General features: G+C 42.7%; 50 protein-coding genes and 9 tRNA genes (2 of these 59 only partly in view). 44 read left to right on the plus strand and 15 right to left on the minus strand.

Going from position 1 to position 57671, the window contains the following annotated elements:
• From ACAX20_RS10770 to putP, 3 genes are all read left to right on the plus strand, one after another.
• Nucleotides 1-315, plus strand: the 3' portion of a protein-coding gene (locus ACAX20_RS10770; protein ID WP_371186110.1) for a sigma-70 family RNA polymerase sigma factor. It extends 201 nt beyond the left edge of the window; 315 of the gene's 516 nt are visible here — the last part of the coding sequence; its start codon lies off the left edge, out of view; it ends in the stop codon at nucleotides 313-315.
• Nucleotides 308-1015, plus strand: coding sequence for a DUF3379 family protein (locus ACAX20_RS10775; RefSeq protein ID WP_371186112.1), 708 nt, complete (start codon nucleotides 308-310; stop codon nucleotides 1013-1015). The genes ACAX20_RS10770 and ACAX20_RS10775 overlap by 8 nt, the downstream gene beginning before the upstream one ends.
• A gap of 192 nt (nucleotides 1016-1207) precedes the next feature.
• Nucleotides 1208-2686 (plus strand): sodium/proline symporter PutP, encoded by a 1479-nt coding sequence (gene putP / locus ACAX20_RS10780; RefSeq protein ID WP_371186114.1) that lies wholly within the window; start codon nucleotides 1208-1210, stop codon nucleotides 2684-2686.
• Nucleotides 2687-2789: 103 nt separating this feature from the next.
• Here the strand turns inward: putP and galE are convergent, their stop codons facing one another.
• On the minus strand, nucleotides 2790-3800 hold the full coding sequence (gene galE, locus ACAX20_RS10785) for a UDP-glucose 4-epimerase GalE (protein WP_371186116.1): 1011 nt from the start codon (nucleotides 3798-3800) through the stop codon (nucleotides 2790-2792).
• Between the two features lie 46 nt (nucleotides 3801-3846).
• Nucleotides 3847-4803 carry a DHH family phosphoesterase gene (locus tag ACAX20_RS10790; protein ID WP_371186118.1) on the minus strand — a complete coding sequence of 319 codons (957 nt, stop codon included), beginning with the start codon at nucleotides 4801-4803 and terminating at the stop codon, nucleotides 3847-3849.
• Nucleotides 4804-5116: 313 nt separating this feature from the next.
• Between ACAX20_RS10790 and ACAX20_RS10795 the strand changes: the two genes are divergently transcribed.
• Together ACAX20_RS10795 and ACAX20_RS10800 are read left to right on the plus strand one after the other, a co-directional pair.
• Entirely contained in the window at nucleotides 5117-6595 is a 1479-nt protein-coding gene (locus ACAX20_RS10795; RefSeq protein ID WP_371186120.1) for a peptide MFS transporter, read from the plus strand.
• A 279-nt stretch (nucleotides 6596-6874) separates the two neighbouring features.
• Entirely contained in the window at nucleotides 6875-10714 is a 3840-nt protein-coding gene (locus tag ACAX20_RS10800) for a S8 family serine peptidase (RefSeq protein ID WP_371186122.1), read from the plus strand.
• 41 nt (nucleotides 10715-10755) lie between these two features.
• Here ACAX20_RS10800 and nagA read toward each other — a convergent pair whose 3' ends face one another.
• Nucleotides 10756-11886 carry an N-acetylglucosamine-6-phosphate deacetylase gene (nagA, locus tag ACAX20_RS10805; RefSeq protein ID WP_371186123.1) on the minus strand — a complete coding sequence of 377 codons (1131 nt, stop codon included), beginning with the start codon at nucleotides 11884-11886 and terminating at the stop codon, nucleotides 10756-10758.
• Nucleotides 11887-12179: 293 nt separating this feature from the next.
• Nucleotides 12180-12890: a SapC family protein gene (locus ACAX20_RS10810; protein WP_371186125.1), complete on the minus strand. Its 711-nt coding sequence runs from the start codon at nucleotides 12888-12890 to the stop codon at nucleotides 12180-12182.
• Between the two features lie 512 nt (nucleotides 12891-13402).
• On the opposite strand from ACAX20_RS10810, the gene aqpZ reads away from it, so the two are divergent.
• Complete coding sequence (gene aqpZ, locus ACAX20_RS10815; RefSeq protein WP_371186127.1) at nucleotides 13403-14128, plus strand: aquaporin Z; 726 nt, start codon at nucleotides 13403-13405, stop codon at nucleotides 14126-14128.
• 227 nt (nucleotides 14129-14355) lie between these two features.
• Nucleotides 14356-15378 (plus strand): LacI family DNA-binding transcriptional regulator, encoded by a 1023-nt coding sequence (locus tag ACAX20_RS10820; RefSeq protein WP_371186129.1) that lies wholly within the window; start codon nucleotides 14356-14358, stop codon nucleotides 15376-15378.
• Nucleotides 15379-15474: 96 nt separating this feature from the next.
• Here the strand turns inward: ACAX20_RS10820 and ACAX20_RS10825 are convergent, their stop codons facing one another.
• Complete coding sequence (locus ACAX20_RS10825; RefSeq protein WP_371186131.1) at nucleotides 15475-16098, minus strand: TetR/AcrR family transcriptional regulator; 624 nt, start codon at nucleotides 16096-16098, stop codon at nucleotides 15475-15477.
• A 286-nt stretch (nucleotides 16099-16384) separates the two neighbouring features.
• On the opposite strand from ACAX20_RS10825, the gene ACAX20_RS10830 reads away from it, so the two are divergent.
• The 20 genes from ACAX20_RS10830 (at nucleotide 16385) to ACAX20_RS10925 (ending at nucleotide 29658) form a co-directional block, all read left to right on the plus strand.
• Complete coding sequence (locus tag ACAX20_RS10830; protein ID WP_371186132.1) at nucleotides 16385-17473, plus strand: efflux RND transporter periplasmic adaptor subunit; 1089 nt, start codon at nucleotides 16385-16387, stop codon at nucleotides 17471-17473.
• Nucleotides 17474-17475: 2 nt separating this feature from the next.
• Nucleotides 17476-20559, plus strand: coding sequence for an efflux RND transporter permease subunit (locus tag ACAX20_RS10835; RefSeq protein ID WP_371186134.1), 3084 nt, complete (start codon nucleotides 17476-17478; stop codon nucleotides 20557-20559).
• 326 nt (nucleotides 20560-20885) lie between these two features.
• Nucleotides 20886-20962, plus strand: a tRNA-Met gene (locus ACAX20_RS10840).
• A gap of 9 nt (nucleotides 20963-20971) precedes the next feature.
• A tRNA-Leu gene (locus tag ACAX20_RS10845) sits at nucleotides 20972-21057 on the plus strand.
• A 9-nt stretch (nucleotides 21058-21066) separates the two neighbouring features.
• A tRNA-Gln gene (locus ACAX20_RS10850) sits at nucleotides 21067-21141 on the plus strand.
• Between the two features lie 52 nt (nucleotides 21142-21193).
• Nucleotides 21194-21268: transfer RNA gene (locus ACAX20_RS10855), tRNA-Gln, on the plus strand.
• A gap of 63 nt (nucleotides 21269-21331) precedes the next feature.
• A tRNA-Leu gene (locus ACAX20_RS10860) sits at nucleotides 21332-21417 on the plus strand.
• Nucleotides 21418-21502: 85 nt separating this feature from the next.
• Nucleotides 21503-21577: transfer RNA gene (locus tag ACAX20_RS10865), tRNA-Gln, on the plus strand.
• Between the two features lie 68 nt (nucleotides 21578-21645).
• A tRNA-Met gene (locus ACAX20_RS10870) sits at nucleotides 21646-21722 on the plus strand.
• An 8-nt stretch (nucleotides 21723-21730) separates the two neighbouring features.
• A tRNA-Leu gene (locus tag ACAX20_RS10875) sits at nucleotides 21731-21816 on the plus strand.
• A 288-nt stretch (nucleotides 21817-22104) separates the two neighbouring features.
• A complete protein-coding gene (locus ACAX20_RS10880) occupies nucleotides 22105-22494 on the plus strand; it encodes an MAPEG family protein (RefSeq protein ID WP_371186136.1) in 390 nt (129 codons plus the stop codon).
• 22 nt (nucleotides 22495-22516) lie between these two features.
• Nucleotides 22517-24223, plus strand: coding sequence for a serine hydrolase domain-containing protein (locus tag ACAX20_RS10885; protein WP_371186138.1), 1707 nt, complete (start codon nucleotides 22517-22519; stop codon nucleotides 24221-24223).
• A 420-nt stretch (nucleotides 24224-24643) separates the two neighbouring features.
• Nucleotides 24644-25285, plus strand: a complete 642-nt coding sequence (locus ACAX20_RS10890) for a PEP-CTERM sorting domain-containing protein (RefSeq protein WP_371186140.1) — start codon at nucleotides 24644-24646, stop codon at nucleotides 25283-25285.
• Nucleotides 25286-25650: 365 nt separating this feature from the next.
• Complete coding sequence (locus ACAX20_RS10895; protein WP_371186142.1) at nucleotides 25651-26088, plus strand: GNAT family N-acetyltransferase; 438 nt, start codon at nucleotides 25651-25653, stop codon at nucleotides 26086-26088.
• Between the two features lie 68 nt (nucleotides 26089-26156).
• Nucleotides 26157-26627 carry a hypothetical protein gene (locus ACAX20_RS10900; protein WP_371186144.1) on the plus strand — a complete coding sequence of 157 codons (471 nt, stop codon included), beginning with the start codon at nucleotides 26157-26159 and terminating at the stop codon, nucleotides 26625-26627.
• Nucleotides 26628-26872: 245 nt separating this feature from the next.
• Entirely contained in the window at nucleotides 26873-27070 is a 198-nt protein-coding gene (locus ACAX20_RS10905; RefSeq protein WP_371186146.1) for a hypothetical protein, read from the plus strand.
• Between the two features lie 106 nt (nucleotides 27071-27176).
• On the plus strand, nucleotides 27177-27662 hold the full coding sequence (locus ACAX20_RS10910; protein ID WP_371186148.1) for a hypothetical protein: 486 nt from the start codon (nucleotides 27177-27179) through the stop codon (nucleotides 27660-27662).
• A gap of 157 nt (nucleotides 27663-27819) precedes the next feature.
• Nucleotides 27820-28065, plus strand: a complete 246-nt coding sequence (locus ACAX20_RS10915) for a hypothetical protein (protein ID WP_371186150.1) — start codon at nucleotides 27820-27822, stop codon at nucleotides 28063-28065.
• 150 nt (nucleotides 28066-28215) lie between these two features.
• The gene (locus ACAX20_RS10920) at nucleotides 28216-29376 is read left to right on the plus strand and encodes an esterase (RefSeq protein ID WP_371186152.1); all 1161 of its coding nucleotides are present in this window, start codon (nucleotides 28216-28218) and stop codon (nucleotides 29374-29376) included.
• A gap of 196 nt (nucleotides 29377-29572) precedes the next feature.
• Nucleotides 29573-29658: transfer RNA gene (locus tag ACAX20_RS10925), tRNA-Leu, on the plus strand.
• A gap of 201 nt (nucleotides 29659-29859) precedes the next feature.
• Here ACAX20_RS10925 and ACAX20_RS10930 read toward each other — a convergent pair.
• Nucleotides 29860-31032, minus strand: a complete 1173-nt coding sequence (locus ACAX20_RS10930; RefSeq protein ID WP_371189639.1) for an FAD-dependent oxidoreductase — start codon at nucleotides 31030-31032, stop codon at nucleotides 29860-29862.
• Nucleotides 31033-31317: 285 nt separating this feature from the next.
• Here ACAX20_RS10930 and ACAX20_RS10935 point away from each other — a divergent pair, with 285 nt between their 5' ends.
• The 13 genes from ACAX20_RS10935 (at nucleotide 31318) to ACAX20_RS10995 (ending at nucleotide 47110) form a co-directional block, all read left to right on the plus strand.
• Nucleotides 31318-32547 carry an iron-containing alcohol dehydrogenase gene (locus tag ACAX20_RS10935; RefSeq protein WP_371186153.1) on the plus strand — a complete coding sequence of 410 codons (1230 nt, stop codon included), beginning with the start codon at nucleotides 31318-31320 and terminating at the stop codon, nucleotides 32545-32547.
• A 267-nt stretch (nucleotides 32548-32814) separates the two neighbouring features.
• Nucleotides 32815-34257, plus strand: coding sequence for a tRNA (N6-isopentenyl adenosine(37)-C2)-methylthiotransferase MiaB (gene miaB, locus ACAX20_RS10940; protein ID WP_371186155.1), 1443 nt, complete (start codon nucleotides 32815-32817; stop codon nucleotides 34255-34257).
• Between the two features lie 69 nt (nucleotides 34258-34326).
• A complete protein-coding gene (locus tag ACAX20_RS10945; RefSeq protein ID WP_371186157.1) occupies nucleotides 34327-35445 on the plus strand; it encodes a PhoH family protein in 1119 nt (372 codons plus the stop codon).
• Between the two features lie 3 nt (nucleotides 35446-35448).
• On the plus strand, nucleotides 35449-35916 hold the full coding sequence (ybeY, locus tag ACAX20_RS10950) for an rRNA maturation RNase YbeY (RefSeq protein WP_371186159.1): 468 nt from the start codon (nucleotides 35449-35451) through the stop codon (nucleotides 35914-35916).
• Nucleotides 35917-35941: 25 nt separating this feature from the next.
• Nucleotides 35942-36817, plus strand: a complete 876-nt coding sequence (locus ACAX20_RS10955; RefSeq protein ID WP_371186161.1) for an HlyC/CorC family transporter — start codon at nucleotides 35942-35944, stop codon at nucleotides 36815-36817.
• Between the two features lie 92 nt (nucleotides 36818-36909).
• Complete coding sequence (lnt, locus tag ACAX20_RS10960; RefSeq protein WP_371186163.1) at nucleotides 36910-38472, plus strand: apolipoprotein N-acyltransferase; 1563 nt, start codon at nucleotides 36910-36912, stop codon at nucleotides 38470-38472.
• 341 nt (nucleotides 38473-38813) lie between these two features.
• A complete protein-coding gene (locus ACAX20_RS10965) occupies nucleotides 38814-40091 on the plus strand; it encodes an efflux RND transporter periplasmic adaptor subunit (protein WP_371186165.1) in 1278 nt (425 codons plus the stop codon).
• A gap of 68 nt (nucleotides 40092-40159) precedes the next feature.
• On the plus strand, nucleotides 40160-40858 hold the full coding sequence (locus ACAX20_RS10970; protein ID WP_371186167.1) for an ABC transporter ATP-binding protein: 699 nt from the start codon (nucleotides 40160-40162) through the stop codon (nucleotides 40856-40858).
• Between the two features lie 9 nt (nucleotides 40859-40867).
• On the plus strand, nucleotides 40868-42178 hold the full coding sequence (locus tag ACAX20_RS10975; protein WP_371186169.1) for an ABC transporter permease: 1311 nt from the start codon (nucleotides 40868-40870) through the stop codon (nucleotides 42176-42178).
• Nucleotides 42179-42183: 5 nt separating this feature from the next.
• Complete coding sequence (locus tag ACAX20_RS10980; protein WP_371186171.1) at nucleotides 42184-43401, plus strand: ABC transporter permease; 1218 nt, start codon at nucleotides 42184-42186, stop codon at nucleotides 43399-43401.
• Between the two features lie 129 nt (nucleotides 43402-43530).
• Nucleotides 43531-45177, plus strand: coding sequence for an amidohydrolase (locus tag ACAX20_RS10985; RefSeq protein WP_371186173.1), 1647 nt, complete (start codon nucleotides 43531-43533; stop codon nucleotides 45175-45177).
• Nucleotides 45178-45259: 82 nt separating this feature from the next.
• A complete protein-coding gene (tpx, locus tag ACAX20_RS10990; RefSeq protein WP_371186175.1) occupies nucleotides 45260-45853 on the plus strand; it encodes a thiol peroxidase in 594 nt (197 codons plus the stop codon).
• A gap of 798 nt (nucleotides 45854-46651) precedes the next feature.
• Nucleotides 46652-47110 (plus strand): Hsp20 family protein, encoded by a 459-nt coding sequence (locus tag ACAX20_RS10995; RefSeq protein WP_371186177.1) that lies wholly within the window; start codon nucleotides 46652-46654, stop codon nucleotides 47108-47110.
• Nucleotides 47111-47310: 200 nt separating this feature from the next.
• Here ACAX20_RS10995 and ACAX20_RS11000 read toward each other — a convergent pair whose 3' ends face one another.
• The gene (locus tag ACAX20_RS11000) at nucleotides 47311-48138 is read right to left on the minus strand and encodes an alpha/beta fold hydrolase (protein ID WP_371186179.1); all 828 of its coding nucleotides are present in this window, start codon (nucleotides 48136-48138) and stop codon (nucleotides 47311-47313) included.
• A gap of 387 nt (nucleotides 48139-48525) precedes the next feature.
• Between ACAX20_RS11000 and ACAX20_RS11005 the strand changes: the two genes are divergently transcribed.
• Complete coding sequence (locus ACAX20_RS11005) at nucleotides 48526-48777, plus strand: hypothetical protein (protein WP_371186181.1); 252 nt, start codon at nucleotides 48526-48528, stop codon at nucleotides 48775-48777.
• A gap of 113 nt (nucleotides 48778-48890) precedes the next feature.
• Here ACAX20_RS11005 and ACAX20_RS11010 read toward each other — a convergent pair whose 3' ends face one another.
• The 3 genes from ACAX20_RS11010 to ACAX20_RS11020 all read right to left on the minus strand — a co-directional run bounded on the left by ACAX20_RS11010 (nucleotide 48891) and on the right by ACAX20_RS11020 (nucleotide 51555).
• A complete protein-coding gene (locus ACAX20_RS11010; protein ID WP_371186183.1) occupies nucleotides 48891-49235 on the minus strand; it encodes an MGMT family protein in 345 nt (114 codons plus the stop codon).
• Nucleotides 49236-49320: 85 nt separating this feature from the next.
• Nucleotides 49321-50847: an FG-GAP-like repeat-containing protein gene (locus ACAX20_RS11015; protein WP_371186185.1), complete on the minus strand. Its 1527-nt coding sequence runs from the start codon at nucleotides 50845-50847 to the stop codon at nucleotides 49321-49323.
• A gap of 42 nt (nucleotides 50848-50889) precedes the next feature.
• Nucleotides 50890-51555, minus strand: coding sequence for an SDR family oxidoreductase (locus tag ACAX20_RS11020; protein WP_371186187.1), 666 nt, complete (start codon nucleotides 51553-51555; stop codon nucleotides 50890-50892).
• A 110-nt stretch (nucleotides 51556-51665) separates the two neighbouring features.
• Between ACAX20_RS11020 and ACAX20_RS11025 the strand changes: the two genes are divergently transcribed.
• Both ACAX20_RS11025 and ACAX20_RS11030 read left to right on the plus strand, forming a co-directional pair.
• Nucleotides 51666-52229 carry a GNAT family N-acetyltransferase gene (locus tag ACAX20_RS11025; RefSeq protein WP_371186189.1) on the plus strand — a complete coding sequence of 188 codons (564 nt, stop codon included), beginning with the start codon at nucleotides 51666-51668 and terminating at the stop codon, nucleotides 52227-52229.
• 13 nt (nucleotides 52230-52242) lie between these two features.
• Nucleotides 52243-52896 (plus strand): GDSL-type esterase/lipase family protein, encoded by a 654-nt coding sequence (locus ACAX20_RS11030; RefSeq protein ID WP_371186191.1) that lies wholly within the window; start codon nucleotides 52243-52245, stop codon nucleotides 52894-52896.
• A gap of 21 nt (nucleotides 52897-52917) precedes the next feature.
• Here ACAX20_RS11030 and ACAX20_RS11035 read toward each other — a convergent pair whose 3' ends face one another.
• From ACAX20_RS11035 to ACAX20_RS11055, 5 genes are all read right to left on the minus strand, one after another.
• A complete protein-coding gene (locus ACAX20_RS11035; RefSeq protein WP_371186193.1) occupies nucleotides 52918-53361 on the minus strand; it encodes a globin domain-containing protein in 444 nt (147 codons plus the stop codon).
• 162 nt (nucleotides 53362-53523) lie between these two features.
• Entirely contained in the window at nucleotides 53524-54759 is a 1236-nt protein-coding gene (locus tag ACAX20_RS11040; protein WP_371186195.1) for an ATP-binding protein, read from the minus strand.
• A gap of 29 nt (nucleotides 54760-54788) precedes the next feature.
• The gene (locus ACAX20_RS11045; protein WP_371186196.1) at nucleotides 54789-55517 is read right to left on the minus strand and encodes a response regulator transcription factor; all 729 of its coding nucleotides are present in this window, start codon (nucleotides 55515-55517) and stop codon (nucleotides 54789-54791) included.
• Nucleotides 55517-55963: a DUF3019 domain-containing protein gene (locus ACAX20_RS11050; RefSeq protein WP_371186198.1), complete on the minus strand. Its 447-nt coding sequence runs from the start codon at nucleotides 55961-55963 to the stop codon at nucleotides 55517-55519. Before ACAX20_RS11050 ends, ACAX20_RS11045 begins: the two co-directional genes overlap by 1 nt.
• A gap of 5 nt (nucleotides 55964-55968) precedes the next feature.
• The gene (locus ACAX20_RS11055; protein WP_371186200.1) at nucleotides 55969-56742 is read right to left on the minus strand and encodes a MipA/OmpV family protein; all 774 of its coding nucleotides are present in this window, start codon (nucleotides 56740-56742) and stop codon (nucleotides 55969-55971) included.
• Nucleotides 56743-56999: 257 nt separating this feature from the next.
• Between ACAX20_RS11055 and ACAX20_RS11060 the strand changes: the two genes are divergently transcribed.
• Nucleotides 57000-57671: the beginning of a S8 family serine peptidase gene (locus ACAX20_RS11060; RefSeq protein WP_371186202.1), read on the plus strand. It continues 4503 nt past the right edge of the window; the window shows 672 of its 5175 coding nt (coding positions 1-672); it begins with the start codon at nucleotides 57000-57002; its stop codon lies off the right edge, out of view.

A 57671-nucleotide genomic window follows, 5' to 3' on the forward strand; every position in this document is an offset into this window, starting at 1 on the left:
GAAAACGCCCGTCGTTTTGAGCGTAAACAGTTTGATATGGCGGACTACGACGAAAGCCAAATTCTAGATACAGAGAGCTTATCGGTTGAGCAAGCTCAAGAGCATCATTGGCTTCAACGACGTATCGCTAGCTTATCGCCGGAATATCGAGAGCCGTTGGTATTGCAAGTTATTGCAGGTTTTAAAGGCGATGAAATAGCCAAGATATTAAAGCTCAATAAAAATACCGTTATGACACGCTTATTTAGAGCTCGTAATCAACTTAAAGATGCCATAGTACAAGACAACCAAGCCAAGGGGCGACGCAATGGATGAATTAGAATTTCGTCGAAAGCTCTACGCTGATCCAAACGACAGCAGCATAAACGACGCTATTGCTAGCGATGATGAACGCAAACGATTAGCCAAACAGATGAAACAAATCGATGCTGATATCGCCGCAGCAATGAAGGTTAGCGTACCAGATAAACTTGCTGAAAAAATTATTTTACAACAAAGTCTAACTGCCCATCAGCACCGCCAACGTAAAACCCGCTGGTATTTGGCTATGGCAGCGTCTATCGCTTTTATTGTTGGCATATCCTTTAGCTATCGCTACATGACTCCTGCCTATAACTCGATTTCTGACTATGCGCTTGCTCATTACTACCACGAGCAAGACGACTATAAAGAGCGCGCAGGCAGTAACTATGAACTAGATGACATTAATCAAGTTATGGGCTCGATGGGGATCAGTTTGCAACAATCGATAGGGAAATTGATCGCCGTAGAAGAATGCTTTTTTGACGGCATGGATTCGCTGCACCTAGTGTTTGAAGGGCTCAACGATAACGTCAATGTATTTATTTTACCAAAAAATAAGCATTTACAGCATAGTAAGCAGTTTGCTGACAATAGGACGCACGGCGTCAGTCAACAATACCCGCAAGGGCATGTGGTGATCGTTGCTGATAAAAATACCCCACTTGACAGCTGGCAGCAGCAGCTTAGCCGTCATATTAAGTGGTCCATTTAACGGCTCTCCCCCCCTGTAAGTGATTTCCTCCCGTAAGTTGCTTGGATAAAGCTCCGGGCAACAAAATACCACAGTATTAATACGTTGTTGACGATATACACTGGACAAATGTCGCGCAATTGTTCGATAGACTGTCAATAGCTCGCATTCCTTGATAGTATCGCCTCAAATTAAAAATAGATGATAATAATTATGGCAATTGAAACTCCCATGTTAGTAACCTTTATCGGTTACTTACTTACTACGTTGCTCATTGGCTTTATTGCCTATAAAGCAACATCGACTCTGAGTGACTACATTCTTGGTGGTCGCCAATTAGGTCCCGCAGTCACGGCTCTAAGTGTTGGTGCATCCGATATGAGTGGCTGGCTTTTACTCGGCTTACCTGGGGCGATTTACTTATCGGGTGCCAGCGAAGTATGGATTGGTGTCGGCTTAGTCATTGGTGCGTTATTTAACTGGTTATTGGTTGCCCCTAAGCTACGCAGCTTTACTGAAAAGGCCAATAACTCTCACACGCTACCAGAATTTTTTGAAAATCGCTTTGCTGATAAATCGCACGTTATACGTTTAATGTCAGCACTAACTATATTGATTTTCTTTACGTTTTACGTATCTTCTGGCCTTGTGGGCGGGGCGATATTATTTGAGAAAGTATTTGGTTTAGAGTACACCACGGCATTGATCATTGGCGCTATTGTTATTGTATCCTATACCTTTTTAGGCGGTTTTTTGGCGGTAAGCTGGACTGACTTTTTCCAAGGTTGTTTAATGCTAATCGCGCTGATCATTTTACCCATAGTTGCCGTAAATGAACTTGGCGGTATGGCACAAACACAACAACTTCTTGCGCAAACAAACCCAGATTATTCCGAGCTATTTAAAGATTTTTCGTGGATTGGATTTTTCTCGCTGATGGCGTGGGGACTTGGTTACTTTGGTCAGCCTCATATTTTATCGCGCTTTATGGCTATTCGCTCGGTTGATGATATCCCAACCTCTCGCAATATTGCCATGATTTGGATGGTGCTATCACTGTTGGGAGCACTTGCCGTTGGTTTAGTGGGTATTGCCTATTATGCTGATGCGCCACTGGATAACCCAGAGACCATCTTCATCTTTTTATCAAAAGCGTTGCTTAACCCTTGGGTTGCTGGTGTTATTATCGCCGCCATTTTATCGGCAATCATGAGTACCATTGATTCGCAGTTATTGGTTTGCTCAAGTGTTGTGGTTGAAGATTTCTATAAAATTTATGTCAAAAAGAAAGCGAGTGAAGCTCAATTAGTATGGCTAACACGCTTTTCACTACTGGCGATAGCTATTATTGCCACCTTTGTAGCTCTTGATCCACAAAGCAGTGTACTTGGCTTGGTGAGCTATGCGTGGGCAGGCTTTGGTAGTGCCTTTGGACCAACGGTATTACTTGCCTTATTCTGGTCTAAGTACACCCGTTTTGGTGCGATTGCTTCAATTGTAACGGGTGCGTTAGTTGTTATTTTTTGGCCTATGTTAAAAGATCTCGGCGGGCTATTTAGCTTATATGAAATGATCCCAGGCTTTATCGCATCACTGCTTGTTGGTGTGTTAGTAAGCAAAGCCACTGCGAAACAAGACAAAGACAGTGAAGCGGTATATCACACGCTGATCAGTCACTATCGAAACGGCTAATAAAGGTTAAATATCGCTAAAACAGCGATACGAGCTAAAAATAAGGGCAGCATGAAAGTTATCTATGCTGCCCTTATTAATTTATAACTGTGGTTATAAACGTTTATTCGAAACCGTTCGGGTTTTGTGATTGCCAGCGCCATGTATCGGCAATCATGTCATCCAAGTTTCGCTGAGCTTGCCAGCCTAAAAAGTCACTCGCTAAATCCGCTTTGGCAAAAACGGTAGCAATATCACCAGGACGGCGTGGACAAATTTGATATGGAATATCCACACCGCTGATTTCTTTGAACTTGTCAACAATCTGTAAAACAGATGTACCATTACCGGTACCGACATTGATAGCCATGCAACCATCGACTTTTGCTAATGCATCAACCGCTTTTAAATGGGCAATAGCAAGATCGACCACGTGAATATAATCGCGTACGCCAGTGCCATCGACCGTGTCATAATCATCACCCCAAACACTAAGCTCTGGACGCTTACCAACAGCGACTTGTGATACAAACGGTAACAGGTTATTTGGAATACCGTTTGGTGACTCACCAATAAGACCTGATTTATGGGCCCCAATTGGGTTAAAGTATCGCAACGAAACAATCGACCACTCAGGATCGCTTTTGGCCAGATCAAATAGGATGTGTTCTATCATCAACTTGGTTTGACCATAAGGGTTTGTTGCTGAGGTTGGCATCGACTCAACAAGTGGCGATACGTTATTTTCACCGTAGACGGTGGCCGATGAACTAAACACCAAGTTTTTAACATTATATTCGGCCATCACCTCAAGCAAGACAACGGTACCTGAAACGTTATTATGATAATAACTTAATGGTATTTGTGTTGATTCACCAACTGCTTTCAAGCCAGCAAAATGGATCACGCTGGTGATGTTATGCTCAGCAAAAACCGCTTGCATCGCAGCTTTGTCACAGATATCGGCTTTAATAAAGGTCGGCATTTTACCGGTGATTTGCTCGACACGATCAAGACTTTTGGTTGATGAGTTGGCGAGATTATCTACTATAACGACATCTTGACCAGACTCCAACAGCTCGACAACAGTATGACTGCCTATATAACCGGTTCCGCCGGTAATTAATAAACTCATAATACTTCCATTATTTTTAATTACTAACTTATATCATCACGGCTTATCAACGATAGTAATTTGCCAGGGTGATGATAAATGTTTCAATTTGCTCTTCTGGCAAGGCATTAATTCCCGCGGCACCTGAGCGCCCACCGCCAGTTGGAAATTGCACACAAACCTCATCTGCGCCTTGTTTATTATTCAGTGGCGCCCTAACGCTCACGGTATAACTACCATCTAGGTTTTTGGTTAACACGGCATGGGCTTTATCCGGTGCCTGATTAGCAAGTTCATTGCCGAAAACACCACTAACACGTCTCGACCAGGCAGCATCGTCTAAACATACCACTTTACAGATGGCATTATCAAAAAGCACGTCGGCACTAGCAGCTTGGGCCATATCTTGATGATACGCTTCCTGTAATTGATAAAACAATGAGCCTTTATCTACAAACAGCGTATCTGGCGATTCAGAAGCTAACAGTTGTTCATACAATTTCGCGGGATGAAAATGTAAGTCATTGGTGGTACGTCCATAACCGTTATAATTAACATAAACCCCTAACTCTTTTAGTAACGCTGAGGTGTTGGTGTCAATACCATGCAGGGCGCAGTGACGATCAGCAACCGCCGTCAAGTTATCGCCATAAGCGGCGGCAATGGCCCATAATTTGTACTTACCTTTGAGATGATCATTGACTAACAAACTGGTACAAACGTCGGCAGAGGTGTTGATGTTCGTGTCTAGCAATGACGAGGTTGGAATATTTGACGCGCGGTGGTGATCAACGTACATGGTGGGTACACAATGCGCCAATAAGTTTTCCAGCGCTTGTTGGTTTTTATCCATCGAGATATCGAGAATAGTCGCCGATGTTGCTTGCTCCACATCAATTTGTTGCACCAATGCAATATCACGCTTAACACCGGTAATCAGTGTTGAGTTTTTTGGCTCTGCAAGCCTTAGTTGAACTAACGCGATAATGCCGTCGGCATCTCCGTTAAACACATCAAAATGCATCGAAATATCCTTTTTATAATTCTTAGGTCACGATGACTGCTTTATTTAAGATTCAAAAACCATAATTTTGTCTATGATTCTACCTGATCAAGGCTATCACTGCTAACGATAACGCACAGAAAGTCAATGCGCCCCTCTATAATTAAAGATTTTTATCGTTAGCACATACGATATCCATTAATACGTAAAAAACACAAACAAACTTCCACTCATTTGTAACACGATAATGAACTTCACTTGCAATTAGGCTTAGCAGTGCGGTATAACATGTCGGTTTTTCCAAAAATCTAAAGAAGTTAGTAAGGAAGTTTACATGTCTAACGCACAACAAAGCACCATGTTTGGTCACCCGAAAGGCTTATTTTTGCTTTTCGGTACCGAAATGTGGGAGCGCATGAGTTACTACGGTATGCGTGGTATCTTTGTACTGTATCTAGTTGCCTTTGCTTCAAGCTTTGGCTGGGATGCGAGTTACTTTGGTATCAACCCTGACGATCCAAATGCAGAAGCTCTACTTAACACCGCTATTCAATCTAAAGCATTAGGTATTCTTGGTATCTATGCATTCTGGGTATATGTAACCCCAGTACTAGGTGGTTGGATGGCAGACAACGTTTGGGGTCAGCGCAAGTCTATCATTGTTGGTGGTATCTTTATGATGCTAGGCCAATTTGCCCTAGGTACACCACATGCGATGATTGAAGGAAATGAGCTAACATTCCTATGGATTGGCTTAGTATTACTGATTATTGGTAATGGTTTCTTCAAGCCAAACATTTCTACTATGGTTGGTGACTTATACGAAGAAGGTGACAAACGTCGTGACGCGGCATTTACCATTTTCTACATGGGTATCAACTTAGGTTCAATTTTAGGTTATTTAGTGGTAGGTACCATCGGTGAAAAAATCCACTACCAATACGGTTTCTTAACCGCGGGTATTGGTATGCTTATCGGTGTTATCCTACAAATGTCTATGGCGAAAAAGTACCTAGGCAATGTCGGTGTTGAGCCATCAGCAAAACAAACTAAAGATGCGGCTCTATCGAAAGCGCCATTGACCAAAGAAGAGCGTGACCGCGTGAAAGTTGTACTTATTATGTCTTTCTTCACCATCATCTTCTGGTTAGGTTTTGAGCAAGCAGCGGGTTCGATGAACTTATTTGCTAAATACAAAACTGACCTTGTATTCTTTGGCTGGGAAATGCCAGCATCTTGGTTGCAAACCGTTAACCCTATTTTCGTTATCATCTTAGCGCCAATCTTTGCTGCGACTTGGTTAAAAATGGGTGATGCTGAGCCGAACTCACCACGAAAATTTGCGTTAGGTATGTTCTTCTTAGGCTTAGGTTTCATTTCAATGGTAATGGCTGCATTACAAATTGGCGATTCTGAAACAGCTAAAGCAAGTGTTGTTTGGCTAGTTCTAGCTTACCTATTCCATACTATGGGTGAGCTATGTTTATCACCAATCGGTCTGTCTATGGTAACCAAACTAGCACCACTTAAGTACACATCATTACTAATGGGTATGTGGTTCTTCTTCTCAGGTGTAGGTAACTACCTAGCAGCTTGGGTTGGTCAAATGGTTGGTGAAACCGGCCCTCTACAAGCCTTTGCTGGTGTTGCTATTATGGCATTTGTTGCCGGTATCATGTTGTGGTTAATCAGTGATAAGTTGGTTGACTGGATGCACGGTGCGGAAGACGCTCAACCACAAGACTTTAACGAGAAAGTTGAAGAAGAATTGTCGGTAACAGGCACGCACGAAGGTCTAAAAGAGCAACACTAATCTAGCCGATTAATTATTGCGTTAAAAACGGAAGCTTAAGCTTCCGTTTTTTTTATGCAAAAATTCCATTCACTCCGTTCTAAGCCCTATCCATGGGGCTGCCTGATATGGTTGCCCTAGAGAAAATCACCTAACGTTAAATTTTCGAGCGAATTCAGTAATGTTGCATATACTGAAATGTATACCGAAAATAATAACAATGGTGATAACAGTTTGATTAAAAGAACACTATTTTATAGTGTTGTATACATCATAACGTTTACCCTTAGTTTTTTTGGATTGAGTTTTACCATAACGGCTAGCGATAGCGGCAATGATGTGGCAACCCACATGTTCGATAAAACCACTCGAACGCTTCCCTCAAATTCCAACTACAATAGTCGCAATATTGATAATTTATATGCGATTATATTAACCAAACCCGGATTACTGGGTGCTGATCTTGGTGCCAATATCGCCAGTTCATCAATGCTGGGTTCAGGCAACACTCGCGTAAATATTCACTCAAGGCGAGCGCAAGGTTACATCAGTGACATTCAGCTGCAGCAACAAGCACTTATCCACCATATAACAGCCTCCAGTAAACAAAAGATAACGTTATTAGACTCTTTTAAGTACACGGTTAACGGCTTTACCGCAAGACTTACCGAGCAGCAAAGAGCAGCGCTAAATCAACATAGTCAGGTTCGTTTTATTCAAAAAATTCAAGTGGCAAAACGGCACACAGATATTGGGCCCACTAATATTGGTGCCGACCGTGTTTGGTCAGGACTAATCAGTGAGACAAGCTCAGGTTATCAAGGTGAAGGGGTTATTATTGGTATCATTGATAGTGGCATTAATGCCATGCACCCGTCATTTGCCGAACTCGACACCAATGGCTATCGTCATCAAAATCCGCTAGGTGATGGAGTTTTTATCGGTGATTGTCAGTTTAGCGAGTATCAGCATTATTGTAATAATAAGTTGATAGGTATTTGGAGTCACCCTGACATTACATCGACCAACACCTATCCTGGTGACGATCCCATCGGCTTAGATATAGACGGCCACGGTACCCATGTTGCCAGTATTGCCGCTGGCAACACCCTTAACAATGTTCCCATTTACAATACCCTGGGCGATAAAACCCAACATCAATTTGCACAAATATCAGGGGTCGCGCCCAAAGCCAATATTGTTTCCTATCAAGTATGTGATTTAGCGGGTTGTTATCCAGATTTAACCGTTCTAGCCGTAGAGCATGCGATTGAACATGGTATCAATGTATTAAATTACTCTGTTGGCTCACCATCATATAGCCCTTGGCAAGCCATAGATGCGCTGGCGTTTTTAACTGCTCGCAATGCCGGTATTCATGTTGCAGTCTCTGCTGGCAATGGTGGTAACAATGGTGCAAAAACAATAAACTCACCAGCCAATGCGCCCTGGCTTACTAGCGTCGGCGCCAGCGACCACGGCAGGAGCTACACTGCAAAGACGTTAACGTTTTCAGGCGGCGATAGCTCGCTTGCCGATATCACCGGTTACTCGGCTACCAAAGGCATCAGCGCCAGCATTGTTGACGGTGAAGAGTTTAATAATGGCAATTGCTTATCACCTTTTCCGCTTGGCTCGTTAACCAATAAAGTGGTTGTTTGCCGGCGTGGTGATATTGCCCGTGTCGCCAAAGGAAATAATGCCTTAGCTGGCGGTGCGGCCGGTATGATTTTAATCAATAATCCCAGTGGTCAACAAACCCTATTTTCAGATCATCATGTCTTGCCTAGCGCTCATATCAGTGCCTATGATGGACAAAACCTCGTACAATGGTTAACTAGTGGTAGCAATCATCAAATCAGTTTTAATGATTCCAGCGTTATCGTCGATACTTCACGAGAAGATACCTTAGCCAATTTTAGCGCGCGAGGCCCTGATGACACAAACTCAGGTTATTTAGTACCGAGCATCGTCGCGCCAGGAGTCGATATTTACGCCGCGCATGCAACTCGCCAACCTTATGAAAATGCAAATATTGAATTTCCCCCCTACCGCTTTGAAAGTGGCACCTCAATGGCAAGTCCGCATGTAGCAGGCGCCATGGCATTAATCAGCGGGATACACCCTTTATGGTCGCCAGCAGAAGTGCAATCCGCTTTAATGCTAACTGCCACCACACTGCCCCAGAAAAGCTCGGCTAATTTAGGGTACTATGATCATGGCGCTGGCCGCATTAACGTCGATAAAGCGGTAACTGCTGGCTTAGTATTGAATGAAAGTCATGATAATTACCAAGATGCTAACCCTAAAATCGGTGGCGATATCCAAACACTCAATTTGCCAGCTTTAGTCAATCAAGACTGTTTGTTGATCTGCTCTTGGACACGAACCTTTCGTGCAACCCAAGCGGGTGATTGGCAAGTGAAAGGCATAACCAATGATGCGATAAACCTATCCGTTAGCCCGCAAAGCTTTAGTGTCGATAACAACGACCTGATCACCCTCACCATTTCTGCAACCGCGAAACAAGGTTATCAAGGTGGTGATGTAAGTGGTCACATACTGATTAGATCAAGTAACACTGATAATGATTTAGGGCTGCCGGTTATCGCGTCATTCAAAAAAGGCACCGCACCGTTTATTACCCACATTACCGCTGATTCAAACCGTGGCAGCCAATTACTGCCAGGTATTACGACCCTTGGGCTTGATTACAACGCAGATAATATTGTTGTCTCACACTTTGGCTTACATAAGATACAAAAGGCGAGCAAACAAATACAGCGTGATGATTTTGATCAACGAAGCTTCCCCTTTAATGTCTACAACCAGGAGGAGGCTTTATTTTCCTTACCATTAACCATCCCTGAAAACAGCCGTTATTTGCAAGTCAATGTACTAAACACAACCTCGCCAGATCTGGATTTATATATCGGCTACGACAATGATTTTGACGGCAAGCCGAGTAGTGCATCGGAAATGTATAACCTCATCTGCACATCCGCTACCCGTAAAACTCTTGAGTCATGTACGCTTGAGCACCCACCAGCCGGTGATTTTTTTGTCGCCGTTCACAACTTTGGCGATGAAGATGCGCCAACGGGCAAGCTTGATGATGTTGAACTTGAAATCATGTTGGTTGGTGCAGACGATGGTACGTTCTCCTCATCCATTACACAACAACTTCACCCGTTAACAGATATTGGCTTCAACCTGCATTGGCAAAATATCGATGAAACCTCTCAGCAATATATGACGTTCATAGAGCTTGGTAGCAGTGCCATGACACCATCCGATATTGTCAGTTTTCCGCTACGTATAGCACGTAGCGAGCAAAGCTTGTCCATTGGGCTAGAACAATCAACCGTCGATGCAGGAGAAAATATTGAGTTGACTCTTTATCTCGATGCAAATGGAACAAGTGAGGATAAGCCATATGAATTTACGTTAACCGTACCAAGCGAGTTTAGCATTGTCTCGAGGCCGTCGAATAGCCAAGTCGATAATCAAACACTAACGGTGAGTTACCAACATATCGCAGGTGCAGGAGATACAACGCTCAGTGTGGTGCTACAAGCCCCCAATGTAGAACAAAACCAACGGTTTCAAATTGACTATGAGTATCACGTGAATGGGCAATCCTACCGCGGACAAAGCCAAGCATTCGATGTGCTCGTCCCCCCTACCGCCAAAATTAATGATGAAATAAATGGCGAAATCACAGTGTCAGAAGGTGATGAGATCAGCTTGTCGGGCGCACAAAGCGTTAATCCCAGTAGCGACAGCGACCTACTGTACCAATGGCGACGCGTATCCGGCCCACAAATAACCTTAACTGATTTGAACAGTTCGGAAATACGTTTTAATGCGCCACAAGTCAATGACGATCAAACGTTAGTTATCGAGCTAACAGTAATTAGTGCAGGACGAACGGACTCAACGCAAATGATCATTAATATCGAAAATACACAGTCTTTATCGCCGACACCCCGTAATCAGTCAAATAGTACATCTGGCGGAGGTAGCCTGTCTTGGCTGTTATGCCTATCAATTTTAGTGATGTTTTTTATGCGTAGAGATATTAACCGGCAACAGTCACAAGCCGATGGTGATATATCATTGTCGTGTCTCAACCATTGACCGATGTTAGTTTTGCTAGATATGAGATAGCATTGAGAGGCTTATTTGGCTTGATAACGTGTTGAGCCAGCAATAACTGTTTCCATGGTCTCAAATTGATCATTCAAAATAACAAAATCTGCTCGAGCTCCTGTAGCTAAGTGACCATAATCGCTATCTAGGGTTAAAAACTTAGCCGGATACAATGACGCCATGCGCAGAGCCTCATCAACAGACTGATTCATATATGCGATACAATTCTTAACTGCACTTGCCATATCTAAACACGAGCCGGCCAAAGCCCCATTTGGCGCATTTAACCTATCACCAGTGCGTGTCACCCGTGTACCGAAAAATGGAAAGCTTTGTTGCTCTGTTCCAACTGGTGACATGGCATCGGTTACCAACATCATTTTGCCTGTTTTTTTTGCCTTAATCGCCAACTCGGCAGCTTGATAATGCACATGATGCCCGTCGGCTATAAGACCACAAAAACTGTGTTCATCAAGTAATGCTGCTCCAACCATACCAGGCTCTCTAGACTGAAAGGGTGACATTGCATTAAATAGATGGGTAAAGCCAGTTGCGCCAGCAGCAAGTGCCGCTTGAACCGTTGCATAATCGGCATTAGAGTGACCTAAACAGACTGTCACCCCCGCACTTACCAAGCGTTGAATATCGTCTACACTGACCATTTCTGGCGCTACGGTAACAATCACCACACCGATATCGCTTCGACAAAATATCGCCATCTCATCGTCAGAAATAGGACGAATAAAATCGCTACTATGAACGCCTTTTTTAACTTCTGATAAGTGCGGCCCTTCAAAATGAATACCTATCACCCCTGTTTGGTTTTCCGCTATGGCTTGCGCCACGGCATCAGCCGCTTGTCGCATCACGCTAACATCATCGGTAATCAATGTCGGTAAAAAAGCGGTTGTACCAAAGCGTGCATGGGCGCTACCGATTACCTTTATTGCTGGTAAATCGGGTTGGTTGTTAAATAACACCCCACCACCACCATTAACTTGTACGTCAATGTAACCGGGCACCATGATGCCATTCATTGCGATTTCTTGATTGCCCGCAGGCTCTATCGAGGTAAGGCGTCCATGCTCAATTGACACCGCAACATGCTGATGCCAATGTTGACCGTCAAACAACGTTTTAACAACTCGACGTGTGCTCATAATAAATACTCTGATCGTGTTTCTAACATAATGGCCTTTTACGCAGCCTAACGGGTTTTATAGCATAAATATTTAAAATCTATAATAACAATCAAATAGCTAAAAAAAATACGATGATGTATTTGCAAAGAACGATTTTAGGGTGCGATTGTCTTTATTGGTATTTTCTGCCGTTAGCTAGTTTTTGGAAGTAAAACAGAATGAATGAGATAGACAGGAAGGTAAATAGGAGTAATACAGTACACCAAGCCTGATAGGCTATGCTTGGTGTACTCAACAGGATATATATTATCCTAGTTTAATGATGCTTTTTTCTGTGCCAAACGGTTGATTTGGTGCAGTGAGTTAAGATGCGAGTAAATTGGCGCTAACATACCACGCTTACGCATATCTAAAAAGTCTTCATCAGATAGCTCAGCAAGCTTTTTCTCATTCACGACATAAATGCCACTCAATTGAATCTTCTCATCTTTCGCTTTAATTTCAAGGTTTTGTTCCATTAACAACTCGCGTTCAGCAAGCTCTTTTACGAACATGCGCGTCATTTGAGAATTTTCAAAGTACTTACCTAGAGCTTGTTTACGACGAGCTAGATATTCAGTTTCTTCACCAGATTCTTGGAATAGTGCTTCACCTTCATCTTCATTTACCATGTCATTTTCGGTAGCGATGACAATGATAAGCTTATCCGAATCTTTGCTTTCAGGTACTAAAGCTAAAGGGTAGTGAGTTAAGGCTGCTGGCACGTAGCTACCGTCCCACTTTTCAGTTTGCGTGTATAAGTTTTCACCTGGCTTCACACCAAATAGAGCAACTACTTGGAAGTCACCTGTTTCAGTGTTTTTTACGAAAACAATAGGAAATTCTGATGCCGCACGAGCAAACTCTTGTACCACAACTGGTGCTAAATGTTGACCAGATACGTAAGAGAAGTTTTGTGGGTTTTTAAGTTTGATTTGACCGTGAACGTTTTTGCTCAATGGTTGGATATTTTGTTGGCTCATTTCTAAAACTCCCAAAAATGCTGCCTAAAGTCTGTGACTGCTATATATTGCCCTATGCAATATACACAGCTATTTATAATAATCGTGGTTAGACTAAACCGGTTAAACCAAGCAATACAAGCTAAATTTAAATTTTTTTTAAAAGGGATATTTTCAGCTTTGTTTATTTCATTGTTATTCGATACGGAAACTGCAACTAAATTCACGCCAGGCGCCAATTGCTACTCATACAATATCGCGTAAAACAAGTTTATTGTATAAATCATTAAATGGCGCCAACGAGACATTTATCACGGCGAAATGCACTTTTTCATTCTACTAGTGTTCGGATTTAATCGATGGTTATAAATGCTAAAGATAAAAGACTACTTTAAGCAGACAATATTATGAAGGATCGAGAGTATTTGCATAAATAGACCTAATCTCCTAATTTAGAGATACCACACAAAACTACTTTAAGCATTAAGGTCGCTTTTTGCAGTTATATTTTTACGATAAAGGTTAAGAAGATAATGTTAAAAAACAAATTAATGGCTGAGTGTATCGGTACTTTTTGGCTGGTTTTAGGAGGCTGTGGCAGTGCCGTGTTAGCTGCTGGCTACCCTGAATTAGGTATTGGTTTTGTTGGCGTCTCATTGGCATTTGGCTTAACGGTATTAACCATGGCCTACGCTATTGGTCATATATCCGGATGTCATCTCAACCCCGCCGTGTCATTGGGACTGTGGTCAGCGGGTCGCTTTGCCGGCAATGAACTCGCGCCATATATCATTGCTCAAGTTTTTGGTGGCATAGCGGGTGCTGCAATACTCTATGTCATAGCATCAGGTGCGCCTGGTTTTGATGTTGCCACAGGCTTTGCATCCAATGGTTATGATGCACACTCGCCAGGTGGTTACTCAATGGTTGCGGTATTAATTACTGAGTTAGTGATGACCTTTATGTTTCTCATCGTCATTTTAGGTGCCACCGACAAGCGGGCCCCTTCCGGATTTGCTCCTATCGCCATCGGTTTGTGTTTAACATTAATTCACCTTATTACCATTCCCGTGAGTAATACCTCAGTCAACCCCGCAAGAAGCACAGGGGTAGCATTGTTTGTAGGTGGTTGGGCAACCGCACAACTTTGGTTATTTTGGCTCGCTCCTATCGTTGGCGCGTTACTAGCTGGCAAGATGTACTCTTGGCTTGGTGCTGAACACAATAGCCCAGAGACTCTCCCCGTAAGCAAAGAATGATACGTGACACTTTATAACCGGATTTAAGCGCTTTGGATATCCGATGTACTAAAGCGTTTGTTTGCCTACCAAGTCCCAATAAACGCCATCGAGAGCTTTAAAAGTGAATATAATAAGTCTCTCCCTTACTCAACGTGCATTTAAATGTTTTTAACAATTCGGAAAAATCGTATATATTTGCCAATCAATACCTTAACTAGCCTTAAGACAACGTCAAAAATTACATAATGAAAGTAACCATCAACGATGTAGCCATGCTATCTGGCGTCTCAATGAAAACCGTATCGCGCGTGATCAATAACGAAGCATCGGTTCGCCCGGCGACGCGAGATAAAGTCATGGACGCTGTACGCGAGTTAAATTATCAACCAAACCTCGCTGCTCGCTCTCTTGCTGGTACCAAGTCATATACTATCGCCTACATCTATGATAACCCAAACGCCTATTATGTGATTGATATGCAAAATGGTATTTTAAACGAATGCCGTAAGCAAAACTTTGAGCTAGTTATTCACCCTTGTAATGCCAAATCGGCTGGTATCGTAACTGAAATCAGCGACATGATCCGTCATTCACGCATTGCGGGTGTGGTATTACCGCCGCCCTTTTCTGAAATGAGCAAGGTCACTACGGCCCTTAGTGACATAGGGGTAAAGTTTGTGCGCATATTATCTGGCCACGAAGCGCCAGATAATCTATCCCCAACCGTCATGATAAATGACTTTGATGCAGCGTTTGATATTACTCAACACTTAATCGATTTAGGGCATAAGCGCATCGGCTTTATTAGCGGTGGAAAGCAGCATAAATTCACCGACGAGCGCATCAATGGTTACAAACATGCATTACAGCAAAATCACATTACCTGTGATGAGCAATTGATTATTGACGGTGAATACGATTTTGAATCTGGCGTCCAAGGCGCAGGCAAACTGCTCAAGCAAACGGATAAGCCAAGTGCCATTTTTGCCTGTAATGATGAAATAGCCGCCGGTGCCCTATTTGCTTCACGCTTACAAAATGTCGATATCCCTGACAAATTATCTATTGTAGGCTTTGAGAACTCGCCTTTTTCAAGGCAAACTTGGCCGAAAATTACCACCGCCGATCAGCCTAATCAAAAAATTGCCGAGCAAGCGACAAACTTGTTAATCAGCTCAATTCAGGGTCAACGTTTAGAGCAACAAAGTCGATGTTTCAAACCAAGTTTACTGGTTCGAGATTCTAGCGGGGAGGTCAGCAGTCATTAACTGCGGCCAATGAGCGATTCGCTAAACCATTGCCGTATTTGCTGATTTGATGGGACTCAGAATAGTCAAACTATTGGCAGAATTTTCTGTTGACAGTTAACTCTGTTGTGGTCGATAACCACGAATAAATAACGCCACTGAATCGGCAATATACCGATCCATCGCCACTTCACTCACTTGCTGTTCGGTGTTGTATTCACGACGCATCACCGCCTCACCTTTTACCATACACAACAACTGCAAGGCAGCACTACGAATATCGCCAATAACCAATTGTTCCAAATCGACAAAATGTTGCAATAACTGCATTAACACCTCGATCACACGCTTTGGTCCAGCGCTAAAAAACAATTGCGATACGGTCGGGTTGGTCTGCGATTCAGCGATGCATAAACGATGCCCACTCATGCCTTCATCCGATAGCAACAAGCGCACAAATTGACAGGAAAAATGCGTTAATGCAGGCTCTACCTTGTCTCGCGAAATAGTGGGTAGCACTGCATCTTGGAACTCTTGGCACTTTTGCTTTATGACTTCCAAAAACAACTCATCTTTATTCCCAAAGTGACTATAAACCGTTTGTTTTGATACGCCAGCAGCTTTAGCGATGGCATCCATACTACTGGCAGCAAAGCCATTATCACAAAAACACTGTGAGGCAGCCGCGAGAATACTTTTGCGTTTTGTTTCGCTCTTACTGCGGACTCGATGTTTTTCCACGTTCTAGTTCCTTACTGTCATAGATTGCTGTAACAAGTCTACTTACGAACAAAGGTTGAAAATGTAAGCGCTGTGTTGAGGCATTGCAACCAGATACCACCACCATATTCGCTTAGCGTACTCACATAATCATAACAAACTAAACTAGACAGTCTAGTTTAGTTTGTCTAAACTGGACTCATCAGTCTAATTTAATCAAATTTAATGCCTCATTCTCATGCTTAAACTTATCGCTAACCATCAAACACCTCGGCTTCTTTTCTACTTTTGCATGCCAACTGCTGTCATGTTGATGCTATTAGGCTGCTCCGAGCAAAACCACAGTACCAACAATGAAGCGAGGTATTATCAAACCGTGCAAGCCATGCCGATCACCGCTGTACCCAGTTATTCCGTAACCCGTTTGTTAGCCGGTACCATACAAAGTAAGCAACAGGCAAAATTAAACTTTGAAACCTCTGGTAAAGTGGCCTCAATATATGTTGACGATGGAGCGTCGGTTCGCCGCGGTGATAAGTTAGCCAGTTTGGATACCGAGTTATTTAATATCGAATTACAGCAACTTAACGCATTGCTACAACAGAATCGTGCCGATATTGAACTGGTTAACAACAACATCCGTCGTTTAACCAACCTAGCAAAGCAAGGCTATGTATCGGAACAAAATATTGATGAGTTGCTAACCAAACAAAAAGTACTCATCGCGAACAAACAGCAAATAAGCGCACAAATCGACGCCAAGCGCTATCAAATCAGCCGCGCAGATATTTATGCGCCGTTCTCAGGCACCATTAATAAACGCAACATTCATATTGGTGAAGTTATCAGCCCGCAACATATTGCCTTCGAGCTCACCAAAAATAATCAACAAGAAGTAAAAATAGGACTGCCACAACAACTTGCCGAACAACTTGCTACGAAAAATAGCTTTACCATCATTGTCGATGGAACCGAATACGTGAGCGACACAGTATTTATCAACTCAACCATCGACCCCATATCCCGTACCGTGCAAGCACGCTTTCAATTAACAACCGATATCGCTACCTTTGATAATCAGTTGGCCTATTTACAAGTGCAACAAGAGTTTTTGCAGTCGGGATACTGGATCCCGCTTACCGCGCTAACCGATGGCGTAAGGGGCAGTTGGAATGTGTATACCTTACAAGCGGTCAAACAAGATAGTAACGAACCAGGCAATGCAACCGTCGACAACGGACGATATCAGGTTATTCATAACAGCGTAGAAGTGATACATACCGAACAAGATAAAGCGTTTATTCGCGGTGATATTGACGAGCACCAATTACTGCTCACTAGCGGTTTGCACCGCATCGTGCCAGGTCAATTGGTCTATGTACAACAAGGACGTTAATCATGATTGAGATGTTAGTGCGCAACGGCCGCATGCTGTCCTTGTTGGTCGCTATTGTTTTAGTATCAGGCTTAGCCTCACTGAGTATGTTGCCTCGCACCGAAGATCCTAGCTTGGAGAATCGCTTTGCCGTTGTCATCACCAGCTATCCAGGAGCGAGTGCTGAACGCGTTGAGTCGTTGGTTACCGAAAAAATTGAGCAACGTCTGCGTCGTATCGCCGAAATCGATTACATCGAGTCCACTTCAAGGCCTGAAATTTCCGTATTACGCGTCAAACTAAAAGGCTCAGTTGCCAAAGGTGAGCCGATATTTTCGTTGATCCGCGATCAATTAGCCGATGTTGAAAATCAGCTTCCGGCTGAGGCCAGTAAGCCAACCCTTGATGAAGAACGAACTTTTGCTTATACCCAATTAGTTGCGCTAAATTGGCTAGCAAGTGACCAGCCCGATATGCTCTTACTCGGTCGCTACGCAGAAGAGCTCAAGTCGATGTTGTTGCTGGTTAGAAACACCGATATCGTGCAAATTCACGGTAAAAACCAAGAACAAATACAGGTTGAATTGAACCAATATCAAGCGGCGCTTGCTGGTATTTCCACTGATCACGTGGTACAAGCCATTAGACAGGCCGACGTAAAAGTTCCCGCTGGTACCCTCGTTAATCCCGCGAATCAAATGCAAATCGAATTAACGGGTGCATTAACCTCGGTTGATCGTATTCGCAATGTGCCTATTCGCTCCAATGGTACATCACCGTTGCTGGTAGGCGATGTTGCCACGGTAAAAAGAACCTTGGCACAACCATTGACAAAACTTGCCATTGTTAATGGCAAGCCAGCTATCGTTATTGCCACGCGAATGCTCAAAGGCGTACGTGTTGATAAATGGAGTGAGCAAGTCGAGCAACAGCTTGCAGCATTTAAACAAAGCCTCCCCAATAGCATTTCATTGGACGTACTGTTTAGCCAAAATGACTACACCCACACACGCTTAAGCGAGCTAATTGACAATATATTTATTGGTTTTGCGTTAATCGCTGTTGTATTACTGGTTACATTGGGCTTACGCGCCGCAACCATCGTTACCGTATCGCTGCCACTTACTGTGCTTTTTACCCTGTCGGTGATGAACTTTACCGGCCTACCAATTCATCAAATGTCGGTAACGGGGTTGGTGGTTGCCCTTGGCATTATGGTCGATAATGCGATCGTTATGACAGATACTGTGCTACAGAAGAAGAAACACGGCATTAACGGTTTGCAAGCGGTTATTGAGTCAGTTCGTCATCTTTGGATGCCATTGCTTGGTTCAACCCTCACCACAATCCTTGCTTTTATGCCAATTGCCTTAATGCCAGGTGATGCGGGAGAATTTATTAGTGGTATTGCATTAAGTGTGATCTTTGCCTTAATCGGTTCTTACCTAATTTCTCATACCATCGTTGCCGGTCTATCTGGTCGTTTTTTAAAGGTAAGCAGTGACAAGCGTGTGCCCCAATGGCTCTCACAAGGCATTCATTTGCCAGCTCTACATAAACAGTTCCATCGCAGCCTGTTATTCGCATTAACCAACCCCAAGCGTACGATAGCTTTGGTACTGTTATTACCACTGTGTGGTTTTTGGCTAGCTGGCACATTAGATGAGCAGTTCTTTCCGCCATCCGATCGCGATATGTTTCATATTGAAGTGTATTTATCCCCGCAAAGCTCACTGCGTGCAACGCAGCAGCTTACCGAGCAAATCAGCGCTGACTTGCAGCAATACTCTAACATTGATCATGTGCGCTGGTTCATTGGCGAAAGTGCACCGTCATTTTATTACAATTTGATTGCCGCCAAAGACCGCATGCAAAACTATGCGCAAGCGATGATCACCGCCAATGACTTTGTCGCGGCTAACCAACTTATTCCTGAATTACAGTTAGCGCTAGATAAGCATTATCCGCAGGCCAAAATTTTGGTACGCAAGTTAGAACAAGGGCCGCCATTTAATGCCCCTATCGAAATTCGTTTATTTGGGCCAAATCTCGACACCTTAAAAACGCTCGGTGACGACTTACGCCGCGTATTTAACCAAACCGACGATGTCATTCACAGCCGCGCCACATTACTCGCTGGCACCCCTAAAGTTTGGTTACGCACTGACGAAGCGACCCTCAATAACCAAGGGCTGACACTAAGCGATGTTGCAAGGCAATTACAAACTGGCTTAGATGGCGCCGTCGCAGGTTCGGTTATCGAGTCCACCGAATCCATTCCGGTTGTGGTATCACGACCGCGAACCGCAACACAAGACGTCAGTGATTTATATGCGTTTCCGATAATGAACGCCGAGCAAGCAGGGTTTATCCCCCTGTCAGCCGTATCAGGAGTTAGTATTGAGCCTTCACGCGGAGCGATCCCGCATCGAAATGGCCGCCGCGTTAACGTTATCGAAGGTTATTTACGCGCTGGTGTACTGCCATCGGTTGCACTAAATAAAATCAAGCAACAGTTAGCGGCAGAAAACTTTAGCTTACCTAACGGCTACAGTATGGAAATTGGTGGCGAGTCAGGGGCTCGTGACGATGCCGTGACAGACTTACTAAGCAGTGTTGGTATTATTGTGGTGTTATTGATCACGACCGTGGTGATGTCATTTAATTCGTTTCGTATTTCCAGTATTATTTTTATCTCGGCATTTATGTCGGCCGGATTAGGTTTATTTTGTGTTTGGTTATTTAATTACCCATTTGGCTTTACCGTGATCATTGGCCTTATGGGACTTGCAGGTCTGGCGATTAACTCAGCGATAGTTATTGTCGCCGAGTTAAAAGCCGATAGCGATGCCATACAAGGTAATATTGATGCGATAATTCACGGCGTAACCAGCTGTACACGTCACATTAGCTCAACGACGATAACCACCGTTGGTGGCTTTTTACCACTTATTATTGCTGGCGGTGGTTTTTGGCCACCGTTTGCCATTGCTATTGCTGGCGGCACCGTATTAGCCACAATGCTGTCGTTTTATTTGGTACCAGCGATGTTTTACTTGATGAGCAGACGCAATGCCTTTGAACAAACGGCCGCAGATAGACGCTAGCAACGGCTAAGGTATCGATAACGGTTACCCGAATAGTGATGTAAACATATCAATGGCGTAAATCTTATATTGCTGTTTATATGATCGAGGCTGTTTATTATTCTTGTGCGCCCCCAAAGCAGTACATAAAGTCACAATTACACAACGAATAGCTTAATATCTTACCCGAACAGAGCATCAACATGCCGAGAAATACAACAAATTGACGACTCTTTGTGCAAACAGAAAAAAAGTCGCTTTTTTTTCTAAAAAACAGTTGACGCGCCCAAGGCAGATTTGCATAATACGCCGCACTTGCTCAGGGCAACCTGGCAAGTTTATGTTATGGCTACGTAGCTCAGCTGGTTAGAGCACATCACTCATAATGATGGGGTCCCCTGTTCAAATCAGGGCGTAGCCACCATAACATATCGCGGGAGTGGCGGAATTGGTAGACGCGCTGGATTTAGGTTCCAGTATCCTCAGGATGTGAGAGTTCAAGTCTCTCCTCCCGCACCATTACATTGTAGGGGTATAGCCAAGCGGTAAGGCAGCGGGTTTTGATCCCGTCATTCAGAGGTTCAAATCCTCTTACCCCTGCCATTTTATTTAACTCAGTTAATAAATGGCGACCAACAATGTAAGAAGACCCTGCAGGGGTATAGCCAAGCGGTAAGGCAGCGGGTTTTGATCCCGTCATTCAGAGGTTCAAATCCTCTTACCCCTGCCAACTTCTTCGTGAAGTTGGAAAATGGTCAAAAACTTGAGGTTATATGTACCTTAAAAACATATCGCGGGAGTGGCGGAATTGGTAGACGCGCTGGATTTAGGTTCCAGTATCCTCAGGATGTGAGAGTTCAAGTCTCTCCTCCCGCACCATTTAATTAATCTCTGAATAGCATTTTAATCAAGATATTATTCAGAGTTTAATTACCAAGTAGTAATGCTACAAACTCAACCCTGCAGGGGTATAGCCAAGCGGTAAGGCAGCGGGTTTTGATCCCGTCATTCAGAGGTTCAAATCCTCTTACCCCTGCCAATTTCTTTTTTAGAAATTGAAAAATCGAGTATATGACGTAATCTTTAAGGTCACATCATAAACAAGATGGCTACGTAGCTCAGCTGGTTAGAGCACATCACTCATAATGATGGGGTCCCCTGTTCAAATCAGGGCGTAGCCACCATTAAATGCGCGGGAGTGGCGGAATTGGTAGACGCGCTGGATTTAGGTTCCAGTATCCTCAGGATGTGAGAGTTCAAGTCTCTCCTCCCGCACCATTTAATCAGTCATGGTCAATGACACAGAAAACTCTGAAGAGTATTTCGAAAGAAATAATCTTCAGAGTTTTTTTCGTTTATAAGCTAGTAAACCATGACTTGTTCTGCCAACTAATGGCCAACTACCTTCATTAGTTAATACTATCCTCTAGCTTTCATCGTCCTTAACAATTCAAGCGAGTCACATAGAACTTCCGCCACATTAAGCCGTAACGTTTGACACTAACGGGCTGAAAAGGGTACTGTCTCTGCATAACAAATAAATAAACAAAGGACTAGGAACACACCGTGATCACATTAATTTGGTGCCTAATTATTGCCGCATTGCTGCCCTATTTTGCTAAAGTCCCGGTGGCAATGGCCATGAATAAGTCTGGCGGTTACGATAATAATCACCCAAGAGAGCAACAAGCGAACTTAACAGGCTTTGGTGCTCGCGCTTTAGCTGCCCATCAAAACGCCTTCGAATCCCTGATCGTTTTTGCTACGGCGATATTGTTAGCGATAGCAACCAATACAACCAACGAAACCGTTCAGCTGTTGGCTATGATACATATAGTTGCAAGAGTGGCCTATAACGCACTTTATTTACTGAATATCGGTACCTTGCGCTCTATTGTGTGGGCTGTGGCGATAGTTTGTTCATTCGCCATTATGTGGCAATGCATACCGAGCTAATAGCTGAATCGCAACGGCTCTAATGAGCGAACAACGGTCGTTCAAATCTTCTCTTCAAATATCAAAATATCTTCAAGGAACGAAATTGATTATCCGAAACACCATATTAAGTTTGGCTTTAACTTACTCTACAGCTTCGATCGCTGATGAATTAAATTTAGATGATATAGATGCTGTTTTCTCCAATATTAACGCGAACGGCCCAGGCTGTTCAGTAGCAATCACTCAAAATGGAAAGACTGTTTTTGATAAAGGATATGGGTTATCAAATCTGGAATACTCCACGCCTATCACAAGTGATAATCGCTTCTTAATTGGATCCACGTCGAAACAATTCACGGCATACGCCGTAGCTCTGTTAGTTAAAGAAGAAAAAATAAGTCTTACAGACTCTTTATCTAAGTTTTTCCCTCAATTTCCAGAATATGCGAAAAGAATATTGGTATCTGACTTAATTCACCATACAAGTGGTATTCGAGATATGGATCATCTGACTTATTTGGGGGGATTTGGAGAAAGTATCGATTACACGGATAAGGATGCAATGACATTTTTAACTAGGCAAGAAGCGCTTAACTTCAACCCTGGGGAACAATACATGTATTCGAACTCAAATTACTATCTTTTAGCCAAAATAGTAGAAATCGTAACTAAGCAAAGCTTTAGGGAATTTACGACGGAAAATATATTTAAACCGCTTGGAATGCATCATTCTCATTTTAATGATAATCATACTGAACTCATTAAACTGCGTTCAAGCGGATATTGGCCTTCCGACAAGAGCTACACATTGGCTTTTAACACTATGGATATAGTTGGCGCAAGTGGTTTATATACCACTAATAAAGACTTACAAATTTGGTTTTCTGCGTTCCTGGAAGGTATATCAGGATCTAATAATAAAAATGTTTTTCGAGAGATGGTCAAAGTTGGGAAATATCGAAATGGCGAGAGTCTACATTATGCTTTCGGATTAGAAGTAGATAGTTTTAATGGAATGCAAAGAGTTCATCATGGAGGTGGAGATGCTGGTTATCGAGCTATGAGCATGATCTTCCCTGAGAAAAAAACTGCATTTGGAATTCTTTGTAATGATGGATATGTAAATACCAAGAATTTAGCGCAAGAACTCTCGAATGTGATATTTGAAGTTCAGGGCGAAGATACGCTGCGTAAGGAACAAAATAAAAAAATTGTCACCTCACAGGTAACTAATTTTCTAGGAGATTATTGGAGTGACGAGCTAAAGCAAAAGATTTCCTTAACCAAGGATAATGATTCTATTTTTTATCAGGTTAATAATCGAAATAAGTCTGAGGTTTATGGTCATGGGGAATCAACTAACTCATTCAATATTTATTCTTCTGACGGAATTCAAGCGCAATTAACATTAAACCCTAATTCTACGATTACAGTCATGACGATGCGTCATGGTCTTAAGAAATTGACAGAATATGAGAAAGTTAGCGAAGGGGATTTTAGCTTACCATCAGATTATACGGGGAAGTATTACTCACGAGAGTTGGACAGTCACTATAAACTAACAGCGACTAATAACGGATTAATTCTAAACATGGCTGGAAGTGCACCTCATGAATTAGCTGCAATTAAAAAAGGTGTATTTTCTGATAAGTATGGTCAGATAGTAATAACCATTGACTCTACCAAAGGCTTTTTATTGAGTTCGACCAGAGCTAAAAATATAGCGTTTGAAAAAGTCGAAACTTAACCTTTTAGACATTAACTTATTGAAAGTGCTAATGTCTCTTAAGAGCGATTAAGAGACATCGGGCGAAAACCAATCCAGAGCATTTTCATTATATAATTAGTACCTCCTGCCAGCACTAAAGCTTTAATCATTGTATATATAAAACAAAAAGGCCCAATTGATTTCAGAAATCAATTTATATTAAAAAAACATTGCTAGGTAAGTATAACAAGAGAAACCGGTTAACAGCTTTGTTTAAAAGCCTCTTTCTGGATGATGCATAGTGTCAGTAAATTTTACAGTACATCATTGTGAAATGTTGATAGAGCATTCATTGTATTGAAATTATTCACCTTTTCACCTTGGTATGCTTTATGCTGTTCTTCAGCGGTAAACTTCAATTTTAATGTACTACTATTCAAAATTTGTGGAAGGGTTTAAATGCAAAATATTATAATTAAAAGCATATTGATAAGTACCTTACTTATGGTGAGCACTGTCAGTAAAGCAGGAGTAATCAAGTTTGATGATTGGTTTGACTCAAGTGGAAGTGCTACAGCAGGTTTAACTCAGTCCACATTCAATAGTTCTTTATTTTTCGCTGTAGCCAAGGATATCGACTTTTCCGTCGGAGATACTTATGAAATCACTGAAGGTTGGAGAATTGCTACATTCAGCGATTACGTCTCATTATGGCAGGGCGCAGGTTCACCAATCACCGACTACAACCACTTCCATAGAAATGGATGGAGTAACTACACGTCAAGCACTGGTTCAGAAAATCATTTTTACTTTGCGTTTCAGGATATGTTTGACGACAATCTAACAAACAAAGTAGCCCACGCAGGAAATGGACCACAGCACACGGCAACTGGTAACTGGGCGATGCCTGGCGGCAATAACGAAACTTGGGGTACACTTTTGGCCACTACAAGTGCGCAAAACTTTGCAGGTATAGTTGTTATTCAAGAAGGGACGCAAGCGTGGGGAACAAGTGTTAATGTGCCTGAGCCATCTTCACTTGCCATTTTTGCATTAGGAATATTTTGTTTAGTGTCACGTAGATTTAAAAAACAATTTTGATATATTTTTAATTTCTGCTGTTAGGTAAATATGATTACCTAATGTAGATACAATGTCATTGGATATAGCATCTACTGCTATATCAATTAACTTCGCTATCAGTGCATTTGCTGTTTAACGCAGCCATCCTAATTTTATTCATTATTATGTAAATAGAGGTTGATATTTTATGCGCTTGCTTTTTTAAATAGTGTATTAAGCTCGTAATTCGTTTACTTCCGCTAATGGCACAAGTTTGACGTTAACAGATTGAAAAGGTTAATGTCTCTAACGAGCGAACAACGGTCATTCAGTATACCATCGTATGATAAATGTAGCCTAACCTAAATAAAGCCTGTCATATACCAAGGGAGTTTGGTAAAAAGATGAGAGTAACGGACGTTTCTCACCCTAAAGAAAACGATTTTGAAGTTCTGAAAAACGGTTTGAATGAATATAACCACCAATTCACGGGCCCTCTTTACCGCAAAAAAATCTCTTCGTTCGTCAAAGATGAAAACAATCAAACCGTTGGTGGTATTCTTGGCGAAATTAAATGGGGGTGGTTATACATTGAAGGGCTTTGGGTTTCTGATTGCGCGCGCTCAAAAGGCTTAGGCTCAGAGTTACTCGACAAACTTGAGAGCTTCGCTATTTCCAATGGTATAACTAACTTTCGCTTGGAAACTACATCCTTTCAAGTCTTAGATTTCTATAAAAAACAAGGTTATGTACAATTTGGTCAATTGCCAGATATGCCACCAACATTTACGAGTTATTTCTTAAAGAAGCAAATCGATAGTGAAATATCAAATCAACTCTAGGGCGTTTGAAGTTTTAAATCATCTTCCGCCCAAAGAACAAACAGCTATATAACCCTTTGGTTCCGATAATGTCGCAGCAATTTCTTCCTATCAACTTTAAAGTGCCCACAAAGTTAGAAACTAATACATTTCACATTTGTCCTTTGACCCGAAATGTTGCAGATTTAGACTACGAAGCAGTCATGTCTAGTCAAAGCGAGCTTCAAGGAATATTTGGTCGAAATTCCACTTGGCCAAACTCCAACATGACAATGAATGAGAATTTAATCAGCATAAAGGTTCATGAGGAAGAATTTGAGGCTAGAAAAGCCTTCGCATATTCCGTTTTAAATAACGCTGAAAACAAGTGTTTTGGCTCTATTTACGTGGACCCCAGCCGTTCAGTATATTTCGATTGCGAAGTACACTTTTGGATTCGAACCGATAATCTAGAATTAGAAATTCCGCTTTATAAAGTGGTATCAGAGTGGCTCCAAAACGAATGGCCATTTACAAAAGTTGCTTACCCTGGAAGGCAAGTTTCAGGAGAGCGATGTTAGAATCTGAATTATGGGAACCACATAGATTTTCAAAAAGCCGTAAAACACCTATACACACTCGAAACCAATGTCTGCTGTGAATTAAGCATTGATTAATCGGTCCTCAGTATCCTCAACAATTGCATATATTGGCAATTGTTAACTGGCTTTCCTGACACATTTGCGTCAGTCGGCACTATCAGGTAGTTTGGTAAGCAGTCAAGGGCTGTAACGAGAACAACAGCCGTTCAACCAAGGATAAACCATTGCGAATACCGCCGTTATTTATAACCATAGCGATAGCTTCTGTAATTGCGGGAATAATTAGTTATTTCGCAAACTTTAATTTTTGGATTGTTTTACTCATCACGCTTGTAGGGATGTTTGTAAATGGAATTGTCGCTGAAGTTGAAGATAATATGCCAGGTGGTTTTAATAACCCGACGGATGACCAAAAGAAATAACAGGCTCTAATGAGCGAGCAACGGCCGTTCAAACTAATTACTATAAGGTTTTATTGCGCCATTTATTCGCAAGGAGCCAATATTAGATAACAAGGATATCTACGCAGTGAGAATTTTAATTTTATCTCTTTTATTTATCATTCAGGGGTGCGTAAGTACCGACGTTGTACCCCAAGGGCCCGTTTTTAATTACTCTTCACCAAATAACAAAGATGATGTTACGGCTTATTTTTATCAAGATAGTATGCCAGGTGTTACTTCTTGCTTATTAGTAGGGATCGCTGGGGAATATAAAGGTTGTATTGGTTATCCTGGCTTTGCAAAGGTTGTATTACAACCAGGAACACACGAAGTATCATTTACACCAAATGCAGCGATTAAAATAGCTAATTTAGATTTTGTTTTTGAGTTCAAACTAGGAACAGAATATTTCTTCAAATATCAGCTTGTAACTTCTAAGTCAGCATCTGATAAAGCAATTGAATCCCAGCATAACATGCTATTAGGCGCTACTTTTGGTTGGTATTTAGTTGAGAAAAAGCAAGCGTTGACAGAATTGCAAGACCTCAAAGCGTGGCATAAAACAATTTAATAACTAAAGCGTTTGCTTAACTATGACTGTAAAGAGCGAACAAGAGCTGTTCTGACGAATAATAAAATAGGCTATTTAAGTGAGAAAAGTAAGCTGTCCGAACCACGAAGTTATCCCCAAGACTTGGCCTTTTACCTGTGATGTAAATACAGAGGTTGTGACAACCAAATTTGTATTGAATGGCGAACAACCAATTGTCGAAGTCTTACATTGGGATGATGGAGGGTGGCAGTTCATGTGTAACACCACCGACAATTCCGATGATGGACGTGTTGTTTGCATGGGGTGTTTATTTGACAGATACCCTTGGATATCAGAGTTTAAAGAATTAAAGTCAGGCTACTTAGCGTTCTTTGATGAAATAAACAATGAGTGGTCAATTGAAAAAATTGACGTTTCTTAAGAGCGATGAGCGGACATTGATGCTTAGCCAAAGATGTGGAACTGTCAGTTTGTTTTTTGTGCGATTGTGACTTCGCATGTATTTTATAAAATAATCATCAAAGAAAAACTTAATTAACAAATTTATTACCAATAAAAATAAGGAAGTTACATGAAACACGCTTTGTTTGTGATATTACTCTCAATATCGATACCATGTTTGGCAGTTGATATTGCTGCTCTCAACCCGTTAGAGACGATTGAAATAAAACCTGAAGGGTTTAAATCTGCTATAAAATACAACATCACTCTTCCCCACAAATATGCGGAAGATGTAAACAAAAACTACTTTGTACTTTTTGATATGCACCCTAGAAGTCAGCCGTTTATTAGTGGTATGCATGATTGGTTGAGCCACAACGGTGAATGGCCTTGGTTAAAAACTATAGTAGTGACTCCTGCCGATTATAACGCTGAATTTGCTGGCGTATTTGAAGATTTAGTCGCTAACCCTAGTAATCAACGTATTTTAGACATTCTTCAGCAAGGAATATTGAAAAAAGTAGATGAAAAATACCGAACCAACGGGTACAGAATATTCAATGGTTTTATGAGCAATGGTGCGCTTGGTCTATATACCCTTTTAAATAGACCCAGTATGTTTGACGCCTACCTAATTGCAAGCCCAACACTCAACAACGACTTTGCTCGTGTTTTAAGTGACGCTCCAACTAAACTAGGAGCACAATACGATGGTATGAAATTTCTTTACATGGCAATTGGTAACCATAATTATGAGAAAGCCCATATCGAGTCATTTAAGCAATTTGAGAATTACTTAGCTAAGCAAACTAACCCCCAGTTAACGTGGCAGTCTAATAATAGCGAAAACCATTATTATATGTCTCGACCTGTAGTAACCCTACTAAATGGTATTGAAGCCTTATTTGACGATATACATCACGATTTAGCTGCTGACTCAGAAGTCTCTCAACGTGGCGTTGATGCGATCATTACATACTACGACAAGCTGTCAAAGCATAAATATGGTTTTGAAATATCAGCAGAAGGCTCATTAAAGTCTCTTGCTAAGTCAAAAGTTGCCCAAAACCCAAGTGAAGCTCTTGAGATATATACTAAGGTGACTGAACTTTACCCTGATTCAGCATATGCACACGCCTCATTAGCTAAAGCTCTTGCAGATCAAGGTGACGTAAAAAAAGCAATTCATGTTCAATCGATAGCGTTAGAAAAGTCCAAATCTATGGGTCAATGGCATCAAGATAAACACCAACAATTCCTTGATGAGTTTAAAAACATGATGAAACACTAAGCTCGGTTCAGCGTCCGATTTTGGCACTATGATCTTGACCGTATTGCATCCAGCAACATGATGCAATATGGTGCTCTTTTCTTGTGTGGTGAAGATCGAGAGTTGGCACGAACAGACCATAGAAATAATTAAATAGCAAAATTCGTTAAAAAACGCTTGCCCTTTAAATTTTCATCTCTATAATGCACTCCACATCGCGGGAGTGGCGGAATTGGTAGACGCGCTGGATTTAGGTTCCAGTATCCTCAGGATGTGAGAGTTCAAGTCTCTCCTCCCGCACCATGTACTTTCATGGATGATGTAGAAAGCTCTGCAAAATGTTTTATTTAAAACGCTTTGCAGAGCTTTTTTTTATGCCTGAAAATCAGGAAGGGTTTATGGCTGAACAGTTATCGCCCACAAATAAATCTGAGGTTCGGGTATCAGATTTATTTGTATACTCTCATCTTAAGATCACCATCGCGTTATGCGAAACTTGTGCGCTCATTCCAAGCCACATGCGTATTTAAGCGCTTTTTGTTTTACCCCCCCTGCACGGTTGGCGATAAACAAACCAGCATTGCGCAATAATTTTGCCGGCAAGGAGGCATTAGAAAACATCTGATAAATGGCATCCATGCCGGACATCATCATTAGGTTATCGTGACGTCGTTTTTTTTCATATCGAGCTAACACCTCTGGGCTAAAGTACTTTTGGCCATTACCAATCGCTTTAGCTATGACCATTTGCAGTGCTTTAACATCTTTAAAGCCAAGGTTCACACCCTGCCCAGCTAATGGGTTAATGGTATGCGCCGCATCACCCAGTAGCACTACCTGCCCTTTCACGTACTGATTCGCGTGGCGTCTTGTTAACGGAAAGGCGCCTTTATCGACAACACGAACGTTACCTAACCGTTTAGGAAACTGTGTTGCGATCTCTTGCCTTAATTGCTCATTCGAAAGCGCAGATAGACGTTTGATTTCCGCTTTTTGTTGATACCACACCAATGAGGCGTTGTTACCAGGCATAGGTAAATACGCTAACGGTCCAGTTGGCTCAAATTTTTGCCAAGTAATATCTTGTTGCTCAAGCTCAGTTTGTACATTAATCAACATCGCGCTTTGCTGATAATCCCAGCCCGTAATACCGATACCTGCTAACTGCCTAACTCGAGAGTTAGCGCCATCGGCGGCAATCAATAAGTTGGTTTTAATGATCATGCCATCGAGCTGCGCTAACACACCATCATCGCGCTGTTGAAAGCTCAGCAAACTCTGGGGGCACAATAACTCTATGTTGGGATGTAGCTGCATTTGTAGCCAAAGCGCTAATTGAATCAGCCTGTTTTCAACAATGTGCCCTAAATGGTCGGTGTTGATTTCAGCGCAATTAAATTCAGCATATGATAAATCATCTTCCCATACCCCTAAGCGTCGATAGATACACGCCCTGGCACTTGGAACCGCTTGCCATGCACCTAAATCATTTAGGAGTTGCTCTGATGCCAAAGAAATTGCAGACACTCGCAAATCAAATCGCTGTGATGGCTCAAAAGCTAATGGTGAAACCTTTTCAACAACCGCCACTTTCAAACCAAGCTCAGCTAACGCCAGTGCCGTTGCTCCACCAATCATACCTCCACCAATAATTAAGCAGTCACTGTATTTATTCATTGGCTTGTCATTTTGTTGTTCTTGAGGTGCTACGTCGGAGCGTTGCATTGAAGCGTTACAAAGGTTGGTCGAGGTCACAACAGTCTCATCTGTGTTTATGATAATATTTTGATTGTAACGAACCCTAAAGATTGTTGCCATATGTAAAGCTGGCTTTCACCATGTTTGATGTACCTTTTCAAGGTTTCGTTGTTCATGATCTGCCTTCATCTCCCTTACTGTTTTTTACAAACAGCAAAAAAGCGTTTAGATTTAATAACATCAGCAAGCTAATAAGATCACAATATGCCGATTGCGTTACTCCAATATCTATACCGACTTAATGCGATAGCGCTTAAATACGCCGCAAGAATGTTGAACATTCCGAAACCATTATTATTTACAGGAACACAAGCCATCGATGACTTGTTGTTATTTATGAGCAGTAGCGGTAGCAAAAGACCATTAATTGTCACTGACAATGCACTGCTCGATTTAGGCACCATCGAGCCGATACAGGCGTATTTTAAGCAACACAACATCGCATATGATATTTTTTCCGATATACAACCCGACCCCGATGAGCGGGTCATTATTGCCGGTGTTAACGCCTTAAGAACGGCTGGAAATGATACGGTGCTGGCCATTGGGGGCGGTTCGGTTCTTGATACCGCGAAAATGATCGCCGGTTTAGCCCATAAAGCCTCACTGCAAGAAAAACACATACGACGTCGTCAGGGACTACTTAAATTATGGCGTAAAAGTGTGCCGCTTTATGTTATCCCCACAACGGCAGGCACCGGCTCTGAAGCCACCATGGCGGCTATCATTACCAACGCAGAGAATAATCAAAAATATCCTGTGATAAGCCCTATTATTACCGCGGATGCCGCAGCAGTATGTGGCAATATCATGACAGGTTTACCCGCTCACATGACAGCAGCAACGGGTATGGATGCGCTAACGCACGCCATTGAGGCATATACATCGAAAAACGCCAGCTCAGAGACCAACCGCTACGCGCTTGCTGCCGTGCGACTTATTTTCAATAACCTCAAAGATTGCTATAACCAAGGCGACAACGTTCAAGCACGACAACAAATGGCACTGGCGTCAACGTACGCTGGGCTTGCGTTCAATAAAGCCGGGGTTGGTTACGTGCACGCCATCGCTCATCAACTAGGTGCGCGTTATCATATTGCCCACGGGCTTGCCAATGCCATGGTATTGGTTGCCATTATGAAGCTCAATCAACCGGCATGCGAACGTCAATTTGCTGAGCTTGCAACAGCAATCGGGATCCAAGCGAGTAACCCGCAAGCAGCAAGCTTTGCTTTTATCGACGCAGTCACAATGCTGTGCCACAACTTAGCGATCCCGCAGCACGTTGAGCCATTGCAAATAGATGACTGCCCAGTGATAGCAAAGGCTGCGCTTAAAGAAGCACATTTTCTTTATGCGGTACCTGTTTATATCGATGAAGAACAATGCGTTGAGATCCTACAACAACTGATTAAGCCTCGATACAACTCGTAACAATGTACCTTGTCTGATAGCAAGCATGTAAAGCAATGTCTTTGCTTGCTATCCGTCATAACACGATGACCACCTTACTCCATGCATCTGGTTAACGATCTTATTACAAATTAATACGCCAACAACGCTGGCGGATTATGTGAAGAAAGAGTAAAATACGCCCCCTTAAATGCTATCTTGGCTATGGCTACGTATTTTTAGTCCGCTTTCGAGCAAGCTAAGTTTAGTAAAATTTTGTATGAATTAGATATTTGGGCAATATTTGCAATGAGTAAAAAGCTTTACATTAAAACCTGGGGCTGTCAGATGAACGAGTACGACTCGCAGAAGATGGCCGATTTGTTAGACTCTACCCACGGTTTCATTGAAGTAAGCGAGCCGGAAGAAGCGGACGTGTTGCTGCTAAACACCTGTTCTATCCGTGAAAAAGCTCAAGAGAAAGTTTTCCACCAGTTAGGCCGCTGGAAAACCATGAAAAATGCAAAACCGGATCTTATTATTGGTGTCGGTGGCTGTGTTGCTTCACAAGAAGGTGATGCGATACGTCAACGTGCGCCATTTGTCGACATCGTATTTGGTCCACAAACCTTGCATCGCTTACCGGAAATGATTAACAAGGTGAATAGCGATGACACGTCGGTTGTTGACGTAAGTTTCCCTGAGATCGAAAAATTTGATCGTCTGCCAGAGCCAAAAGCAGAAGGCCCAACTGCGTTTGTTTCGATTATGGAAGGCTGTTCTAAATACTGTACATTCTGTGTAGTACCTTACACCCGTGGCGAAGAAGTATCTCGCCCACTTGACGACGTATTATATGAAATTGCCCAGCTTGCTGAGCAAGGTGTACGAGAAGTCAACCTATTAGGCCAAAACGTAAATGCCTACCGTGGTGAAACCCACGATGGCGGTATTTGTCGTTTCAGCGACTTATTGCGTTTAGTGGCAACGATTGATGGTATCGACCGTATCCGTTACACCACGTCACACCCAGTAGAATTTACTGACGACATTATCGAAGCATATAAAGACGTACCAGAGCTTGTCAGTCATCTGCATTTGCCAGTGCAAACCGGCTCTGATCGCATCTTAACGATGATGAAACGTGGCCATACTGCGATTGAATATAAATCTAAAATTCGTGCGCTACGCCGTGCGCGCCCTGATATCGCCATGTCATCTGACTTTATTGTTGGCTACCCAGGTGAAACCGATGAAGATTTTGAAGCGACCATGAACCTGATCAAAGCCATCGACTTTGACTTAAGCTTCAGCTTTATCTACAGCGCCCGTCCAGGTACACCAGCAGCAGATGCGGTAGACGATGTAAGCGATGACACCAAAAAAGTGCGTTTGCAAATTTTACAAGACCGCGTAAATTCGCAAGCCTTGCAACATGCTCGTCGCATGTTAGGTACTGAGCAGCGTATTTTGGTAGAAGGTCCATCGAAGAAAAACCCTATGGAGTTGCGTGGCCGTACCGAAAACAACCGCATCGTTAACTTTGAAGCACCGCATACCGTTATTGGTCAATTCGTTGATGTAGAAATCACCGATGTATACGCCAACTCATTACGCGGTAAGTTAGTGCGTACCGAAGATCAAATGGGTCTTCGTATTGCGCATTCACCAGCGGACATTTTAGCAAACCAGCATCACAACACCCCTCGTCACGGTGTTGATGAGCTGGGTGTAAGCACGTTTACGCCATAAGGTGTAAGCGTGCTAATTTTGAAAAAACAACAATAATAATACATTCCAATGCAGCATAAAGAGCCTATTTTGACTAACAAAGATGACCGTAAACACAGCCATGAAGTGATTCTAGAGCCTCTAGATAACAATCGATTAGCCAACCTTTGCGGTCCTTTAGATGACAACCTGCGCAAAATTGAAAGCCGTATGGGGGTTGAAATAGGCTACCGTGGTAATACCTTTAAAGTACACGGCAACGAACTTGTGTGTAAGGCTGTTGTTAAGCTGCTTAAAGATTTGTACGTAATGACGGCACCGGTCAAAGGTCGCGTTGGTAGTATTTCAGCGGAAGAATTGCACCTGATGATGACCGAGCTCAGCGTCCCTGAGCAAAAAGTCTCTGAATACGATAACGATTATGAGCAAATGGTGACCATTAAAACCAAACGTGGCATCATCAAACCTCGTAATAAAAACCAAGCAGAGTACGTACAAAACGTACTGACTAATGACATCAGCTTTGGTGTTGGTGTTGCCGGCACCGGCAAAACCTATTTAGCGGTTGCGTGCGCGGTTGATGCGCTAGAGCGCCAAGAAATACGTCGTATATTATTAACTCGTCCAGCGGTTGAAGCCGGTGAAAAACTCGGCTTTTTACCTGGTGATTTAAGTCAAAAAGTCGACCCTTACTTGCGCCCACTATACGATGCGTTATTTGAAATGCTCGGTTTTGAAAAAGTCGAAAAGCTTATCGAGCGCAATGTCATTGAAGTAGCACCATTGGCCTATATGCGTGGCCGAACCTTAAATGACGCCTTTATTATTCTCGATGAAAGCCAAAATACCACCGTAGAGCAAATGAAAATGTTCTTAACTCGTATTGGTTTTAATTCAAAGGCGGTGATCACTGGTGACATCACCCAAATCGACTTACCACGCGGTCAACGCAGTGGTTTACGCCATGCTATTGAAGTATTAGATAACATCAAAGGCGTAAGCTTTAACTACTTTCAATCAAAAGACGTGGTGCGCCACCCTGTGGTTGCGCGTATAGTTGAAGCTTACGAACGTCACGACAGCAACAATGCTGTATACAAGCATACCGATAAGCAACAAAAGCCACGTATCGCTGACAATAACGTTGCTGAACCCACAAAGTCGACCGATAATGACACGGATAGCCACGCCAATAAGAGCACTGACTAACCTATGACCACCAACATTCAGCTCGATTTGCAAGTCGCTTGCGATAATGACAATTTACCAAGCGAACAGCAAATCTTATTATGGCTTAATACCGTATTAGCGCCATACAACAAACCTTTTGAGGTTACTGTTCGCATGGTAACCTGTGATGAATCGCAACAACTCAATGCCACCTACCGTGGTAAAGATAAGCCGACCAATGTCCTGTCATTCCCATTTGAGGTACCCGAAGGCATTGAGTTAGATTTATTGGGCGATTTAGTCATTTGTGCTGACGTTGTTGCACAAGAAGCGCAACAACAAGGTAAAGATATATTGGCTCATTGGGCGCATATGATCATCCACGGATGCTTGCATTTGTTAGGTTATGATCATATAAACGAAGATGAAGCAAATGAAATGGAAGCAATCGAAATACAGTTACTGGCTGAATTAGGCATTAGTAACCCCTATATTGCTTCTGAAGATTAACTAACACAGGACATAACGCTGCTCTATGAGCGATGACAATTCCCAGTCTACGACCGGCTCTTCAAAAACATTAATGGAAAAAATTGTACAAGTTTTTACCGGAGAGCCGCAAAGTAAAGAAGAACTGGTCGATGTATTAACTGATGCAACCGACCGTGACTTGATCAAACAATCAACCAAGCAAATGCTTGAGGGCGTTCTTGAAGTAAGCGACATGCGTGTACGCGATATCATGATCCCTCGTTCGCACATGGTTACCATTGATATTTCGCAAAGCATCGAAGATATTTTGCCTATCATCATTGACTCTGCGCACTCTCGCTTTCCTGTAATTAATGACGATATCGACCATATTGAAGGTATATTGCTTGCCAAAGACTTACTTCCGTATGCGTTTAATCAAGATGCTTGCGATCTAAAAGTTGCCGATCTGTTACGTGAAGCCATCATCATTCCTGAAAGCAAACGCGTTGAACCGTTGTTAAAAGAATTCCGACAACAACGCTACCATATGGCGATTGTCGTTGATGAATATGGTGGCGTCTCTGGCTTAGTCACCATTGAGGACATTCTTGAACTCATCGTTGGTGAAATCGAAGATGAACACGATGATATGCTTGAGCGTGAAATTCGTCATTTAAGCGGTAATGTTTATCAAGTAAAAGCCTTGACCGAGCTTGTCGATTTTAATGAGTACTTTGCCTCTGGCTTTAACGAAGAAGAAGCCGATACCATTGGTGGTACCGTTACTCAACACTTTGGTCACATGCCTAAACGCGGTGAAAAAATTACCATCGACGGGTTTGTCTTTAAAATCGTTAATGCCGACAAGCGCCGTATTCAACAATTACAAGTGGTGGTACCTGACGGGCATGAAATCAACGGTAAACTTGCTGAGTAGCCACCAATAAAAACTGGTTAAATTAAACCATTAAATTAAACAATCGATACAACAACGCATAACAAGTAACACGGTTGATAAACGATAATAGTATGGCAACAACGACCCCAAGATTTCAAATAGAACACCCGATACTGGCTTTCATTGTTTGTTTTCTTGCCGGCACCGTTGCCACGTTTGCTTTCGCCCCCTTTGGGCATTGGTATCTCGCACCACTGTCGTTACTTGTCTGGCTACTGCAAATCAATAAAACATCAACCAAAACGGCGCTGACCCGCAGTTTTGGTTGGGGGTTTGGTTACTTCTCGGCTGGTATTAGCTGGGTACATGTCTCGATAGAGCAGTTTGGTGGTCTTCCTCTTGCCGTATCTTTATTGCTTATGGCGCTTCTGTGCGCTTACCTTGCCCTATTTCCGGCATTATCAGGGTATTTAAGCGCCAAGCTAACGCGATCACGACATGTTAATGTCTTACTTGTTCCCCTAACCTGGTTAGTGTGTGAGTACTTACGCAGTGAGCTGTTAACCGGTTTTCCTTGGTTATCCATTGGTTACACTCAGGTCGACGGACCGCTGGTCTCGTGGGCACCAATTATCGGTGAAGTAGGCATTAGCTTTGTTATCGTTTTCATTGTTGCCGCAATTGCCAAGCAACTGCAATCGAGTTTTTGTTTACGCTCTAGCGCGGCGGTTACTGCGGTCATCGCAATCACACCATTTACCACATCACTGACAGCGGTCAATGAAACTGGTGAGCAACTCAACGTCGCGCTGGTACAAGGCAACATCAAACAAGAGCTACGCTGGGACGAAAAGGTCGAGCAAGACATTATCGACTTATACGTGGAATTAACCGAGCCTTTATACGCTGAACATGACTTAATTATATGGCCTGAAGCGGCGATTCCGCGAGTTGAGCCTCTGGCGCAACCAACGTTGCGTTATTTAAATCGCCAAGCGCACAGCCAGCGCAGTGCCCTTGTTACCGGTATTCTTAATTATGATGTCGACACTCGCCAGTTTTACAACAAGATCATTACCTTAGGTAATAAACACCGTGATGCTGAGCAAGCTGATTACTACTACGGTAACGGCAATCACTTTAATAAACACCACTTACTGCCCATTGGTGAGTTTGTGCCATTTGGTGACTTGCTTCGACCCATTGCACCGCTGTTTAATTTACCTATGTCATCATTTAGTCGCGGTGACTATGTACAACAAAACTTAGTCGCTAATGATACGCACCTGTTGCCACTGATTTGTTTTGAAATCGTTTTTCCCAATCAGTTAGCCGCAAATATGACGCCAAAAACCGATGTCATCTTAACCATCAGTAATGATGCTTGGTTCGGTGCCTCGCATGGTCCACATCAGCATTTAGAAATCGCTCGAATGCGTGCTATCGAATTTGCTAAACCGGTGCTGCGAGCAACCAATAACGGCTTAACAGCGGTGATTGATCACCGCGGCAATATTGTTGCCGATGTACCACAGTTTCAAGAGGCGATACTGTCCACCACGGTTAACAAAGTGCACAGTAATACCTTATATAGCCAGTACGGACGTATTGCCCAGCAAGTATTGTGCTGGTTATTGATGGCATTCATTGTTGTTCGCCTGTATTGGAACCGCAAAAATCAAAATAAAGCATAACGCTGTGCTCCTTGAGCAAGTCGCCCGTCAACTCTGTTACACCGGCAAGCGCCTTTACCTGTGTTGATTGCAAAGGAGCGCTTGTTGCGGGCCTGATCGTTGCGACAGACACTAGTGTTCGCCAAATTCCTCCTTAAAAAATCTAGCCCAGCTAGACCGCATCCACCTACCGTCTTCCGCCTGCACACAACACTCGTAAATTTTTTGTTAATTTCTTTCAACCTTTTTCGAATTTGTCGCGACTAACCCTTTGTTGATTAAAAAAATCCGCACAGAAGTTGCGGTTCACGAACTAAGTGATCGCTTAGCAATAACCATATTGCTAAGCCAACGGGGGAAATATGAAATTATCGGATACCAGCTCGCAAGACGTTGTTGTTGAGCGAAAACCAAAGCATAAGCAACGACTGTTAATCGCAGGCAGTTGCCTGCTATTTTTGTTGCTTGCATTTTACGTACTTAGTCCTGCGGTGGCGAAATGGAGCCAAGCAGATCGCTCTATTCCACTTGAACGCGTGCGCTTAGCAACCATTGAGCATGGTGACTTTACTCGCGATGTATCGGTACAAGGGCGAGTGGTTGCGGCAGTGAGTCCTACCTTGTATGCCCCCGCTGAAGGCTCTATCACCTTTACCATCGATGCCGGTAGTGAAGTGGCGCAAGGCGATATCTTAGCCCACATTGACAGTCCCGAACTCACCAGCCGCTACGACCAAGAAAAAGCCCAATTAGAAAATCTTCAAGCCGGTTTACAACGGCAAATCATCCAGGGTAAAAAACAACAACTGATGGATAAAAAAGCGGTCGACTTAGCACAAGTGACATTAACCACCGCGCGGAGAGAGAAACGTCGTGCCGACCAAGCGTATGAAAAGCATGCCATTAGCCAAATCGACTTTGAGAAAGCCCAAGATGACTTAGCCAATGCGCAATTGCAGTACGATCATGCCGTTAGTGACGCGAAACTTGCCAAAGAATCGATGGACTTTGAATTGCAAAGTCTACGGTTAGATATCCAACGCCAAGCATTGTTCGTCAAAGATCTCGAACGACAAGTTGATGCCTTAACCGTGACCTCCCCTGTTAATGGTATTGTCGGCAACCTCAATGTCGAAAACAAAACCTACCTTGTAAAAAACCAACCGATATTAATGGTGGTTGATCTGAGTCAGTTTGAAGTTGAAGTTGCTGTGCCTGAATCATACGCCGACGACCTATTGCTGGGCATGGATGTTGAAATCATTTTTGCCCAACAACCGTATCGTGCGCGACTGGTGACAATTTCCCCCGAAATCCTGGATAACCAGGTCACCGGTCGCGTGCGTTTTGAGCAACATATGCCGCAAGGTCTAAGACAAAACCAGAGACTTAACACGCGTATTTTGCTCGAACACCGACAACAAGTCCTACAAGTGCGCCGCGGACAGTTTCTCGACAGCTCGAATGGTCGCTTTGCTTATGTCGTCAAAGACGGTATTGCCAGCAAACGCAGTATTCAAACAGGGGCTCGTAGCCTGAGTAAAGTAGAAATCATTGATGGCCTCGATGTGGGGGAGACGATAGTGATATCGGGTACCGACATATTTGAAAATGCCGAACGCGTCATGCTCACTCAATAGCCATAACCTAGATATCGCAAGCAATGAACAGCCATTGACTGCAACACAAATAACCAAGAGGAACTGTTATGTTAACCATGAAAAATATCAATAAAGTATTTAAAACAGATGAAGTGCAAACACACGCCTTACGTGACTTTCATTTGCAAGTTCAAGAAGGTGACTTTATCAGCGTCACGGGGCCTTCAGGTTCAGGCAAAACCACGTTTTTAAATATTGCCGGTTTGTTGGAAACGTTCAGTAGTGGTCAGTATCAACTCGATGGCATTGATGTGGGTGCCCTAAACGACAATCAGCGCTCACAGTTTCGTAATGAAAAGATCGGTTTTATCTTTCAAAGTTTCAACCTGATCCCTGATCTGAACCTGTTTGATAACGTCGATGTGCCACTTCGTTACCAAAAAATGACAGCTAAACAACGTAAAGAGCGCATTGAGCATTACTTAGATATGGTCGGCTTAGCCAACCGGAAAAAACATCTACCAAGCCAGCTTTCCGGTGGTCAGCAACAACGGGTGGCGATTGCCAGAGCACTCGCCACCCACCCTCGTTTTTTATTGGCTGATGAACCAACCGGTAACCTTGATACGCAAATGGCGCAAGGCGTTATGGAATTACTTGAAGAAATCAACCAACAAGGTACCACCATCATCATGGTCACTCACGATAATGAATTAGCCAATCGCGCCAAGCGAAAAATTCAAATCAAAGACGGTCGTGTCAGCGAACTAGATATGGTTGTTTGCAATAAAATGGCGAGCGCTTAAGGAGCCCTTATGTTTCTCTATTATCTAAAACTGGCTCGGATCAGCATTGTTAAACACTGGGGACTGAGTGCACTCATGATTATTGCCATAGGCCTCGGTATTGGCGCGTCAATGACCACGGTCACTGTCACCTATTTAATGTCAGCTAACCCAATTCCTCATAAGTCAGATAATCTCTACTATGTCCAGCTTGATAGCTGGGATGTGAATAACGGTGCCAATGATGATGGCGATCCCCCCGATCAAGTGACCTATCGAGATGGTACCTATTTATTTGCCCAACAAAAGGCGTTCCGCCAAAGCATACAGTCGCAAGCCAATGCCGTTATTGAGCCCGAGGGCGATGATGCATTGCCGTTTTTAGTCAGTGCCCGAGCCAATTCAGCCGATTTCTTTGCCATGTTTGATGTGCCGTTTATCTATGGTGGCGGTTGGGATCACAATGCCGATATCAATAAAGAGCAAGTCGTGGTGTTGAGCCGTGAGATAAACGAGCGTGTATTTGGTGGCGAGAACTCGGTTGGCCGTCAACTAAGGATTGCTGGTAATTACTACAAAGTATCGGGCGTTATCGACACATGGCAACCGATGCCACGCTTTTACGACATCACCACTGGCGCATTTAATGAAAGTGAAGACATTTTTGTGCCTTTTTCGTTGGTTGCTGAGCAAAAGATCAATCGCAGCGGTAACACCAATTGTTGGAAACCCAGTGGCGATGGCTGGCAAGCCTTTTTAGACTCAGAATGTGTGTGGTTACAATTTTGGGTAGAGCTTAACAGTGAGCAAGAAAAACAAGATTATATGACCTTCCTTAATGCCTATGTTGAACAACAAAAGCTTATTGGCCGTTTCGAGCGCCCGCTGAATAACCGCTTAAGTAACGTGATGCAATGGCTTGAAGAGCAGCAAGTTGTTGCCGATGACGCGGTCATGATGACGGCAATGTCACTGATGTTTTTGGTGGTGTGTTTGTTAAATACCGTTGGTTTATTATTGGCCAAGTTTTTATCTAAATCCGCAGAGATTGGTGTACGCCAAGCGCTTGGTGCCAGTCGCAGCAGTTTGTTTGCTCAGTACTTAGTTGAATCCGGTTGCATAGGTTTAGCTGGCGGACTACTTGGTCTGTTATTGGCTTGGTTGGGCTTACAAGGCATTAATATGCTCTATGGCGACATGTTACAACAGCTCACCACACTAGATAGTACCATGATGCTAACCGCCATAGCATTAGCGATCACCACCAGCTTGTTGGCTGGCTTATACCCCACATGGCGAGCCTGTAATGTTCAGCCATCGACGCAGTTAAAAGCGCAATAGGAGATATGATGAACGAGTTCAGCTTAATTATTAAAGCGCTATTGCGTAATAAAACGGGGGCGATGTTAATCGCCTTACAAATCGCCTTAACCTTAACCATTATGGTTAATGCGGTATTTATGATGCAAGTTCGTAGTGAGCAAATGGCGCGCCCGAGTGGTTTAGATGAAGACAATATTTTTCATCTGTCCAACACCATTTTTGCCGATGATTACAATCAGCAAGTGAATTTGCAACGAGATTTAGACATCATTCGCAATATTGACGGCGTTATCGATGCTACGCAAATCAACGCCATTCCCATCAGCGGTGGTGGTTGGTCCATGAGCTTGCAAACAAAACCAGGAGAAGAACAAGATGATACTGGCGTTGCGGTTTATATGGTGGACGATCATGGCATAAACAGTCTTGGTCTAGAGCTTATAATGGGTGAAAACTTTGCCCCAACAGATATCGAATGGCGTTCAAGTTCCATGACCTCATGGCCGGCAAAAATCATTATGAGCCAAGCGATGGCACAGACCTTATTTGCCGACGACTGGCAAAATGCCGTCGGTAAGACCGTGTATATTGGTCGCGATGAACCGATGCAAATCATTGGTCTTGTCAAAACGCTACAAGCACCGTGGAATGGCTGGAATGGCGTTGAACGCTCAATCTTAGTGCCCTATCAAATGGAAACCAGCGGTGGTCGTTTTATCATCCGCAGTGAGCCTGGACGCCGTGATGAACTGATGCCCATTATTGAAAAAACACTGAGTGATGCTGATAAAGGGCGTATTATTCGCCGAGTGACAACCATGGCGGAAACCCGTGAGCGCTCTTATCGTAACCATAATGCCGTGAATAACATTCTCACTATCGTGATTATTTTGCTGACCGTCATTACCGGCTTTGGTATCGTCGGTTTAGCGATGTTCTCAATTAACCGCCGTACCAAACAAATTGGTACTCGACGCGCCCTAGGTGCCAGTCGCCAACAAATCATGAGTTATTTTATGCTAGAAAACCTAATCATCAGCAGCTTTGGTATTGCCCTAGGCCTGATGGGTGCGGTCGGATTGAATATGTGGCTCGTCAACACTTTTGCCATGCAGCCACTACATAGCGAATTGCTCATACTCGGGGCCATTGCCTTATATATCGTTGGCCAGCTTGCCGTGTTGTACCCAGCAACCAAAGCCGCAAGGATCTCTCCGGCCATCGCAACGAGAACCGCGTAACGCTTAAAGCGATATCATCACAACACCATGTATGCGCTCTAAAGCCATTCCCTTTACAACAGGGGATGGCTTTATTTATATTAAATAACAAAAACTTAAGTAAACAAGCAGTTGCTACCCGAGGATAATATGACGCTTTTCAACGCAATTTGTTTATCTGCGCTACTTGCCAGTAATCTGGCACACGCCGCAACCACGGTCATTGAAAATATTAATGGCTACACCATGGAGAACGGTAAGTTAGTGCGCTTTCATGCTATCCAGTTTACCGACGATATCATCGATACCGTGTATAAAGACCAACAAGCGGTCGTAAAAAAGCCGACATTTACGGTGATTGATGGAGCCAATAAAACCATGTTGCCAGGCCTGATTGACGCCCATGGGCATGTGCTATCCTATGGTCAATCGTTACTGCAAGCTGATTTGGTCAATAGCGAGTCGGCGCAAATAGCTGCGGCACGAGTCAACAAATATGCGATGAAAAATAGCCAGCTTTCTTGGCTGTTAGGGCGAGGTTGGAACCAAGAACAATGGCCTAGCAAACAGTTTCCGAGTGCCGCCACGTTAGATTCGCTGATAGCTGATCGTCCAGTGGTATTGCAGCGCATCGACGGTCACGCCATTTGGGTTAATTCCAAAGCGATGCAAATGGCGGGGGTAAATGCGGATACCAAAGATATTGATGGCGGCGAGATCATTCGTGACAGCGACGGCAAACCAACCGGTGTGTTTATTGATAACGCCATGGATCTTGTCTATCGTAAAATTCCTCAACTCAGCATGCACGAGCAGCAATACGCCTTAAAAACCGCAATGCAAGATTTGGCGAGACAGGGGTTAACGAGTGTCCATGATGCAGGCATAGACTCGAATAACATCCAGGCATTTAAATCATTAAATCGCAATAATGACATGCTGATCCGTGTCAATGCCATGCTCGGTGCCTTTGATGCTGACTGGCATCAACATCTTAAGTTAGGCCCTTATTACGATGAACAGGGAATGTTGCAAATCAACAGCGTAAAAATTTCAGCTGACGGTGCACTCGGTAGCCGTGGTGCAGCGTTACTCGCCGATTATACTGATAAGCCCCATCATCGCGGCTTACTACTGCACAACGAAGAGCAATTAAAACAGCTTATTCAAACGAGTATGCAAGCGGGTTTTCAAGTAAATACCCATGCCATTGGCGACCGCGCCAACAAATTAGTGCTCGACCACTATCAAACATTAATCGAACAAACCAACAGTCAAGCACTGCGGCATCGTATTGAGCATGCTCAAGTATTGCAATTAGCCGACTTACAACGCTTTAGTGAACACAACATCATCGCGTCAATGCAAGCCACTCATGCCACCAGTGATAAAAATATGGCGGAAGATAGATTAGGTAGTGAGCGTATCCGCGGCGCATATGCATGGCGAAGTCTGCTTGATAAAGGTGTGATAATTGCCTCAGGCTCCGACTTTCCTGTCGAGCCTGCCAACCCATTTTTTGGCCTGCATGCGGCTGTCACACGTCAAGACCGAGACGACCAACCTAGCAATGGCTGGTATGCTAACGAGCGTATGGATCTCATCGAAGCGTTTAATAGTTTTACCATGGCGGCCGCCTACGCGGGACATCAAGAACACCTTATTGGTAGCTTAGAAGCGGGTAAAAAAGCCGACTTTATCTTCATTGACCAAGATATTTTCAGCATCGATAAACAAAACATTTGGCGTACTAAGGTTCTCGCTACCTACATTAATGGTAAAAAATTACCGTTATAACAAGAGCTAAAAAGATAAAAAGCTGGCATGCTGCCAGCTCTGCCATTACTATTTATTATTAATATCTTAAAAGAAGCTGATTATGAAAAAGTTATCCCTATTTTTTGCCTCATTACTTTGTGCTTATAGTGTCGCAGCCAATGAAACCAACCAAACGGTCGGCTTAGTTGTTGCTGGCGGCAAGCCGATCACATTACTTGGTAGCCAAGTTTACACCGGCAACCAGGCTCCTGATTTTACCGTTGTAGATGACCGTTTTAATAAAGTATCACTCAGTGATTTTTCCGGACAAACGGTACTCATTTCAGCGGTACCAAGCTTGGATACTGGTGTTTGTTCACTACAGACCAAACGTTTTAATGAAGAAGTTGCCAACTTACCCGATGACGTTGTTATGCTGACCATAAGCGCTGATTTGCCGTTTGCACAAAAACGCTTTTGTGCCGCAGAAGGTATCGAATCGTTAAAGGTATTATCTGATTCGGTCTGGCGTGACTTTGGTAAAAAATATGGCTTAATTATTAAAGATATGGGATTACTGTCTCGTTCCATTTTCGTTATTGATGGACAAGGTAAAATCACCTATAAAGAATTGGTTGCAGATATCTCAAAACACCCAAATTACGACGCAGCATTAGCGGCGGTTAAAGAAACAAATACGTTAAGCAATCAATAATAGTTCGCGATAACCTCTTGGCTTATCTGACTAGGCGGTTTGCAGTTCATCCATGTAGCAGAATCGATAATCAAATCGACTCTGCTATTTTTTTATTCACCGGCCTTGCTTTTAGGAAGTGTTAATCGTTGATGTTGAGTTTTTTAGAGATAAAACACATTGCATTTAAGGTTGGGGTTGTTTGCCTTTTGGTTGGTATGGCGGCCTTTACAACAAGCTATTATTTACTCGACGGTACACTGCCAGGATATAAAATACTATTGTTTCCAGGGATCCTTTTCACCAGGGCCTTTAGCGAAGAGCTCGATTTTGGTTTAAAACTCGTGTTGCTGTTCGGCGGCCAATTTTTGCTCTCGTCAGCAATAACCATTGTTATTCTTCACGTTCACGAGTTTATAAAAAAATGTCGATGTTAGGTACAAAAGGCGGCAAATAAACCATTATGAATGGTGTCACCGTCTTCGTTCACTCTGGCCACAACAAAGCTAGTTACTCAGCTCAATAAACCCAAACCATTGGCGACTTTCGTCAAACTAAACACCAGTAAATATCACCCGCTCTAAAAATTGTAAAAAGAAACAAAAACTTAAATGTTTAAATTTTTTTTATTTATGCTCTTGAAAACATTTATTTCGCCCCTATTTATTTATTGTAGTCGCCATAATGGGACTACCAAAGAGCTAGGCAAAGCATGAGCTTACTAGCGAAACTAACAGCCCGTTTCACGTAAAGGGCAGACTTTTATTCGCAAAACGCGCGGATAATTAAACTGACATATTGCTATAAGAGGATATGATTATGCGTACTATTTCTACTGATTTCAGCCCACTTTACCGTTCATTTATTGGTGCAGAGCACTTAGCTCGCATGATGGATAAAGCCAGCCGCGCTGAAAAACAACCAGCTTATCCACCGTACAACATCGAATCGATTGCCGATGATAAATATCGCATTACCATGGCTGTTGCCGGTTTTGTCGAAGCGGAGTTGGATATTGAAGCTCATGAAAATTCGTTAACCGTGACAGGAACAAAAACCGCTAAAGAAGATAACGAACAACGTACCTTCTTGTATCAAGGCATTGCCGAGCGCAACTTTGAGCGTAAATTCCAATTAGCCGATCACGTTAAAGTTGTTAATGCGCACATGGAAAATGGCTTACTGCACATCGATTTAGTGCGGGAGATCCCTGAAGCGCTAAAACCGCGTAAAATCACCATTAACAAAAACAGTTTATTAGAATCGGACGTTAAATAAGCGCACGATTAGCTCTCTATTCAGGGCAGCGTATTTGCCTGCCCTACATTAACATATTACTCCCTATTTATTGTTATTGTGTTGCCCCGTTTTTGCGGGGCTTTTTTATGGCGCATTTATCTAATATGGTGAAATTGTGCGTTAATGATCAGATAACTACCCTCTCGCTATTCACCGTAATCAAAAACACGCGAGCGCTATCAGCAAAATGATGATGCGCCAACAACATGACATGTAATGAGCTCACTCACTATACTGGCATCGGTAACCGGTGCCATATGGCCGGCATCGATACGCTGCCATTTAGCATGGCCGATATTGTCTCGAAGAATATCAATAATACGCTGTGCCATTGCTGGCGATTGTTGCCCTGACATCAGTAGAATTGGGGCTTCGATTACCTGACAATCACTCGCCGTGTAGCTTTCACTGATTAAGCCATTGAAATCAAGCTTTACCTTGTCAATATTCGCCGCAAGCTGTGTTCTCATTTTCGCAGGCAACGCATCGTAAAACCCAGGCCTATTCCAAACGTCGGTAAAAAGCCGGGTTGCTGCTTCGGCTTCTAATCTGGCAACGTTAGCGGCAAACTCGGATACTTGCCGATACTCAAGGCTATTGATAGGTAATAAATGAAAAGCGACCGGTTCATATAACGATAAACTCAGTATCCGTGGAGATTGCTCAACCGCAAATTTTAGAGCTACTGCGCCACCAAAAGAATGACCGACAAGGTGAAATGGCTGTTCGCCAATTAGTGAGTCAAGGGCTAATAAAATACGCGCAGTTTCATTGCTTAAATCGTAAGCCTGTTGACCATCGACCATAGGCGCAGCGCCATAACCTAACAAGTCTATGTTAATGACTGTGTAGTCAGTAACTAAGGCCTGCTCAAGCACGCGCCATTGCCGAGATGAATTTAATGAGCTATGGAGCAAAACCACAGGTGTCCCCCTACCCGACACATAAACACCTGGATAGGGCTCTGATTTATGAGCCGATAATTTTTCAATAACTAAATCTTGCATATAAATAACCACTTATTCGCGTACAGCCCCGCTTTGTGGGCAAGATAATATCGGATACAATGTCGGCAAAACAAGCGTTAACGTATGCTCCCTAAGATAAATTGAGAAGTATTAGAGCGTGTTGATCTTTTGAGGTTGTTTTTGCAGTAATTTATGATGTTTTTATACAAGGCAGAACGTATGTTGTGTGGTTACTCCACATAAGTAAGTGATACCACAGTAGAAAGGCGTCATAAAAGCTGTCCTTTGGATTCGTTTAAATGCATTTTTTCCTTGTTACTTGCTCTGTGCGCAGAATAACTATGCGTATCACAAGTGCCGCGATAAAAAGGCATTTAATTAGAACAAAATTTAACCCTGAAAGATCAACACGCTCTAGAGTAATCCATGGCAAAACCCAATAAAAAACTTCCAGAAAAAAGCGTTAATGTCATCTGCAGCCAATGTCGACAAATATTATTCAAATATAAAAAAGGCGGTAAAGGGTCACTGATCAAGTGTTTTAAAGAACGCATTGTCAGCGACTATACTAGCCAACCTGGCGTCTGTCCTAATTGTCATAGTCAATTTGCCCGAGATGCGTTAGTACGTGGTACACCAGCGTATAAGATCATTGGCAATAAAGCCTTTTGCAAATAGCTAACGGGTTAAGAGTAAGCAAACGAGTAAAACAAGCAGGTTAGCGATGTAGTTAATATTGTACCTAGCGAATGGCCTAGATAGTTAGGTAGGTAGCTACATACAAATTCAGACTACCCGTTTAGCGTAAACAATAACTCGGATAAACTTGGTTGCCATTGAAAATGAGCAAGCTTTATTCGACCGTTAATAACCACCACGTTTTCTTGCTGTAACAAGCCCTTTTGCTCGTTAAAACAGGGGCTATTTTCAGGTAAAGATATCAGACCTTGAGCGTTAATAACTCGATGCCAAGGTAAAGCCAATGTTACTGGCGCTTTGGCAAGCGCTTTACCCACCAGTCGAGCTCGTCCAGGTAACCCTGCAAGATCGGCAACTTGCCCATACGTTGCCACTTTACCTAAAGGTATTGCCTGCACCGTTTGCCATATTTTTTGATAGTTTTCGTTTGAATCCATATTAGTACTTTTGCAAGCTACACCGACATCACTTGCTCATGAGACCGTTGTGTATCATAGCAACTTGTATCTCGAGCTAATGATGTTATTCACTACGTATCAGTAACAAACGTTTTTGTTGCTGTTTGCCGTCTTCAGCAGCATAACGAAGCATGATCTCATCCTTGCCATCTAAGTTAAGATCATCGCTAAATACAAACACGCCATTTTTGGGTAACGACACTTCAAGTTTCTGTGAGCTTGCGTTAATGAGCGGCGTACTCTGACCGCCTGGAAAAATATTTAACTGCTTATCGCCCGCAGATAAAATTAGCTCTTGTGCGCCATCGCCATTAAGGTCAGCTAACTCAACAACTGGTGCTCCGCTTCGTCCTGAAGATAAACTAAATTGCAATTGAACTTGGTCTTTGAAGGCCAGTTGGTAATCTTGCTCGCCATTCATCGCAAAGATCAGCACATCTTGATCAACGCTACTCGATAATAAGGCGCCGATAATTTGCGATACCGAAATATCAAAGGAAGAGGTCATGATCTCAGGTTGCGTATCGCCATTGACATCGATAAATTCAAGTTGTGTTAACGTGCCTTGTGATTTTATCGCGGTATTGGCTATAGAGCTAAAAGCCACCCGGCCATTCGCATTGCGGCCCAAGTACACTTCGTAATCGGTACGTTTATCTAGCACGCCAGAGCTTTGGGTAAACAACACCACTAAATCCGGAATCGAGTCGTTATTTAAGTCGCTTAAATTGACAATATTGCGATGTGAAAAGTTACTTTGATCTACGGTTTTGCCATCGCTGCCCCGAGCATCCCACCAATTGACGGCAGATATTGAGTTATTAAGCATTACCGTCGCCTGACGCTTGGCAAACATACCTTGTGGATTTTGCGCAAAGACGTGTAATTCACCATCTGCGGTCAACACCACATCTTTCTTGCCATCAAAGGTCATGTCTAGTAAATAAAATGGCTTTTCAGTATAGCTTACCGAGTTATCAAAAATTTCAACGATTGGCTCAATAGGCAGTTGTTGCAGAATAAAGCCACTAGTGTTTTGTAGATACACATTTAAACTGGCAAACCCCATCAAAATAACATCACTTAGCGAGTCATCATTGACGTCTTGAACAAAGTCCCACTGCTTTAGATACGGTGCCTGGCGAGTAACATACATCGACTGAACATCAACTAATCGATCAAAGTCTGGTTGTTCATCTAGCTTAAACTTGGCAACGTGATCGGCGGCTAAAAAATACAATGCCTGCTGGGTTTCAGTATTCCCTGTTGCAAAGTCATCCACGTCATAAGCAAAATATTGCGCCGGTATTGGAATATCAAATTGCATTTGATAGCGATTACTCGTTTCATTCAGGGCAAACAGTGCCATATGTGATATTCCATCTCGCTCACCAATGACTATTAATTCTTTCCCCGGTGCCGAGGTTAAATTGGCGCGAATGGGCTCTTGAGTAATATTGAATGTCGCTTCAATAACAAGCTGCTCAAATTTAAACGCATCTTTACTATGAACACCACAACTAACCATTAAAGTTAATGCAATAAATAACAATGTGGATGCTTTTTTAATCCCAAACACGCTCTGTTTCATGGTAAATGTCCTTAATTATTGTTTAGCGGTGACTCATTATGTTTACCAAGGTAATGGTTCGCCGTTCGAATGGAAAAAACACCCTGTATTAGTTAATGATAGCGCATCAATTAAGCCAACCAATCGGCTTGCTGCTTGGTCACTACTGATATCGCCACGTCCTTGAGTCATTTGTGTTTGCACATAGCCAGGGTGGAAAATTCCGACAGAAACTTGATGCGTACGTAAATCATTAGCAAGCGACACGGCGCCCGCATTCAGTGCGGCTTTACTCATACGATAACCATAGCGACCACCGGAACTGTTATCGGTGATAGAGCCCATACGTGAGGTAATAAAGGCAACTTTAGCACCGGGTTGCAATTGTTGTTGCAACATTTGCACTACATTCAGTGGTGCTAGGGCGTTAATCATAAATTGATCTACAATGGTCTTGTTATTGAAATCATCTAACGTTTCATCTCGTAAAATCCCTGCGTTGTTGATCAAAATATCGATTGTTACAGAGTTGAGCTTTTGCTGCAGTTTCAACAAACTTTTATGATCCGTTAACTCGATACCCTCAATAATGTTGACGGGTAAATTATCAAGCTCCGTTGACCGCTGTCGGCATATGGCGAAAACGTTATCGCCACGTTCAGCAAAAATGCGCGTCATCTGCAACCCAATGCCACGATTTGCCCCTGTTATTAGCACTGTTTTTGACATACTTACTTCCTTAATATACAACCAGTAACCTTATTATGCACAAACACTTGGCTAAGATCATTGAACAGCGTTAATATCATGTTATTACTTATAAAAACAATAATAATAAAATGACTGTTTATACACTTACACCACTAACAACTCATCGTTTATCGTTGCGCCCAGTCAAGCACAGCGATTGGCACTTTGTTATGAATATGCAAAGTGACCGCGAGCAGTTAAAACACATTCGCGAGCAACAAAATCTGGAGCAAATAAAAGAGTGGTTTGTTGATTTTGCGCGCCCCTTTGATGGCAAAGAGATGACCTGGGCAGCCATGGTGGCAATCGATAATCACAGCCATCAACCCATTGGCTGTTTTTCCATACGCATTCGCTGTCAACATAGTGCCAATGCTGAGCTTGGCTATATGATCGATCGCCATTATCAGGGGCTCGGTTATGCCTGTGAGGGCGCTAAAGCAGTCCGTGACTACCTATTTAACCAACTTAATGTGCGTCGCTTAACAGCCTTTTGTAACGAAGATAACATTGCCAGTTGGAAGGTGATGGAAAGCATAGGTATGCAACGTGAAGGGCTGATGCAACAAGAGTATCGGATCAATGATACTTGGCATAACACCCTTATTTATGGCTTAGTTAACCCTAACTTTATCGCAGAATCAGTTTCCTAAAAAGAGTTTGACGATGATACAACTTATCTCTAGTAACACGATACGCTTTGCAGGTATATCACACGTTGTTCGCATCGGTGTGTTGATTATTAGTTGCAGCCTGTTTCTTTCCTCATGCAGTAGCGACCGGCTTAAGCCCCTGCCTTACAGTGCGAAAATCCTCGCTTTTGGTGACAGCCTCACCGCCGGATATGGCGTTAGTAAAGTACATCGCTATCCCAGCGTATTAGCAGAGCTGACTGGCTTAGAGGTCATTAATGCCGGTATTTCGGGAGAGGTAACGGAAGATGGTTTAAAAAGACTACCGACCTTGTTACAGCAACACCGCGTGCAATTGATGGTTTTGTTACAAGGTGGTAATGACATTCTCCGAAATAAAAGCCTTAGCAAGGCACAGCAAAATCTTGCACAAATGATCGAAATCGCTCACCAACAAAACATTGATGTGGTGCTGATTGGCGTCCCTGAAAAAAAATTATTTTCTAGCGCTGCGCCTTTTTATGAAGAGTTAGCGGAGCAATATGACCTCGTCTACGATGGTGAAATCATTCGTGAGTTACTCACCGAGCCTGAGATGAAATCGGATTCGGTACATTTTAATAACCAAGGCTATCGCCAACTTGCGTTAACGGTTCATCAGTTATTAAAAGACAATGGTGCGCTCTAATTACGTCCACAGGGAATATATCTACCCCGATTTAGCTCGTTGATATAAACATTGTTCATTGCCAATAAATAACTCAGCAAGTTGTAAATACGCATTGCGCCAAGCTCGTTCAACATCGAGGCTAAATTGCTCAGCAAATAATTCACGCATGGTAGCAAGTAACTGCTCACCCACCATTTGGTAATGCTCTGCTTGCACATGTGCCGTAACGTGGCGCTTGTTTATGTTTGCGATAATCGACTGTAACTTATCGAGCTCATCAATATGCTTTGCATACCCCACTATCGCTTCAAATAAGGCGATGCTTTGTTGCCCGTTTTGTTGTCGCTGGTGATCAAACATTGCTCGAAGTTCTGGATAATGTTCAAACAAACGTTGATAGAAACGATCGGTAACTTGAGATCCGGCGGCTTCGATTAAAGGAATGGTGCTTTTTACTATGGTGATGTCGCTTGCTGACAGCATAACTTACTCTATTATTGTAATTTAACGCCATACCTATGTATAGAAGAGTAATCTCATATTGTCATGCCATGGGCGGGCACGCTTATCTCTGCTAACGATGGCAGTGTCATTGTCGACCAATTCTCGCTTGTTCGTATCAGAGCCCATGCCTACTGCGAAATACTAGATACGACGATTCGGCCAGCACAGCTGAATTTCGGCACCACCTAAACGCTCAGAACGCGTGATAGTGAATGTGCCTTCATGTAAAATAGCGATCTTCTTGACCAAATATAAACCGAGACCGAAACTCTTGTGTTCACTGTGTTTTTCTCGATTGCTATTATCTACGGAAGATGCCTGATTATGAGCTTGCAAACCAGGTCCATCATCGGCGACCGTTAAACGGCAATGTTCATCATCACACTCAAAGCTAATATCAATGCGCCTATCGGCATAACGCAGCGCATTGGTTATTAAGTTTTGCATGGCTAAGGCGATGGCATCTTTATGAAACCATGCCTTATCACCTTTGGCCGAAATGGTGATATCGATATCATCACTATACACCGCAAATTTCTTTTTAATGACTTTTAGTAATGCCTGCGGTGAATACTGCTTTACCTGTTCGGTCGACAATTGGCTTTCTACTTTAGAAAAAGATAAGTAATCATTAACGAGCAACTCTATTTCACGAATATCATTATGAATTTGTTTTTGTTTCTTCTCATCTATCTGGTCAGATATCAGAGCCAACATAAACTTCATTCGCGCCAATGGCGTACGAATTTCATGAGAAATAGCTCGAGATAAATCTTTATTCATATCGATAAAATCGACAATTTTGCTCGACATGCGATGAAACGCTGACGCTAAAGGATAAATGCTGGAACTACTGCGGATATCACTTTGCATGGCAACAGGTTGGCGACCAAAGGCTTGAGCATCTTGTTGCAATATGCGTAAATCCCGAAACATAGGGCGCATAAACAACAATAACAATATGGCTAAACAACCATAAAACAATAACGCCAAATACAATACCGCATCACCTTTACGGGGCTTTGCGATGACAGGACCAAGCTGCACCACTTGGTCTGGTTTATTCGTCAGTCGATAATAATAGGTTTGCTGTTGCTCGTTGGTTACAGCAATTGTTCGGTGTTGTTGCAACAGTGTCTGCAGATCATCAGGCAACGCTAAACTGGCTAGGGGGGTATAACGGAATGTCGGTAATGGCACCGTTACCTGTTGCTTATTATTTTGTCGTTGACTATATGCCTCAAACAGGTAGTCAACGCTCATCGTGTAGCCTTCATCGCTTTCATCGATCGAATCCATAAATTGATCAAATGAAAAAACAACCACGCTAACGGCAATAATAATCAATAAATAAAGCCGGAAAAATTGAAAGCGCATATTAACTCAAGGCCCCAATAATGGCTGTATTAGGAAACCTGGCTGATTGACTGAACAGGTTGCGATGTCGAATCATAGGTAAATAAATAGCCTTTGCCCCATACCGTTGAGATAGACAAGCCAGGGATATTAAAGTCGGTAATTTTTTTCCGCAAACGCATGGTGCGTGCATCAATAATGCGATCAAGCCCATTATACTCTCGGCCAACAATAGCCTGAAATAAAAATTCTCGTGATAACGGCTCACCTTGGTGTTGAGCAAAAATCCACAATAAGTCAAAATCATTACCGGTTAAATCCAGTGCCACACCCTGATATTCAACAACCTTGCGCCTGTTGTCTAAAACTAAATCCGTCAACGCAAGAAGGTTACTCGTTGGTACCCTCTGGTTTTTGCCAAGGTTAGAGCGTATTCTCGCTACTAATACATTAGGATCAACCGGTTTGATAATGTAATCAATCGCACCAAGCTCTAAGCCCTTAATGTGATGTTCGTCTTCTCCCATGGCGGTTAAAAAGATAACCGGACAATTTACTTTATTTTTTAGGATTGGCTGCAACCGAAAGCCATCAATGTCAGGTAACATTACATCACAAAGCACCATATCAAACTGAGCATGACTCGCTAGTTTATTAACATCAAGCCCTTTACTAATATGAGTTACTCGACAGCCATGAGCTTGCAAAAAAGTACAAATTAAATCGGCAAGAGGTAAGTCATCTTCGATTAATAACAGTGAACAATCTAAATCACGCATTATAAAAATCCCATGCCGTAGCGGCGTTTTCGTCGTTTTTGTACCGGTTGATAAACACTGACGTGGACATCGGTATAGCCGTACTCTTCGCCGGTTAACATGTCTTGAATAACCAGCGTTACGTCTTTATTGGTATTAATCAGCGTTTTAACGGTCGCCGTTATAACATCATAATCACACCAAATCTTCTTGTTATCTGGTTGCTGATAAATACACACATCAAGTTTGTTGGTCAGTGTCAGCGTTATAATAATTTCTTGTTCGCAATAGTCGCCTAGTTCTTGGATGACGCAAACGTTAGGTAAGACACTCAAGCCTCGCTTTAGCTCGTCATTCGTTGTCGTGCCTTGCCAAATGTGAACATTGCCGTCATCGGCGTTAACCTCAGCAATAGCGAATAACAACCAGAAGATGAGTAGTTTATTGATAGGCTTAACAACAAACATAGTGATTAAAACGTGTAAGTAACACCGCTAAAAAACATAGCGATGCTATCAGTATCAACAATAGGACTATTGGTTATTTCGTCAGTTAACCAAGTCTGTCGATATGAAAAACTGAAAGATAATTGTTCTGTTAAACGGTAATCGGCCACGAATTTAGCGTTGATATTCGTGCCACTATGTAGAGGTGTATAGGTACCAATCATCATTACCGATTCATTGCGAGCAAGCTGATAATAGTAGCTCAGTAACTCGTGGCTTTTATGGGTAATACTCACTTCACCAGTTAATAGCCAATCGGCAATGTTAACGTATTTAGCTGCACTCACTTCCAGTTCACTGCCATTGTGGACACTGCTAATATCTTGATAAAAGCGCACACTTGTTTGTATTAATGGCGTTTCGTAATTAACCGCGATACCTGCTAAATACGATACATCACGCTCTACTGAGGCGATATCAAAGCCACTCCAACCACGACCAAAATCTAGGCCTACAGCAGCTAATGCGCCTACATTATCAAACTTAAAATACAAACCATCTTCATTTAGCTTACCAACCACATCGACAAACCAAGGTCCCTGCTCGTATAAGGCGTAACCTAAAGTGGTGTTATCAATAAAGAAGCGCTCACCATAGTAGCTAATGTTAGGCAGGATATAAATATCGAGGTTTTGATGATTGGCAATCGGAGTTTCAATGCTACCGTAACCGAAACTCATGGCAAATTGCCACTGATTAACCGGAACATCGTTAGCTTGTGCTTGTATTTTGCCAACCATGCTACAGCACAGAATCAACATGAGTGTTGACAAGCGAATCATCATTATTTGTGAATACTTTGTAATCCTTGTTAATACCATGCTGATACTAGCAATCTCGGACTTTTCTGTCTACGACTAAATTCTTTCAAACAATTTCGAACAATATCCATGTTGCGATTGTGTTAATTATTAAAGGGTTTTCGCAATCTCGTAGTCGTAAAACGCAATGAGTAAGCGTAAAAAACACAATAATAATTAGGAGAAAAACCTTGAAAATGAAATCTGTAGCTTTAGCTATTGGTACTGTACTTTACAGTTATAGTGCCGTAGCCGCTGCCAATGATGCTGGCGCCAATGGCGAAGCAACATTGAAAGGAATCGATATTCCACAAGCAGTGTTAAGCAAATATAAGAAAGATGGTATCGTTGAACACAATCAACGTGGTGTTAACGGTCCAAACGGTTCAGTTAACCGTCAGTTACAACCTTTAGCGACAAAACAAAAGTTTGTTCCTGAAGCGGATATTACCGGCGAACAAACTTACATCATTCGTCTAAAAGATAGCCCTGTTGCGACTTATGATGGTCGTATTTCAGGCTACCCTGCAACGGCGCTAAATGCCACACCAGAAACAGGTGAACACAAGCTATTTTCAGCTACACGTGATAACCGCGCTGATATCACTAAGTACCAAAACTACCTATTCGAAAAACAAGGTAGTTTCTTACAAAAAGCTGGCAATACCTTAGGTATGCAACTGCAACCGCGTTTACAATACACTAAAGCCTTTAATGGTATGTCGGTACGTATGACGCAAGAACAGGCAATGCGTCTAGCTGAATTACCAGAAGTTGCTCATATTCAACGCTCGCGCATGAAAGAGCTACTATCAGATGTTGGTCCTGAGCATATCGAAGCTGATAAAGCTTGGACAGGTGAAACTACC

Source organism: Thalassotalea sp. Sam97 (assembly GCF_041379765.1).
Classification (GTDB): domain Bacteria; phylum Pseudomonadota; class Gammaproteobacteria; order Enterobacterales; family Alteromonadaceae; genus Thalassotalea_A; species Thalassotalea_A maritima.

Coding starts and splice junctions, on each gene's coding strand:
- ACAX20_RS10775 (WP_371186112.1), top strand. CDS start 308: ATGGATGAATTAGAATTTCGTCGAAAGCTCTACGCTGATCCAAACGAC.
- putP (WP_371186114.1), top strand. CDS start 1,208: ATGGCAATTGAAACTCCCATGTTAGTAACCTTTATCGGTTACTTACTT.
- galE (WP_371186116.1), bottom strand. CDS start 3,800: ATGAGTTTATTAATTACCGGCGGAACCGGTTATATAGGCAGTCATACT.
- ACAX20_RS10790 (WP_371186118.1), bottom strand. CDS start 4,803: ATGCATTTTGATGTGTTTAACGGAGATGCCGACGGCATTATCGCGTTA.
- ACAX20_RS10795 (WP_371186120.1), top strand. CDS start 5,117: ATGTCTAACGCACAACAAAGCACCATGTTTGGTCACCCGAAAGGCTTA.
- nagA (WP_371186123.1), bottom strand. CDS start 11,886: ATGAGCACACGTCGAGTTGTTAAAACGTTGTTTGACGGTCAACATTGG.
- ACAX20_RS10810 (WP_371186125.1), bottom strand. CDS start 12,890: ATGAGCCAACAAAATATCCAACCATTGAGCAAAAACGTTCACGGTCAA.
- aqpZ (WP_371186127.1), top strand. CDS start 13,403: ATGTTAAAAAACAAATTAATGGCTGAGTGTATCGGTACTTTTTGGCTG.
- ACAX20_RS10820 (WP_371186129.1), top strand. CDS start 14,356: ATGAAAGTAACCATCAACGATGTAGCCATGCTATCTGGCGTCTCAATG.
- ACAX20_RS10830 (WP_371186132.1), top strand. CDS start 16,385: ATGTTGATGCTATTAGGCTGCTCCGAGCAAAACCACAGTACCAACAAT.
- ACAX20_RS10835 (WP_371186134.1), top strand. CDS start 17,476: ATGATTGAGATGTTAGTGCGCAACGGCCGCATGCTGTCCTTGTTGGTC.
- ACAX20_RS10885 (WP_371186138.1), top strand. CDS start 22,517: ATGAGCGAACAACGGTCGTTCAAATCTTCTCTTCAAATATCAAAATAT.
- ACAX20_RS10890 (WP_371186140.1), top strand. CDS start 24,644: ATGCAAAATATTATAATTAAAAGCATATTGATAAGTACCTTACTTATG.
- ACAX20_RS10895 (WP_371186142.1), top strand. CDS start 25,651: ATGAGAGTAACGGACGTTTCTCACCCTAAAGAAAACGATTTTGAAGTT.
- ACAX20_RS10900 (WP_371186144.1), top strand. CDS start 26,157: ATGTCGCAGCAATTTCTTCCTATCAACTTTAAAGTGCCCACAAAGTTA.
- ACAX20_RS10920 (WP_371186152.1), top strand. CDS start 28,216: ATGAAACACGCTTTGTTTGTGATATTACTCTCAATATCGATACCATGT.
- ACAX20_RS10930 (WP_371189639.1), bottom strand. CDS start 31,032: ATGAATAAATACAGTGACTGCTTAATTATTGGTGGAGGTATGATTGGT.
- ACAX20_RS10935 (WP_371186153.1), top strand. CDS start 31,318: ATGCCGATTGCGTTACTCCAATATCTATACCGACTTAATGCGATAGCG.
- miaB (WP_371186155.1), top strand. CDS start 32,815: ATGAGTAAAAAGCTTTACATTAAAACCTGGGGCTGTCAGATGAACGAG.
- ybeY (WP_371186159.1), top strand. CDS start 35,449: ATGACCACCAACATTCAGCTCGATTTGCAAGTCGCTTGCGATAATGAC.
- ACAX20_RS10955 (WP_371186161.1), top strand. CDS start 35,942: ATGAGCGATGACAATTCCCAGTCTACGACCGGCTCTTCAAAAACATTA.
- lnt (WP_371186163.1), top strand. CDS start 36,910: ATGGCAACAACGACCCCAAGATTTCAAATAGAACACCCGATACTGGCT.
- ACAX20_RS10965 (WP_371186165.1), top strand. CDS start 38,814: ATGAAATTATCGGATACCAGCTCGCAAGACGTTGTTGTTGAGCGAAAA.
- ACAX20_RS10970 (WP_371186167.1), top strand. CDS start 40,160: ATGTTAACCATGAAAAATATCAATAAAGTATTTAAAACAGATGAAGTG.
- ACAX20_RS10975 (WP_371186169.1), top strand. CDS start 40,868: ATGTTTCTCTATTATCTAAAACTGGCTCGGATCAGCATTGTTAAACAC.
- ACAX20_RS10980 (WP_371186171.1), top strand. CDS start 42,184: ATGATGAACGAGTTCAGCTTAATTATTAAAGCGCTATTGCGTAATAAA.
- ACAX20_RS10985 (WP_371186173.1), top strand. CDS start 43,531: ATGACGCTTTTCAACGCAATTTGTTTATCTGCGCTACTTGCCAGTAAT.
- tpx (WP_371186175.1), top strand. CDS start 45,260: ATGAAAAAGTTATCCCTATTTTTTGCCTCATTACTTTGTGCTTATAGT.
- ACAX20_RS10995 (WP_371186177.1), top strand. CDS start 46,652: ATGCGTACTATTTCTACTGATTTCAGCCCACTTTACCGTTCATTTATT.
- ACAX20_RS11000 (WP_371186179.1), bottom strand. CDS start 48,138: ATGCAAGATTTAGTTATTGAAAAATTATCGGCTCATAAATCAGAGCCC.
- ACAX20_RS11005 (WP_371186181.1), top strand. CDS start 48,526: ATGGCAAAACCCAATAAAAAACTTCCAGAAAAAAGCGTTAATGTCATC.
- ACAX20_RS11010 (WP_371186183.1), bottom strand. CDS start 49,235: ATGGATTCAAACGAAAACTATCAAAAAATATGGCAAACGGTGCAGGCA.
- ACAX20_RS11015 (WP_371186185.1), bottom strand. CDS start 50,847: ATGAAACAGAGCGTGTTTGGGATTAAAAAAGCATCCACATTGTTATTT.
- ACAX20_RS11020 (WP_371186187.1), bottom strand. CDS start 51,555: ATGTCAAAAACAGTGCTAATAACAGGGGCAAATCGTGGCATTGGGTTG.
- ACAX20_RS11025 (WP_371186189.1), top strand. CDS start 51,666: ATGACTGTTTATACACTTACACCACTAACAACTCATCGTTTATCGTTG.
- ACAX20_RS11030 (WP_371186191.1), top strand. CDS start 52,243: ATGATACAACTTATCTCTAGTAACACGATACGCTTTGCAGGTATATCA.
- ACAX20_RS11035 (WP_371186193.1), bottom strand. CDS start 53,361: ATGCTGTCAGCAAGCGACATCACCATAGTAAAAAGCACCATTCCTTTA.
- ACAX20_RS11040 (WP_371186195.1), bottom strand. CDS start 54,759: ATGCGCTTTCAATTTTTCCGGCTTTATTTATTGATTATTATTGCCGTT.
- ACAX20_RS11045 (WP_371186196.1), bottom strand. CDS start 55,517: ATGCGTGATTTAGATTGTTCACTGTTATTAATCGAAGATGACTTACCT.
- ACAX20_RS11050 (WP_371186198.1), bottom strand. CDS start 55,963: ATGTTTGTTGTTAAGCCTATCAATAAACTACTCATCTTCTGGTTGTTA.
- ACAX20_RS11055 (WP_371186200.1), bottom strand. CDS start 56,742: ATGGTTGGCAAAATACAAGCACAAGCTAACGATGTTCCGGTTAATCAG.